This window comes from Pseudomonas sp. ERMR1:02 (assembly GCF_002277815.1).
In the GTDB taxonomy this organism is placed as follows: Bacteria; Pseudomonadota; Gammaproteobacteria; order Pseudomonadales; family Pseudomonadaceae; genus Aquipseudomonas.
The window spans coordinates 1-57,349 of record NZ_NKJI01000011.1; the positions used below are offsets into that span (position 1 = coordinate 1).

Genomic DNA, 57,349 nt, shown 5'->3' on the forward strand with positions numbered 1-57,349 from the left:
GACCAGCGTGACGTCATGTTCCCGAGCATGGCGGCAGAGCACCGACAGCGTGTGCCCGGCCAGCACCGGGTCCATGGCCGACACGGGTTCATCGGCCAGCATCACCTCGGGCGCTTGATACAGCACGCGAGCAACGCCGACGCGCTGGAGCTGGCCACCGGACAGTTGCTGACACTGAGCAAACAGCTGTCACTCAAGTCCAGCCGCGCCAACGCCGCACGCGCGCCGGAATATCCAGCGGATGCAGCAGGTTCAGCAGACTCCGGCCCAAGCCCCACTGACCGAGCTTGCCGGCCAGCACCGCCGTGATCACACGCTGGCGCGGGGGCAGGGGAGGCGACTGATGCACCAGACCGATACGGGCGCGCAGGCGTTGACGCTGACCGGCCGACAATTGCCAGGCGCGCTTGCCCAGCACTTGCAACTCGCCGCTACCGGGGCGCAGGGCGGTGGCCAGCAGATTGAGCAGGCTCGACTTGCCCGCGCCGGACGGGCCGATGATCGCGACCTGTTCGCCGGCACCGATGTGCAGGTCCAGGCCACGCAGCGCCTGCACGCCATTGCTGTGGGTAAGACTGACGCCGGTCAGCTGCAAGGTCATTTGAGCAGGTCGGCGGCGCGTGCGGCTTCCTCGATGCCCTTGTAGTTATCGGGACTGGTTTCGATAAAGCGGCTGGCGGCTTGCAGGTCCAAAATCTCCTTGTCTTTGGGGTTCGCGGGATCGAGTTTGAGAAAGGCTTCCTTGATTTTGTTCGCCAGCGCCGGATCGAGGGTGCCACGCACCGTCCAGTTGTAGTCGAAGTAGGCGGGGGTGGTGGCAAAGACCTTGACCTTGTCGGTGTCGACCTTGCCGGCGGCGACCAGTTTTTCCCAGACGCTGGCGTTCAATACCCCGGCGTCGACCTTGCCGGCCTGCACCCAGGCGACGGTGGCGTCGTGGGCACCGGAGTAGCCTACGCGGCTGAAATAGGTTTCCGGCTTGATGCCGTCCTTGAGCATGAAATAGCGCGGCATCAGACTGCCTGAGGTGGAGGACACCGAGCCGAAGGCGAAGGTCTTGCCCTTGAGGTCGGCGAGGGATTTGACGTTCGGGTCGGCAGTAATGAATTTGCTGGTGAACTTCGCGTCCTGCTCACGCTGTACCAAGGGAATCGCATTGCCGGTTTTCAGGCGTGCCTGCACGAAGGTGAAGCCGCCTAGCCAGGCCAGGTCGATGCGGTCGGTGGCCAGCGCTTCGACCACGGCCGGGTAGTCGCTCACCGGCACGAACTCGACCTTCATGCCCAGTTGCTGCTCAAGGTAGGCGCCCAGCGGCTTGAATTTTCGCAGCAGTTCGGTAGGGGCTTCATCGGGAATCGCGCTGACTTTCAGGGTGTCCGCGGCCTGCGCGAGTACGCTGCAAACAGACAGGGTCAAGCCGACGGCCAATGCGAGGGTACGCTTGAGCATGGAAGTTCTCCGTTTCGTTCGCGCTGGATTGTTGATGCGCCGGCTTCAGACTGATTGCCGCGCGCGCATTGAGAGGTTAGACGAAATGGAACGGGTGGATGGGCTGTTCAAATCGACCGCTGATTGACCCGTCGCGTCAGTTGTTCTGCCGACTCCTTGCGTTCCGAATATCGGTCAACCAGATCCGGGCGATCCCGCAGTAGCAGGGTGAATTTCACCACCTCTTCCATGACCCGGCGTGACAGTGGCGCCGTAGTGCTTGTCAGTCAGCCCGTCATTCCCGTTCGATATTGCGTCAGTAGCGAAACGATGCGCCATACGCCGAATCGGGAAGCCGATCACCACCCTCGGGGTTCAGTCGCGAGCGCAGCGTCCCGGTCTGTGGCTGGGTGCGATACAGCCCGCGTTTTTGCAGCGCAGGTATGACCCATTCGACGAAGTCATCGAGTGAGCCGGGGCTGATCAATTGATTGAGCATGTAACCGCTGGTGCCCGAGATGGCCGCGTGTTGCTCTATCTGCTCGGCGATCTGATCCGGAGTGCCTACCAGAATAAGGTCGCTGCCACGGGTGACATTGGCAAAACGTTGCTTGACCTCGCCAGCCGTCAGCGGCTTGCCACTGCCGTCGGGTCTCATGACGTAAGAGGTCATTCCTTCAGTGTGGGTTGAAAGCGCTTCGTTATCGGCGTAGCGGCCGATGTCGATGCCCGTGTCGCCGGCATAGCTGACCAGTTGCGCTTGCAGGTGATAGTTGCTTTGCAGGGTCTCGTATTTTTGCTGGGCTTGGATGGCGGTGGGGCGGTGACGATTCGCAGGACGGTCAACGAGTTGATGTCCTGGCGCTGGCGTCCTCGAGCTTGCGCCTGGGCCCAGATGTCTTCCAGCCCATGGCGGATTTCCACCGGATTGGATTTGGCGATGAACACCAGTTCGGCGTGCTTGGCGGCGAACTGTCGACCGCGCTCCGACCAGCCAGCCTGAATCAGCAAGGGTGTGCGTTGCGGTGAGGGCGACGTCAGGTGCGGCCCGGCAACCCGGTAGTGCCGGCCGGAATGCTCGATGGGCCGCACACGCGAGCCATCGGCGTAGATCAGTTCGCGCTTGTCGGCGACTACGGCATCATCGGCCCAACTGCCTTCCCACAGTTTGTACACCACGTCGAGAAACTCTTCGGCGCGCTCGTAACGGTCGTCGTGTTTGATCATTTGATCGAGGCCGAAGTTGCGCGCCGCGCTCGAAAGGTAGGACGTGACGATGTTCCAGCCGATGCGCCCGTTGGACAAATGGTCCAGGGTGCTGAAGCGCCGGGCATGAGTGAACGGATGTTCATAGGTGGTGCTGACGGTTACACCGAACGCCAGTTTTTCCGTCAGGGCCACCAGCGCCGGGATGATCGTCAGCGGATCGTTGGCAGGTGCTTCCACGGCCCATTTCAGGGCCATGGCTTCGGAGCCTCCGTAGACGTCGTAGAAGCCCAGTACGTCGCCGAAAAACAGGATGTCCAGATTGGCTTCGTCGGCGGTACGCGCCAGGTTCGACCAGTAGCGCAGGGTGTTGATGCTCAGGCGTTCGTCCGCCGGATGCGTCCACAGGCTGGGCGCGCCGCCGCAGCCGACACTGGCTTGTTCGTAGAGACCGAATAACAGCGGTTTTGGATCAGACATGGGGCTTCCTGCGTATGAGTGGAGGTGGGCCTAACGACCGTGGAGATAGGCCTTGCCGTAGTGCCGCTCCAGTCGCGCCTGAATCAGTTCAAGCCCGATGGACATCAGCCAATAGATCACGGCGGCGGTGGTCAGCATTTCGATGTATCGGTAGGACGAGCGCCCATAGGACTGCGCGAGAAACATCACCTCCCAGACGCCCATCACCGAGACCAGCGATGAATCCTTGAGCATGGAGATGAACTGGCTGGTGGTTGGCGGAATGATCGTCCGCATGGCCTGGGGCAGGATGACCTGGCAGAAGACCAACACCGGGCGCATGCCCAAGGCAGCCGCTGCATCGCGTTGACCCTGGGCGACACCCTGGATGCCCGCTCGAAAGATTTCGCTCAGGTACGCGCCATAGTTCAAGGACAGCGCGATGATGCCGGCACTGATCGCTCCGGGCACCACGCCCAGTTGCGGCAGGCCGAGGTAGATCAACAGAATCTGGATCAACAGCGGCGTACCACGAAAGAACGATGCGTAAAAACTGGCGATGCCAAAGGCGACGGCGCTGCTCGACAACCTGGCTAGCGCGGTGACGAAACCCAGGACTAACGACAGCCAGATCGAGCAGAAACACAGAAACAGCGTCAGTGCCGCGCCCTGGAGAAATCCGTTGGGCGAAAGGCTCAGGCCGACCAGGTTCTGCCATTTCGCGGCGACGATGGCAAACTTCAAATCGAAGCTCATGAACAGCCCCACGAACAGCCCGAGCATCACCGCCCAGGTCAGCCACAGGCGGACGCGAAACGACAGCAGCGGCTGCTTCACGGGGGGCGGTTTTACCGGCAGAGGAGGGACGACGAAGCCGTTCATTGGGTGATGTCTGCGCCGATCCATTTCTGGGAAATCTTTGTCAGTGTGCCGTCGCTTTTAAGGCCGGCCAGAATCTCGCTCAGTCTTGCATCCCACTGCGGATCACCTTTCTCGGTGGCGACCACGTTAGGTTCGGCATAGAGCACCTCGCCGGTGATTTTGAACCTTGGATCCTGGGCAATCCGTTCTTTGGCCACCACCAGATTGGTGATAACAGCATTCAATCGCTTGCCGCTGCCGAGCGCCAGGTCCTGGAAGGTCACGTCGTCTGTGTCGTAGGGCACAACCTGAACATTCTCGAAGGGATAATCGATGTGTTGGTTTTTGGCGCCCTCGATCACCAGGTCCTTGTTCAAGTACGCCTCATAAGTGGAGGCACTGCTTACCCCGACTTTTTTCCCGGACAAATCGGCGGCTGACTTGATCGTTTGTTCATCGGCATTGACCACAACGACCGCCGGGGACGCGTAATACTCGATCGGGAAGTTGAACACCTGGGCGCGTGCCGCACTGGGGGTCATGGAGCAGATGCACACGTCGTAGCGCCCGCGCCACTGGCCCGCCGCGATCACCTCCCAGGAAGGCGTTTCAAGTTTCAACTTGACCCCCAGCTTGTCGGCCACGGCTTTGGCGATATCAACGTCAAAGCCATCCAGCTGGTTTTGCTCATTAAGGAACGAGAAGGGCGGATAACTTTCCATGAGCACGCCTACCAGTTGTTTCGATTGAGTAATGCGGTCCAGGGTTTGCCCGGCAACAGCGGCAGAACTGGCAAACAACAAAGCAAGGCTGAGCGCTAGTGACGAGCGGACATTCATGGCAGCACCAAGGCAGGGAAGTGGGACGTTGTTTATATTAAAACGCGATATTGATTTTATATTTAATGATTTTATCGACTAAGGGTCTGAGCTTTGGTTATAAGTTTTTATAACTGTTGCTGGAGCAACACTCGTTCCACAGTTATATATAAAAACAACACTATCCCGCTGCGGCGGATGGGGCCGTTATTGGCCGCCGTTCAGATCTATCACACAAATAAAACGGTCACCGCAGCAAAAGGTGGAGGTCTGCCGACCTCACCTTCCACCTTCGCCCGCAGGGTCAGCGGCACGCCCATCGGCGTCGGCTTGTAGGGTTGGCAAGGTAGCGTGTAGGAGCCGGCTTGCTGGCGAAGGCGGCGTATCAATCGATAGTGAAGGCGCCTGACACACCGCCATCGCCAGCAAGCCGGCTCCTACAGATCAGATGCTTGCCGATCCTTGGCAATACGGCTTGCCCGCGAAGGCGGCCTGACAGACGACCTGATTTTTTGCGGATGCCCCGACCGGCCCGCGAGCCAGGCAGAGATCGCATGATCGCGAGTGAGGGCCTGCTCAGGCGCATCGCCGGACAAACTGTAAGCCGGCCAGTGGCATTCCAACGCCGGCAATGTACAGGCTCCAGACCAGGCATTCGATGCCGAATGCGATCAGCGCCCCGCACCCTTTGTATTTGATCTGATGCGCTTCTGGGGGCCCGCGGTGATAGGTTGGGCGAAAACGGTAACCGGGAACATGAATCTTGGCATCGTGGCGGTCGGCTGCGCCTCCCTTTGCGCGGCGCTTGTCATCACGCTCAACAGATCACTAACGAGTGAACACGCTGCGCCTCAATACAGCGCAGGTTGATCACGCATCACTCACTTGAATTTGAATCGTGGTGTTCCGAAAGGAACCCTCTACAGGAGAAACTCAAATGCTTTTACACCTGTCGACCTGGGCCGAAATCGGCCAGTTTCTTGAACGCAGTCGCACCATCGTGATTCCGATCGGTTCGAATGAACAACATGGTCCTACGGGGCTTCTGGGCACTGACTGGATGTGTCCCGAAATCATTGCCCGTGAAGCTCAAGGCAGTGCCGACATCCTGATCGCCCCGACCTTCAATATCGGCATGGCGCAACACCATCTCGGCTTCCCAGGCACCATTTCGCTGCGCCCTTCAACGTTCATCGCAGCCATTGGCGACTGGGTGCGGTCATTGGCTGCGCACGGGTTTGAGAAAATCCTGTTCCTCAATGGCCATGGCGGCAATGTTGCGTCGATTGAAGCGGCATTCTCTGAACTCTACGCCGAGGCGAGTTTTGCCAGGCGTCCAGCAGGGTTCGCTCTGAAGTTGTGCAACTGGTGGGATCTGGCTGGAGTAGGTGATCTTGCACGGGAGCAGTTCCCTACCGGGCACGGTGTTCATGCCACGCCTTCGGAGATTGCTGTCACTCAGTGGGCGTATCCGGAGTCGATCAAGTCGGCTGACTATTCGCCCCGGATCGCCGACTGGGGCCCCATCCGCGAAGCGCAAGATTTTCGTGCGCGCCATCCGGACGGTCGCATGGGTTCGGATCCTGCGCAGGCGACAGTGGAGAAAGGCCGGGCACTGGTGATGCTGGCTGCTCAAGGCCTGGTGCAGGAAGTGGAGGCATTCAGTCGGGAGTCGATACCGGGCTGATGGCTTGAACGGGTCGTTCTGACCAGTCCCCATACTCACCCCGACAGACCAAACGCCTGCCCTCTGTAGGAGCGATGCTTGCTCGCGATGGACGTCAACGAAAACGCGCCCAGTCTAAAGGAATGCGTTGTCCGGACGTTTATCGCGAGCAAGCTTGCTCCTACAGGTCAGAGGTATAGGGGGATTTAGTGCGCGGCCACCTGTGCAACAAGAAACTCGACAAAGCTCTTGCACACTGCCTTCGTACGGTGATGAGTACGAAGTGCGAATCCCACAGGTTTCCCATACCCCATATGGCAGTCATCGAGATGGCGAGTGGCAGGTGCCAGACTTTCATGCTGATCTTTCTTGACGGGATGTTGAGAGATGAAGTGTGAGAAACCACAGAACCAGGGCACTGGCGCTGATCAAGGCGCCCAGCAGGCTCACTGCCATCCAGCCCCATAGCGCATACACCTGGGTCGCGGCTGCGGCTCCCAGTGCGCTGCCGACCGAGTAGAAGCACATGTAGGCGCCGACCATGCGACTTTGGGCGTCGGGTCGCGCAGCAAAAATGATGCTCTGGTTGGTGACGTGGATCGCCTGCACCGCGAAGTCGAGCACAATGACGCCGCAGACCAGCGCGACCAGGGATGTCTCGGCAAACGTGATGGGCAACCAGGACAGCGTCAGCAGCCCCAGCGAAAGGCCGGTCACTCGTTGCCCCAGACCTTGGTCGGCCCAGCGACCGGCTCTTCTGGCTGCAAGCGCGCCAGCAACACCGGCCAGGCCAAACATGCCGATTGCAGTGTGTGAAAGCGACAGCGGCGGGGCGCTCAATGGCAGCACCATGGATGTCCACAGCACGGAAAAAGCGGCAAAGATCAGTAGTGCCAGCAGGCCCCTGGCGCGCAACGTGGGTTCGGTGATGAACAGTTTGAACAGCGAACCTATGAGCACCAGGTAGGTGTCTTTATGCCTTGGCGGCGGCGTGAAGGGAAGCACTTTGCACAGCACCGCCGCGATGGTCAGCATCAATCCCGAGGACACGAAGTAAACGGCACGCCAGCCCGCGATGTCCGCAATCAGGCCGGCGGTAAACCGCGCCAGTAGAATGCCCAGGACAATTCCACTGATTACCGTCCCCACGGCCTGCCCGCGTTGTGATGGTGTTGCCAGCATCGCGGCGTATGCCACAAGCACCTGAACGACCACTGCCAGCAGGCCCACTACGATCATGGCTCCCAGCAGGGCCAGCCATTGCTGTGATGCGCCGGCTGCTGCCAGAGCAATGGCAGACAGCAGAACTTGAATCACAATAAGCCGCTTACGGTTGAGCAGATCGCCCAGTGGCACGATGAACAGCAACCCCAACGCGTAACCCACCTGAGTCGCAGTCACTACAACCCCGATCATTGATGAGGCCACACCCAGGCTGTGAGCCATTGAGTCGAGTAAGGGTTGGGCAAAGTAAACGTTGGCGACTGCAAGCGCGCAGGTGACAGATAACAGTAACGTGAGCGTCGGAGAAAGCCCTGAGTGGCGGTCGGACCTGCTGCGTTCTCCGGTTCCCGTATGCGCTAATTCCGAAGGCTGCCTAACGCTGGGGTTGGTCACTAAATCGGTATCTGCCGTCATGCAACCTCCATGCTGCTAAACTGGTTTTAATTAAAAACTAGATTCAATTGTTGCTGTATCAGGTTTCAAATTGCAACCAATTCCGTCAGTCTGCTGGCAGACTTGGCAAATCCACATTCAGGAGGGTCAAAAAGATGGCTGGAGACGCTTCACCGCAAAGCAGCGAATGCCCGGTAGCAAGAACGCTAGAGGCAATCGGGGATCGCTGGTCGCTCATGATCATCCGCGATGCTTTTGACGACATTCGCCGATTCAGCGAATTTCAGAAGAGCTTGGGCGTGGCCAAAAATATTCTGGCATCGCGACTGAAAACGCTGGTTGAGGTCGGGGTATTCGACGTTCGACCGGCGTCAGATGGCAGCGCCTATAAGGAGTACGTGCTGACGGACAAAGGACGGGAGATCTTTCCGGTTGTGGTCAGCATGAGGCAGTGGGGCGAACGTTTCCTGTTCAAGCCGCAGGAAACGCGTTCTGTGCTGCTGGACAACGAGTCCGGCCACGCTCTGATGCCGATTGATGTTCGCTCATCGAGCGGTCAAAAACTTGGACCCTCCGATTGCCACAGGGTGAGACTTGTTGACGATGTTCACCCTCAATAAAACGCGTCATGGTCATCAGCATCACTCGAAAGTGCCTGGTAGGAGGATGCCGCGGTCGACCTTCTTCACGTCGGTGACACCGCAGAAGGCCATGGTCAGGTCCAGTTCCTTGCGGATGATCTCCAGGCACTTGCTCACGCCGGCCTCTCCCTGGGCGCCCAGCCCGTAGAGGAAAGCACGGCCCAGATAGACCCCCTTGGCCCCCAGGGCCAGCGCTTTGATCACGTCCTGGCCACTGCGAATGCCACCATCCATATGCACTTCAACCTGGTCGCCGACTGCCTGGACGATGCCGGGCAAGGCCGCGATCGACGAGGGCGCGCCATCGAGCTGGCGACCGCCGTGGTTGGAAACAATCAGCGCATCGGCACCCCGTTGTACCGCCATGCGGGCATCTTCGGCATCCAGAATGCCCTTGATGATCAATTTGCCGCCCCATTGCTCCTTGATCCACTCGATATCGTCCCAGCACAGGGTCGGATCGAACTGCTGCGCCGCCCAATGAGCCAGGCCGATCCGGTCGTTAACCCCGCTGGCGTGGCCGAGGATATTACCCAGGTTACGCCGTGAGGTGCCGAGCATGCCGCGGCACCAGCGTGGCTTGGTCATCATGTCGAGGATATTGGGCAGGGTCATCCGGGGCGGTGTCGACAGGCCGTTGCGGATGTCCTTGTGCCGCTGCCCCGGCACCTGCAAGTCGAGGGTCAGCACCAGGGCCGAGCACTTGGCGGCACGGGCGCGCTCGATCAGTTGGGAGATGAAGCCACGGTCGCGCATTACATAAAGCTGGAACCAGAACGGCGCAGAGGTATGGGAGGCAATGTCTTCGATCGAGCAGATGCTCATGGTCGACAGGGTAAAGGGCACGCCGAATTTTTCTGCGGCCCTGGCTGCCAGGATTTCGCCATCGGCGTGTTGCATACCGGTCAGGCCAGTGGGAGCCAGAGCCACCGGCATAGTGACATGCTGGCCGACCATGGTGGACTTGAGCGTGCGGTTTTCCAGGTTGACCGCGACCCGCTGGCGAAACTTGATTCGTTCGAAGTCGCTGGTATTGGCACGATAGGTTGATTCGGTCCATGACCCGGAGTCGACATAGTCGTAGAACATGCGCGGCACCCGGCGCTTGGCGAGCAGGCGCAGGTCTTCGATGGAGGTGATGATGGGCATCGTTGGTTTCCCCGGGTCAGGCAGGCTGGACGTGCAAGCACACGGCGGTGGCGCCGAGGCTCAATTCGAAAAACTCATCTGCAGCCGTCATCGTTGTCCGCCGGATCGCTGCAGGTCGAAGATGCGCCCAGGGTTCAATACACCCGTTGGGTCCAGGGCGTGTTTGAGTGCGCGCATCAGCGCGATTTCTGTCGGGTTGCGGCTGATGCCCAGCCAGGACTTCTTTTCCAGGCCGATACCGTGCTCGGCCGAGACGGAGCCGCGCAGTGCCTGCAACGGGCTGTAGACCAGGCTGTCGAGCACTTGGCGATCGTCGCTACTCAGGTCCGGTACGTGCACGGCGACATGTACGTTGCCGTCGCCCAAATGCCCGAATGCCCAACAGTGGGCCGCAGGCCAACGGGCCAAAATGGCGCCGCGCAGGCGCTCGACGTAATCCCCGGTGTCGGCCAGAGGCAATGAGATGTCATAGGCGACCAAGGGACCTGCATGGCGCAGTTGCGCCACATCGTCGCGCAGGGCCCAGAGTGCCTGGCGCTCACGTTCGTTGTTGGCGAGGGTGGCGTCGGCGATCAATCCTTGCTCCATCAACTCACTGAGAATGGATGCAAAGCCTTCATCGTGCTCCGGCACGCGGCTGCTGGCTTCCACCAACGCATATAGACCGTGATCATGGGACAAGGGCGGACGGCCCGCCGCCGGCGGTGTAGAAACCGCTCGGTAAAACTCCGGCCACATTACCTCGAACGAAGACAGCCGGCCGTCAAGTGCCTGGTCCAGGCGTCGCAGCAGTGGACCTGTGCAAGCAAAGTCAGGCAAGCCAAGCAGCGCGGTGCCATAGCCGCATGGGGCTTCCAGTAGACGCAAGACGACACGTGTCACGACGCCGAGGGTGCCCTCGGAGCCAATGAACAGTTGCTTGATGTCGTAGCCGGTATTGTTCTTGACCAGTGGGTTCATCGAGTCGATCACAGTACCGTCGGCCAACACCACTTCAAGCCCGAGCACGTTGTCGCGCATCATGCCGTGGCGCAACACGCTGTTGCCGCCAGCATTGGTAGCGACCATGCCGCCCAGAGTGGCACTGCCCCGGGCACCCAGGTCCACCGGTACCGACAGGCACGCCGCAGCGGCAGCGGCCTGAGCCACTTCGAGGACCACCCCGGCTTCGGCTACCAGCGTACGCTGGCTGGTATCGACAGTCTCGATCCTGCGCATGCGTTCCAGCGTCAGGATTACCTCGTCCGGGCCGCTGTCGGCGCCATGGACCAGGCCGGTCAACCCCCCATGGGGCACCACTGCAACGCCTGCGGCATGGCAAGCCGCGAGCACAGCGCTGACTTCGCCGGTGTCGGCCGGTCGCACCAGTACCTCGGCACGCTGGGGCTTGCCGCTCAGGCGCATGCTCAGATCGGCGCCATGGACCAGACCTTTGGGGCCGACTATCCGCAGCAGGGAGGCGATCAGGGATTGCATCGCAGAACAGTCCATCACTACGCCGCTTTCTATTGACTCTTGCGCAACAGGCATCGGTTGGCTCGCTACTCGGAGGGTGGGAAACCTCGTCGAGTATGAAGAGCCGCACGCGGACTTTGTTCCGGATTCAGCTAATGATGTTTTTTACTTAACTGGCTGAAATATAAGTATTAAAACAAGTTCGCAACGGGTGGGACGTCAACAATTCTGTAATTGCGGTGGAGGTATTGGCCGGCCCCGGCAAAAACGGTAACCCCGAGACCGGTCAGTGCTGTTACCAGCCGAGACCGAGGCTGTGTGAAAACGCACTGAATACGTCGAAAGCCGAGTCTGTTAGACCGCACACTTATGTTATTTCAGCTCCGTTCTTATTTCGGTTCCGGGCACGAAAAATTTTTCGGGATCATCGACCTTCTTCAGGTCAATCAAGGCTCGACAAACGCAATGTGAGAATTGCTTGTGCAACGCTTCGGGGTCTTTCCATGCGATTTGCGATGCCTGCACCTGTTGTCCCCCAGGCGATTTATAGCAGACACAATTGTCCAGTTGGGTGATGCCGTTATCATTTGTGCTCTTACAAGCAGTGGTAAGCAAAGAGATCGCGATGAGCATTACGAAGCGTTTCATTGGCTCCCCTCCGAGGTTGTTGTGAAGGGCTAACTGTAAATAGACCGCAGTGGGGTGATTAGCGCCTTTGCGGGGTTGGTGGATAGCATTTTCTGATCAGGCAGGATGTTGTAACGGCGTGGTGACCGCTGAAGGCGGTTACACGCCATGGACGCAAAGTCCAATCTGCTCAATCAAGCCCGACAATAGAAGGAAGCTTAGCTCTCATTTTCCATCGCTCCATCCATTGGCTGCTTTTGGCCGATTGTTACCTGATGCCAAAGGCAAAAAAGCCCGCTCAGTGGCGTAATGCTGTTCACTTAGGAAATTTTTTGGATTTGGATTTGGATTTGGATTTGGATGGGATTGGGAAGGTGTACATATCCGTTTCTTAGATAATGGCCACTATTGGTTCCGCTCTTACAGCGGGTCACTTGGAAGAGCCCCAAGTAACCAAGGGCTCTTGCCCCTGTCGTTCGGTGCCTCGCTGTGGCTCGGCATACCCTCGCTCCGGTCCTGCTCCGTGGGCCCGCCGCGATCGGCCATCCATGGCCGGGCGCGGCTACCTCGGCATCCATGCCGAGGTGCCCACTGCGCAGAACCTCCTCTCGGCCTCTCGAGGGGGCAAGAAGATCAAAAGCAGAAGCAAATGCGAGGCGGCCTGACAGCCGACCTGATTTCAGACCTCTCTGCGTTCCAATGTGGGAGTGAGCCTGCTCGCGAACACGGCCTGACAGCCAACCTGATTTCCCGGATGTACTCGTTCGACTGTAGGAGCGATGCTTGCTCGCGAAAAACTTCCAGACAACGCGATCATTCAGACAGCACGCGTTATTGTTCACGTCCATCGCGAGCAAGCTTTGCTCCTACAGAGGATCCGGGGGCATCTGCCAAAGTCAGGTCGGCTATCAGGCCGCCTCGCTTTGGCTTTTCGCGGTGTACGCCCCCTCGAGAGGCCCACGGAGCAGGACCGGAGCGATGGCATGTCGAGCACTAGCGAGGCACCGAACGACAGGGGCAAGAGCCCTTGGTTACTTGGGGCTCTTCCAAGTGACTCGCTGTAAGAGCGAAACCGCCAGCAGCCGTTACCGAAGCAACGGATATGTACACCAGCCCCAACTCATCCAATTGTGCGCCTAAAGCACCAAACCCAAGTGAACAGCATTACGCTCAGTGGCGGGCTTCGTATTCGGCTTTTCCTACGGCGTGTGGCCAAAGCTCTTGCGGAATTCGTCCTCCAGCTTTCGACAAATTTCTGCGATAACGCTTTTCCCGACCGCCGGGCCGGAGTAGCTGTTTACTTCCTGGCGGCATAACTCGACGGCATCTTGGGCCTGCATTCTTTCCTTGTCTTGCGGCGTGTCACTGACATAAAAGCCGAAAGCCAAGTACAAGTGATGGCAATAATGGTTCCGACGAGGACCTTGCTGAAAGGGCCCATTCTCTTTTTAGACGGTAGTGGGCCCCCAGGCGAAATCCACATTTTCCGCCTGAGGTCGGATAGGCAGTGTTTGCATAAAATGGCTTCAGCCATGATGACTTCCGCGCAATAGGGGCAACTCTTTTTTCCAGTCTCCACAGATGAAACTCCTTTTTCAAAACCAGATTCTATCATTGGGTCTGAGGGGCGTTCAGGGAGGCGTCAAACATCGTCCGATTTTCCAAGGATGACGGTGCCGGATCGAAGAACAGGTAAGCGGTCTCATCCAGTGTGGCGATGGACTCGCGCAGCGCGATTTCGGGCACCCGTGGATCGTTTCCAGCGACCCCGCCGCGCGGCGACGTTCCCGCCAGGATCAGCCGGCGCACCAGCTGCGGATGACGCAAGGCAACTTCCTGCGCGACCATGCCGCCGATGGAGAAACCAAGCACGTCTACCTGCTTCAACCCATTCTGGCTTCACCCTCGCGGCTCAGCCACCAACAGCAACGACTGCGGCACCGGACGTTGCGGGTGCTGTGGTTCTTGCAGGTCGGTCAGCCGCAAACCGGCCATGTCCAGCGCCCTGATCCAGCTGGACAACGTACGCAAGTACCACGGCATGGGTTGCCAATGGCCTTTGAACCCGGTGAAGGTTTCTTCCCGCCAACCATCCTGATAGTCGCCCGCCGCCGCGCTCCACGGATGCAATGTCTGGATCACCAGCGCGCCGCCAGGGGCGAGCAGGGCGTTCATGGCGGCGAGCAGCGGGATGATGTCCTGGTGCAGCAGGGCGAAGTTGGCGCAGATCAGGTCGTAGTCCCGGCCAATGTCCACCGTCGCCTCGACCAATTGCTCATAGCTCGCCAAATGCACCATTGAGGAACCCGCCGCCCGCGCCGCCTCGACCAGTGTCGCATCGCCATCCACGCCGACCGCGTCGATGCCTCGTTCAGCCAGTGCACGCAACAGCCAGCCTTCGCCGCAGCCAAGGTCGAGCACACACTCGGGCTGGCGACTTTGCACCGCCAGCAGGATGGCCTGGTCGGTGACCTGGAGGCGGCTTTCGATGCTGCCGCTGCGGATGGCTTCGATCCAGGATCGGGCGTTGTGGTGCCAGCTTTGCAGGAGGCAGGATTCAGGGTCGGACATATCGGTGACCGAAGTTGTTGGTTGGGTAACAGAATAGTGTAGGAGCGAGGCTTGCCCGCGAAGAACGATAACGCGGTTCGTTAGATACATCGCGTCGTCCCGTTCGCCGGCGAGCCTGGCTCCTACAGGTACACATTCCCGCAGCCCGCGGACCGGGGCGCGTATTTACCTCGTCATTACGGCCCCTTCAGACGCCTTTGGTAGAAGGCAGCAAGATCGTCAAGATCCCCAACAACGGCAGATAAGAGCAAAGCGCATACACATACTCAATGCCATGAATATCCGCCAGATGCCCAAGCAGCGCAGCGCCAATCCCGCCAAAGCCAAACATCAGCCCAAAGAACACGCCCGCGATCATGCCGACATTGCCCGGCACCAGCTCCTGAGCGAAGACCACAATGGCCGAGAACGCAGAAGCCAGGATGAAGCCGATAACCATACTCAACACGCCAGTCCAGAACAGGTCGACGTAGGGCAACGCCAAGGTAAAGGGCGCAGCGCCAAGGATGGAAAACCAGATCACCTTCTTGCGCCCGATCCTGTCCCCGATGGGGCCGCCGAAGAACGTACCCGCTGCTACAGAAGCAAGAAACAGGAACAGGTACAGCTGAGAGCTGGCGACTGACAGGTCGAACTTCTCGATCAGGTAGAAGGTGAAGTAGCTGGTGAAGCTAGACATGTAGAAGTACTTGGAGAACACCAGCAGCGCCAGCACCACGAGGGCAAAGGTCACGCGTTGCTTGGAAAGACCGTGGGTGGCCTTGCTGCCCTGCTTGAGCTTGAACAGGTTCAGGTGGCTGCGATACCAGCGACTCAAGCCATAACATACCAGGATGGCGAACGCCGCAAACAGGCCAAACCAGGCCACATTGCCTTGGCCGTAGGGAATGATGATCGCCGCCGCCAGCAATGGGCCGAAGGCGCTGCCGGCGTTGCCGCCGACCTGGAACGTCGACTGTGCGAGGCCGAAGCGCCCGCCGGAAGCAAGACGCGCAACCCGCGAGGTTTCCGGGTGAAAGGTCGATGAACCAATGCCCACCAGTGCCGAAGCCACAAGAATCGCCGGGAAGCTGCCGACAAAGGCCAGCATCAGAATCCCGATCAAAGTGCAGACCATTCCGGTCGGCAGCAGCCAGGGCTTGGGATGACGGTCCGTGTGGTAACCGACCCATGGCTGCAGCAGCGAAGCGGTGAGCTGGAAGGTCAAGGTGATCAGACCCACCTGGGTGAAGGTCAGGCCGTAGTTGGCCTTGAGCATCGGGTAGATCGAAGGCAGCACGGCCTGAATCAGGTCATTGATCAGGTGCGCCAGCGCGCAGGCACCGATCACGCGCATCACCAAGGGGCTGGTCTGGCTGGCGACAGAAGCGGTCGCTGAAGGGGTTGTCATTGAGGACATCGCAGATCATCCAGGCTGGAAAAAAGGAGCATTGCGTAAACTTGGCGCTATGCTAGATTTCGCAAAATTGCCTGTCTCGCGCAATTCGGGCGAGTACTGTCGTAAAAAGGGAATCATGAACAGATCGCTGGAAGATTTTTTGCTCGCGATGGACGAAGTGGAGTGGGCGGTGTGCACCAGCGCTACCGACTACCCGGAAAACTGGTTCATCGAACCTCACAGCCACGCCAAACATCAGCTGATCTATGCGATTGAGGGCGTGATGGTCGTCCACTCGGGGCTGAGCCAATGGACGGTTCCGCCGAGTCGCGGAATATGGATGCCCAGCGGGCACGAGCACTCGATTCGCTGCGTTGGCGCGTTGAAGATGCGCAGCGTCTTCGTGCGGCCAGACCAGTTTCCAGAGCTGCCAGACCAAACCAGAGCCGTGAGCATTTCTGCGCTGCTGAGCGAGCTGATCAAGACCTCCGTGGCAATCGCGACACCTGTTGATGTGGATTCACGCGAAGCCAGAATCATGCGGTTGATCGTCGACGAACTCATCCTCCTGCCGACCTTGCCTCTGCACCTGCCACAACCGGCCGATCAGCGTATCGAGGCGATCTGTTCAGCCCTGCAACACGACCCGAGTGATGGATCAACGCTGTCGGACTGGAGCAGCCGTTTGAACCTGGATGCGAAGACCATTCAGCGCCTGTTCCACAAGGAAACCGGCATGACCTTCGGCCAGTGGCGCCAACAAGCCCGGTTGCTGTTGGCCCTGGAGCGCATTGCCGTCGGCGAGAAAATCATCGACGTTGCCGGAGCGCTGGGTTACGACAGCCCCAGCGCGTTCACCACCATGTTCAAAAAGCAGTTTGGAACCACGCCCAGTCATTTTTTCAGGTGACGACACAGAGCCTGTCGTCGCATTTCCCCCTGTAGGAGTTGGCTAGCCAGCGAAGATCTCAAGAGCGACACGGTCAGCCAGTCAACACGCGTCATCGTTAACGACCTTCGCTGGCAAGCCAGCTCCTACAAAGGGCACATCTGATGAGCTCTGGCGATCACAGCTCAATCACCAGCGCACTATCAAAATCAGGATTCTCGTTCACTCCGTTTTTGGCATAACCCCGCGGGTTGCAAATGACGCGGGTACTGCCCACCCGGTAGTCAAAACTGCCATGGGTATGGCCATGCAACCACAGCGCCGGTTGCCAGCGTTTGATCCGCTCTTCGAGGTCCGAGACAAAACTCGAGTTGATCGGCGAGTCGGCGAAATTCGGACTGATGCTTGAGCGAGTCGGTGCGAAATGGGAAACCACCACCGTAGGCGTCGTCCCGTCCCGGTTGAAGCAGTCGTCGAGCCAGGCGACGGTCTGCAGGAAAATCAGCTGGGAAACCGCCGGGGTGAACAGGTCCGGAAAGTCCGGCGAAATTCTGATGTGGCTGAAGTCGCGGATGAGCTGCGTCGCCAGATCAACACCTTGGGCCCGATCCTGCGCATCATCGAACAGACGATAGTCCGACCACAGGGTGCAGCCCAAAAAACGCACGCCGTCATGAACATATTCCGAGCGTTCCAGGACGTGGATCCCCGTGCCTGGCGACAAGCTGTTCAGCTGTTCATAGGTTGAAACCAGGTCACTGCCATAGAACTCGTGATTGCCCGCCACGTACACGATTGGAGCGGTGCAGGCTTTGGCCCACTCAATGGCTCGGGCCGGCCGGGCAATGTCTCCGGCAAGCACGACGATGTCGGCATCCACCTCGGGAAACGGTATTGCGTTGACGGACAAGTGGATGTCGGACAGCAAGGCGATGCGCATGGATCAGTTCCTGTCTGTGTTGAGGATGTCGGCCTGTTCACCGAACAGATCGCACCAGAATCGTTTCGTCGATTTGATCGATGGAAGTCACTCCGGTCAGGGTCATTGCCACGCGCATTTCCCTGGCAAAAATATCCAGCATGTTTTCCACCCCGCGTTGTCCGTCGGCGGCCAGCGCGTACGCCATCGAGCGGCCCAGCAAAACCCCTTTCGCCCCCAGCGCCAGCATACGTACGACATCCAGCCCCGAACGGATACCCGAGTCGACCAGCACACTCAGATCGTTGCCTATCGCCTGCATGATCGGTGGCAAGGCAGTGACCGTGGAGAGAACGCCGTCGAGCTGCCTGCCGCCATGGTTCGAAACCACAATCCCATCGGCACCAAAGCTGACCGCATCCCGGGCATCCTGGGGATCAAGAATCCCTTTGATGATCATCGGCCCTTTCCAGAACTCACGAATCCATTCCAGATCGCTCCAGCTGATCGAGGGGTCGAAGTTGTTGGCCAGCCAGCCCATGTAGTCCTCAAGCGTGACGGCTTTGCCCAGGTAGTTCGAGATATTGCCCAAGTCATGCGGGCGCCCCATCAGGCCGACGTTGAACGCCCAATCGGGTCGGGTCATGGCCTGCAGCATGCGCCGCGACGAGGCGAACGGCCCCGACATGCCCGAGTGGGCATCCCTGTACCGTGCGCCGGGCGTGGGCATGTCGACCGTGAACACCAGGTTGCGCACCCCGGCGGCTTGCGCGCGCTCCAGCGCGTTGCGCATGAAGCCACGGTCTTTCAGCACATATAGTTGGAACCAGATTGGTTGTTGTGTGTTTGCCGTGACTTCCTCGATCGAACACACCGACACGGTCGACAGGCACAGCGGGATCCCTTTGTTTTGCGCCGCTTTGACCGCCTGCACTTCACCCCGGCGGGCGAACATCCCGGTCAGACCAACAGGAGCCAGCACGATAGGCATCGACAATCGTTGATCGAAAAGAGTGGTTTCCAGGCTCAGGGTTTCGACATTCTTCAGGATGCGCTGCCGCAGGCTGACGTTACTCAAATCGGCGCTGTTGGCCCTCAACGTATGCTCTGCATAAGCTCCGCCATCGATGTAGTCGAACAGAAATCGGGGGAGCTTGCGACGTGCCGCTTCGCGGTAGTCCGAGGCAGAAGAGATGATCATAGAGTGCAAGGCCTTGATCTGATGAGTGAGGGCGCAGCCGTCGAGTCGTGGATCAGATTAGCGTATGCGACCTGTGTTGCGCTCGTTTCAAAAACGGGATGAGTACTGGTCGAAAACCCGCTGCCAGCAATCAGGAATTCTTCACGGTCCAGTCGTAATGCTTTCCATGGCCCTGCGTGCACACCGGCCCAATCTGACAACACCCCGCCACTGAACTACGCTGCGTTCTGTAAACCCTGTCCTCACACCTGTGACCTAAGGAATAGACACATGCGGAGCAGGTTGCCTGCCACAATGATGGTCGTTTTCAGCGTGTTCTGGTCAATGCTGCTGTGGGCCGAGGACGCGGTAAAACCGATTGAAGATCCCGTCGAACTGAAAGTGGCCAACCGCAGCATCATGGTGTTTCGTGCCTCACTTCTCGGTGAAGCGCCGGCCGCACGGGTCAAGCGGGCGAAAGCCGTGATCAGTGAAGCCCTGGATGAGTCCGACAATCTGACCGTTGCCGTTGATCCGATCCAGGACAGTTACCTGGTGCTACTGGGCACCCGTCGCGCCTTTATCGTTTCGCCCAAGGATGTCGACAGCCTTGACTATGCCTCCGTCCAGCAGGCAGCGCAGAGCGCGGCCGCAAAGCTACGCCAGGTGGTGGCGGAAACCGGGGAAGCGCGAAATCTGCAGGTGATTCTTCGCTCGCTTGTCGCGGCGGCAGTCGCCACGGGCATTTATTTTGCGCTGCTCTGGGGCGTCGCTTATCTGCGACGCAGACTGCTCAAGCGACTGCCCAAGTTGATGGAACGACACACGCGGGCGCTGAAAATCGGGCGGGTTCCGGTCATCGAGGCCAACTACCTGTACCCGCTGGTCATTCGCCTGTTTCGGCTGCTGCGATGGCTTGTCTTGCTGCTGCTCACCTATGAGTGGCTGGGATTTGTCCTGTCGCGTTTCCCCTACACCCGGCCTTGGGGTGAAAGCCTCAACGAATACCTGCTGGAGGTCGTCAGCTATTTGTTTCAGGCGATCATCGGCGCCATACCGGGGTTAGGTGTGGCGCTGGCGATTTTCTTCATCGCCCGTGGCGCGACGGCGTTCAGTCGACGTGTACTCAGACGCATGGCGCTGCCGGGAACCTTCAGCTGGCTGAACCAGGAAACCCTGCAACCCACCCAGCGCCTGACCTCCCTGGCGATCTGGCTGTTTGCATTGGCAATGGCATATCCGTATCTGCCCGGTGCAGGCACCGATGCCTTCAAAGGCTTGTCGGTGCTGATCGGTCTGATGATTTCGCTGGGTGCCACCAGCGTGGTCGGCCAGGCGGCTGCCGGGTTGATCCTGACGTACACCCGAACCCTGCGCCCTGGTGAGTTCGTGCGCATTGGCGAATACGAAGGTACGGTGACCGAACTGGGCATGTTTACCACAAGCATCCGCACAGGCCTGGGAGAAGTGCTGACCTTGCCCAACTCGATGATCACCGGCACGGTCACCAAGAACTATTCGCGCACCGTGCAGGGCCCCGGCTACGTGGTGGATACAGTGGTGACCATCGGCTACGACACACCGTGGCGCCAGGTGGAGGCCATGTTGCTGGAAGCCGCGAGGCGCACCCCCGGCATCCTCGAGGACCCGCCGGCGCAGGTATTCCAGACCGCGCTGTCCGATTTCTATCCCGAATATCGCCTGGTGGCGCAGGCCATCCCCAGCCAACCCAGACCCCGTGCCGTGCTGCTCAGTATGCTGCACGCCAATATTCAAGATGTGTTCAACGAATACGGCGTGCAGATCATGTCGCCGCATTATTTGGGGGATCCGGAGGAAGAGAAACGGGTGCCGAAAGACAAGTGGTTTACGGCACCGGCAGAGGAACCCAAGAACGTGCAATGACTGATCGTTCCCACGCGCAGCAAAGGAATGCCGCCAGGGACGCTCCGCGTTCCGCTGTCGACGCAAGGCTTGAGTCCTGCGCAATGGTGACGCGGAGCGTCACGGGATGCATTCCCACGCAGAGCATGGGAACGATCAAATATCCCTTATAAACCCGTCTGCTTGTTCAAAGCCGCCTCAGCCGCAGCAATCTCAGCCTGACGCCGGACAATCACATCCCCAATCGGCGGCCCCTGAAACCGTCGAGCCTCAAACCCGAACCAGACAATCGCGGTCAACACCAGAAACCCGATGGTGATGTACAACGCCCAGTCATTCGGTGGCTGAATGCCGATGACGAAAATGATCACCATCGATAGAACCGAGAGGATGGCAAACACCGAATACCAGAAGCGTCCAATGTTCCACGGCCCCATGATCGGCCATTTCGAGGTCCCGTAGGTAAACAGCCCCAACACGATAGGAATGACGAACGAAAAGAACAGGAAGATCACCGTGCAGGAGACCACGATGGTGTAGACCGGCGTCGCACCGACCGAGATCACCGATGAGCCCCAGTCAAACAGAACCGCAAGGGTGGAGCCGGTCCAGATCGCCGCCACCGGGCTGCGAAATTTCGGCGAGACCGAGGACAGCGCTTTCGAGCAAGGCAGGCCGCCGTCGCGGGAGAAGGCGAAGATCATGCGCGAAACCGAGGTCACGGTCGCCAAACCACACAGCACCTGCGAGATGAAAATCGCCACGTACAGCGCATCCCTGAGCAGCGGATTCACCTGGGTGTTCATGGCCCAGAAGAATACGTTCCAGCCTTGCTTGGCCGCCCCGTCCATGCTCGGCAGCATCAGCACGAACGCGCTGAGCATGACCCAGCCAAACAGCAGCGACCAGATCACCGACATGACCATGCCGCGCGGTACGGAAACGGCCGCATTGCGGGTCTCCTCGGAGGTGTGCGCGGAAGCGTCGTAGCCGGTGATGGTGTAGATCGGCAGTAACAGACCAAGCATGAAAATCCAGCCGTTGGAGACCTTTGGCCAAACGCTGCCACCAACCTCGCCGGAATAGTTGCCGAAGGTCACCAGCCGGGAAAACTCGAAACTGGGCGCCGAAATCAGGCAGACGATGGTCAGCGCGAGTGCGGTGGCGAAGATCAGATAACCTGAAAAGTCGGTGAGCTTCGCGGTCAGGCCGATCCCCAGATGGTTACACAAGGCCTGGAGGCCGGTGAGGATCGCCAGGAAAATCACCCGTGTCGTGGTGGTGTCTTCCATGCCCAGCGCCGGTCCGAAGGCGCCGAAAAAGAAGTAATAGGTGCCGACGTTGATGGCGCCGAGCACCGTGACCAGCCCCAGCAGATTGAACCAGGCCGTGAGCCAGCCGGTGAAACGGTTGCCGAGGATTGAACCCCAGTGGTACAGGCCGCCAGCGGTCGGGTAGGCGGAGGAAATCTGCGCCATGGCCAGGGCGAACACCCCGGAAATCAGGCAACCGATCGGCCAGCCGATGCCAATCGACGCACCGCCCGAGCCCGAGGTGCCCTGGGCGAGTGAGTTGATGCCACCGGAGAGGATGCAGATGATCGAAAAGGAAATCGCAAAGTTGGAGAAAACACCCATTCGTCGCGAGAGCTGCTGGGCATAGCCCATGCTGTGCAGCACCTTGACGTCATCGTCGTGCGCCTCGGTGCCGGGCTGGCTTGCTGGGTTCATCATGTGTGCCCCTTGTCAGGTTTTTGTACAGGCTGAACTGAGCCGCCGTAGGCTGCGACCTTGCTTTTCTGTAGGAGCGAGCCTGCTCGCGATGGATTTGAGGACGACGCGGGGTATCAGGTTCCCAGCGTTATCGTTGACGTCCATCGCGAGCATGCTCGCTCCTACAGACGGCCGTGGAAAGCCGCTTCAAAAATTTCTGCCACGCCGGCCCGGGTCAACGGCAACGGGTTGCCACCGGCCGACGGGTCGACAATCGCCATGTCCGCGATCAGATCGGCCTGCTTGTCATCCACCCCCAGCTCAAACAACGTATGGGGCACGGCGATGTCCTTGCGCAACTTGAGGACGAAGGCCAGAAAGCTGTTGAAGCCCGGGGAGGGCAGATGTAAGTAAGCAGCCAGGCGCGTGATGCGCTCCTCGATGGCCGGGCGATTGAATTTCAGGACGTAGGGCATCAGGGTGGCATTGGTCATGCCGTGGTGGGTGTCGTACAGCGCGCCAATCGGATGCGCGAGGGCGTGCATGCCGCCCAGGCCTTTCTGGAACGCGGTGGCACCCATCGCCGCAGCCGCCAGCATTTTTCCCCGTGCATCGAGGTCGGAAGGGGTGTGAACCGCACGCACCAGTGCATCGGTCACCAGGCGCATGCCTTCTACCGCGATGCCATCGGCCATGGGATGAAATCCGGGAGCGCAGTACGCCTCCAGGCAGTGCGACAACGCGTCCATGCCCGTACCGGCGGTGACTTTTGCCGGCATGCCAACGGTCAGGGCCGGGTCGCTGATGACCACCCGTGGCATCATTTTCGGGTGGAAGATGATGCGTTTGGTGTGGGTGAGATCGTCGATGATCACCGCCGCGCGGCCCACTTCAGAGCCCGTGCCCGCGGTGGTCGGTACCGCGATGATTGGGGCGATGCGGCTTTCATCGGCACGGGTCCAGTAGTCGCCGATGTCCTCGAAATCCCACACCGGCCGGGTCTGTCCGCTCATGAACGCAATGAGCTTGCCCATGTCCAGGCCACTGCCACCGCCAAAGGCCACCACGCCGTCGTGGTTTCCCGCACGCCAGGCGTCGAGCCCGCCTGCCAGGTTGGCTTCGACCGGGTTGGGCTTGAGATCGCAAAACAGCGCAGCACCTAAGCCCGCATCGAGCAACGATTGTAGCGCTGCCGTGGTGATCGGGGCCCGCCCCAGGCCACTGTCGGTGACCAGTAACGGTCGCTGGATACCCTGGCTGCGACAGACCTCGGCCAGTTCGCTGATGCGGCCGACACCGAAGCGAATGCTCGTGGGGTAGTTCCAGTTTCCGGTCAGGCTCATGGCTCAGATCTCGTGGCGCAAATGGAAGGATTTGGCTCGGGTCAGGTGTTCGTAGCCCAGACGCGACAGCGTCACGCCGCGTCCACTGTTCTTCACCCCGGTCCAGGCCAGGGCCGGGTCCAGGTAATCGCAGCGATTCATGAACACGGTGCCGGTGTCTATCTCGTTGCCCAGGCGTTCGGCGGCGGCGAGGTCTTGGGTCCAGATCGACGCACTGAGCCCGAACTCACTGTCGTTCATCAAGGCAATGGCTTCCTCATCGCTGGCCACCGGCATGATGCCGACCACCGGGCCAAAGCTTTCATCGCGCATGACCGACATTTGATGGGTGACATCGACCAACACTTGCGGCGCGAGGTAGGCGCTGCCCGGCACGTCGACGGCAAAGTCCTGTGGGCCGATCAGCGCCTTAGCGCCCTGGCTCAGTGCGGCGGCGATCTGGCCGCGCACAAAATCAGCCGCGCCCGGGTTCACCATCGGGCCCAGCGTGGTGGCTTCGTCCAGTGGATTACCCAGCACGTATTGGCGAGTCAGGGCAGCGAAGCGCTCGATAAACACCGGGTAGATTTTCTGATCGACATAGATCCGTTCCACGGCACAGCAGCTTTGCCCGGAGTTGAAGAAGCTGCCATCCACCAGGTTTTCCACTGTGTATTCGAGGTTGGCATCGGCGCGAACGTAGGCCGGGTCTTTGCCGCCGAGCTCCAGGCCCAGGCCGAGGAAACTTTCGACGGCAGCGTGTTCCATGTTCTTGCCGCCGTCCACTGAACCGGTAAAGTTCACCTGATGCACCTTTCCAGAGGTGATGGCGACGGACGTATAGAGATGACTGAGTACAAGGTTCTGGAACAACCCTTCAGGCAGATTCGCCCGGCGAAAGGCCTCGGCAAAACGTTCACCGACCAGCAGCGTTTGCGACGCGTGTTTGAGGATGACGCTGTTGCCCGCCATCAGCGCCGGGATGATCGTATTGACGGCGGTCAGGTAGGGGTAATTCCACGGGGCGACTACCAACACCGTGCCCAGCGGCTCGCGTTTGATATGTCGGCGAAAACCGTTGATTGGCGTGGGTTCAACGTCTGCCAACGCCTGCGGCGCAATGGCGATCATATGCCGGGCACGCTCTTCGAAGCCGCGCAGCTCGCCCGCGCCATAACGCACCGGTCGGCCCATTTGCCAGGCCAGTTCCGGGACTATTTCATCCGTCATGGCCAGCATCGCGTCCACTGCGGCACTGCAAAAAACCGCGCGTTCACTCAATGGCCGGCGTTTCCATTGCGCCTGGGCGGATGCGGCCGCGTCCAGTGCCTTTTCGAGTTGGATAACGTCGGCGCATTGACGCTCGGCGTAGACCCGGCCGTCGACCGGGGATATGAGCTGAATCTTCGCAGTCATGATTTTCTCGACTTCTTTTACAAACAGGGAGATCTCAATAGCGCTCGAAGCCGCGCTGCAGTTCCCAATCGGTGATTCGCCGGTCGTACTCTTTCTGTTCCCACTCGGCGGTGTGTACGTAGTGGTCGACCACGTCGTCACCGAACGCTTCGCGCAACATGCTCGAGCCCTTGAGGGCGGCGCTGGCTTCACGCAGGGTCTTGGACACTTCGGGCAGTCGCTCGTCGACGTAGGCATCCCCTTCGAAGGGTGGGTCTAGGCTGAGCTTTTCGTCGACGCCCGCCAGCCCCGCAGCGATCAGCGCGGCGAAGGCCAGATAAGGGTTGAGATCGGCCCCGCCGATGCGGCATTCGATGCGAATGGACTTGCTGCTTTCGGCGCATAAACGGAAACCGGCGGTGCGATTGTCGCAACTCCACACCGCACGGGTTGGTGCGAAGGTGCCGGCCTGGAAGCGTTTATAGGAGTTGATGTAGGGCGCAAGAAAACAGGTGATGTCGTTGGCATATTTGAGCTGCCCGGCCACCCAGGAGCGCATCAGCTTCGACATGCCGAACTCGGCCTTGGCGTCGAAGAACAGCGGTTTTTTCGCGTTTTTATCCCACAGCGAATTGTGAATATGGCTGCTGGAGCCAGCGGCGTCATAGCGCCATTTGGCCATGAACGTGATCGCCTTGCCCTGCAGTTGCGCGATCTCTTTGCAGGCGTGCTTGATGATGACGTGATGGTCGGCCATGGTCATGGCATCGGCGTAGCGGATGTTGATTTCCTCCTGGCCCGGGCCCCATTCCCCTTTGGAATTTTCCACCGGAATGCCGCAGGCCTGTAGATGCTTGCGGATCGCCCGCAGCACCGGTTCTTCGCGGGTGGTCTGCAGGATGTTGTAGTCCTCGATGTAGTGCCCGGCGGTTTTTGGCTTGTGGTAGTTGCGCTCGTGGATGGCCTCGTAGGTTTCGTCGAACAGATAAAACTCAAGCTCGGAGGCGAACATCCCGGTGTAGCCGCGTTCACGCAGGCGCTCGACCTGTTTTTTCAGGATTGCCCGCGGGCTGTGGGGCAAGTCCTGGCGATGGTGATGGTCGAGCACATCGCACAGCACCAGCGCCGTGCACTCGAGCCAGGGCACCTTGCGCAAGGTGCGCATGTCGGGTTTGAGCACAAAATCGCCGTAGCCTTTGCTCCAACTGGCGGCGGCGTAGCCAGGCACCGGTTCCATGTCGATGTCGTCGGCCAGCAGGTAATTGCAGCAGTGGGTTTCTTCATGACCGCTGTCGATGAAAAATTCGACCTGGAATCGCTTGCCGACCAGTCGCCCCTGCATGTCGACCATGCACACCAGAACGGTGTCGATTTCGCCGGAGGCAGCCGCACGCTTGAGTGCGTCAAAACTGAGAAGGGGCTCGGTCATCACGGCAAGTCCTGCGCAAATTGTTTGGGCCTGTCTGAAATAGCTGTTGCAGACGCTCTCCAGAAACAACCCAAAACCTGCAGACGCGAGCATCGTGAGCAATTAGCTGAACATAGCTTAGCCTACCGTCGCTTTTCGCAAGTTTTTGCTGTGGGAGCGAGCCCGCTCCGGGCGGCGTTCCGACGATGGGCGTCAACGATAATGCGTGCTGTCTGAATGATCGCGTTGTCTGGAAGTTTTTCGCGAGCAGGCTCGCTCCTACAATTGGATCGCAGGCAGGCCCGTTGCGGCTGCGCAATCAAGCGCTCTCCTGTAGGAGCCAGCTTGTAGCGGTCCAGTCAACAATGCAGTGTCTGATACACCGCCATCGCCACAAGCCGGCTCCTACAGGTACGCGTGTTTTCCCCCGTTACTTGCTGGCATCCAGCACCACGCGATAACGCGCCTTGCCACTGCGCAGGTGATCGATGGCGTCGTTGACCTGGCTCATCGGAAACTGCTCGACCTGCGGCTGGATCTGATGGCGTGCGCAGAACTCCAGCATTTTCGCCGTGGTGGCAGGCGAGCCGACCGGTGAGGCGGACAAGGTTTTTTGCTGGGGAAGCAGGTCAAACACATGCACTGGAATCGCGCCGGGCACGACGCCCACAAAATGCAGGCGACCCTTGCCGCGCAGGGTGGCGAGCATGGCTGGCCAGTCGAGGTTGGCGTTGGCGGTGACCAGCAGAAAATCCAGGGTTCCGGCAATGGCCTTAAGTGCGTTGCTGTCGGTCGAGGCGACGACATTGTGCGCGCCCAGGCGCTTGGCTTCTTCCTGCTTGCTCAATGACGACGTGAAGGCCGTGACTTCGCAGCCCCAGGCGTTGAGGAAGCGCAACGCCAGGTGACCGAGGCCGCCGATGCCCACGACGCCGACCCGGTCAGTGGGTTTGACGTTGAACAGCACCAGCGGGTTGAACACCGTGGAACCTGCGCAGAACAACGGTCCGGCCAAGGCCGGGTCGAGGCCTTCTGGAATTGGAAGGGCCCAGGCCCAGTGCGAACGCAGCCGATCGGCGAAGCCTCCATTGCTGCCGATGATGGTGGGCTTGGCTGTGTTGCAGAGCTGGTGCGAGCCTTCGATGCAGGAGGCGCAATGCATGCAGCTGCCTTTGAACCAGCCAATGCCCACCTGTTGTCCCGTTTCCAGCCCGCGCACCATTGCGCCCATCCGTACGATACGGCCGACCACCTCGTGGCCCGGGATAAAGGGGTACTGGCTGACGCCCCATTCGTTGTCGATCAACGACTGGTCGGAATGACAGACGCCGCAATACTCCACGGCGACTTCAACTTCCTCTTCACCCAAGGGACCGGGATCGTAGCTATAACGCTCCAGCGGGGCGCCGGCGGCTGTTGCTGCCCAGCCCGTGAAAGTCTTGAGTTCGCTGCTGTCGCTCATGACGTACCTCCAGATCAGGAAACGAGAGTTTGGCCGCTCTTGCAGCGGAGCCAAAGAGTGTAGCGGGTACCTCAAGAGGTGCCATTGCCGAGTCAGCGTTACGCTACGTCGAGAGGTGCGGCGAGCATTGCGCCGGCCATGATGTTCGGTTACATCGGCTCCTGAAGTGGGTACGCCTCCCCCTGTAGGAGCCGGCTTGCTGGCGAAGACGGCAGTCCAGTCAACATTGCATTGCCTGATACACCGCCATCGCCAGCAAGCCGGCTCCTACAGGTACGGGTGTCGATCTACACCCCTGAGCTATTGAACAAGCCGTGCTTCAGCTTTTGGCCAACAGGTGAGAGCCGGTTTTCAACCCCGCACAGCCCGAGAGCGCCAGACCATCATCTTCTCGACCTGCATGTCCTTCATGGTGTGAGGAATCCCGCCCACGCCATGTCCTGACAGGCTCGCCCCGGCGAACGGCATCCAGTCGACGCGGAACGTGGTGCTTTCATTGACCATCACCGCCGTGGCGTTCAGGTCCTGGTAGCACTGCATGGCGGTGTCCAGGTTCTGGGTGAATACGGCGGCCTGGAAGGCGTAGGGCAGGGCGTTGGCCAACTGGATCGCGTCGCTCAGGGTGTCGTAGGCATACACCGCCACCACCGGGCCGAACACTTCCTTTTGCATCACGTTTGAATCGATGGACGGGTTCAGCAGTACGGTTGGCGCATAGCAGTTGTTGTCCAGTGCGCGGCCACCGCTGATCAGGCGTGCACCGCCGGCGACGGCGTCATTCACCCATTGGCTTACGCGGTTCACTTCGCGTTCAGCGATCAGCGGGCCGACATCGGTACGCGGGTCGGTCGGGTCACCGACCACCATGGCGTCGCCCATCTGGCCCAGCCGCACGGCGACCTGTTCGGCGATGCTGCGGTGGCAGAAAATCCGTTGCACGCTTACGCAGACCTGTCCGGCGTGGAAGAAGCTGCCACGGGCGATGCGCGGAAGTGCGTCGTCGAGGTCGGCATCGGCGGTAAGCATCACCGGTGCTGCACCGCCGTGTTCCAGCGCGCAGCGGGTGCCCGGTGCGAGGGTCGAGCGCAGCATCCAGCCCACCGCCGCCGAGCCGATGAAACTGAAGAAACCCACCCGTGGGTCGGACACCAGTTTGCCGGTGATGGCGTTGTCGGTCGGCAGCACCATCTGTGCCCAACCTTTGGGCAGACCGGCCTCGGCCAGGATATCGATCAGCGTCTGGCAACTGAGCGGGGTGTTGGCCGCGGGTTTGACGATCACTGGTGCGCTGACGGCGATGGCCGGTATCACTTGATGCACGATCAGGTTGAACGGATGGTTGAACGCCGAGACGGCCGCGACCACGCCGATCGGCTCGAACTGCGTGAACGCCACACGGTTGGCCGAGGCGGCATTCAGTCCCATGGGGATCACGTGGCCGCCCTCGCTGCGCAAAACCTCGATGCTGTTGAGGATGCCGTCGATGCCGCGCTCGACTTCGGCGAGCGAATCCTTCAGCGGCTTGCCGCCTTCGCTGGCGGCTTGAGTCGCGATCTCGACCTTGCGCTCACCGATCAACTCGGCGGCACGGTGGAGGATTTCAATACGCCGAGGCTTGGACAGCCACTGGTCACGGTCACGGAAAAGGCCGTGTGCGACAGTCAACGCCTGCTCGACATCGGCCTCGGTGGAAATGGCCACATGACCGACGACCGCGCCGTTGTAGGGGGCGTGTACAGCCAGGGTTTGTTCAGACATGGGACTTACCTCGAGTCGTATTAATAAGTTGCCTTTTAACGAGCCTCGTTGGATCAAAAGATCGCAGCCCAAGTGCTTGCCAGACATGCGGCCAAGGTAGCCATGAGCGAGCGTTTCGAAAACTGAATAATTCAGAAGCATTCATTCAGTTTTCGAGAAAGGACGGCAGCCGTACGGCTCGGAGTTTTGATATCAAAGGTGATCGGCGTCGACGATGGCCTTGGCAAAGGCCTGCGGATCTTCTTGCGGCAAGTTGTGGCCGATACCACCGCTGATGAGCCGGTACTCATACTTGCCGGTGAAACGTTGGCGGAAGTCCTCGGCTTTGGGATGCGGTGCGCCGTTGGCGTCGCCTTCCATGGTAATGGTCGGCACGCTGATGGACGGGGCCTTGGCGAGTGTCTGCTCTAACGGATCATATTTGGTTTCGCCCTGAACCAGGCCCAGGCGCCAGCGGTAATTGAAGACCGTGATGGCGACATGATCGGGGTTGTCCAGTGCACCAGCGCTGCGATCGAAGGTGGCGTCATCGAACGCCCACTTTGGCGAAGCCAGCTGCCAGATCAACTTGGCAAAGTCGTGGGTGTTCTTTTCATAGCCCGCACGACCACGCTCGGTGGCGAAGTAGAACTGGTACCACCATTGCAATTCAGCTTTTGGCGGCAACGGATTCTTGCCCGCTTCCTGGTTGCCAATGAGATAGCCGCTGACCGAAACCAGCGCCTTCACCCGCTCCGGCCAGAGCGCCGAAACGATATCGGCCGAACGCGCGCCCCAATCGTAGCCGCCGAGTACGGCCTGTTTGATTTTCAGTGCGTCCATGAAGTCGATGACATCACTGGCCAGTGCGGCGGGTTGGCCGTTGCGTACGGTTTTGTCCGACAGGAAATGCGTATCGCCATAACCCCGAGCATAAGGCATCAGCACCCGGTAGCCCTTTGCCGTGAGTAGTGGCGCGACTTGGTCATAGCTGTGAATGTCGTAAGGCCAGCCGTGCAGAAGAATCACCACCGGGCCGTTGGCGGGGCCGGTTTCGGCGTAGGCCACGCTGAGTAAACCGGCGTTGACATGCTTGAGCGGGCCGAACGGGGTTTGGGCGGCGGTTGTGGTCTTGGCTGCCACAGGTGCGGTGTCGCTGGCCTGCGCGTTGGTGGCGGCCAGTGCACCTAGCTGCATCAGGGTGAAAGCGAGGACGGAGGAGCTCACCAGGTGGCGGCGTTTTTTGTCGGGGTTACTTTTCAAAAAATGCACATTCATGGGTGGAGATCTCCTTGCAAACGATGAGTTAGGTGGGCTTGCACGGGAAGTTGCTTCGACAGGTATAGCTTGTCGGGAGCGATGACTGCCTCAAACCGCGGTTCACAGTTAAGCGCGGTGAGGTGTCTGGTCTGTTTCAGAAAAATAGGTGGGTGAAACCTTATGTATCGGGCGGGTCTGTAGATACAGTTCGATACATGCGGGAACGATCAAGATGATGATCGTTCCCACGCTCTGCGTGGGAATGCCGCCAGGGACGCTCTGCGTTCCGCTGACGACGCAGGACTCAAGACTTGCGCAATGGTGACGCAGAGCGTCACGGGATGCATTCCCACGCAGAGCGTGGGAACGATCAATCATTCAGACATGGAGCGTTATCGTTGACGTCCATCGCGAGCAGAGCTCGCTCCTACAAGGTGGGGGCGTTCAGCGGAACGCTGGCACCACATGCTTGATAAACAGCTCCAGGGACTTTTTCTTTTCCGCGTGGGGCAGGCTGTTGTCGCACCAGAAGCTGAACTCATCAACGCCCAGTTCCTGGTAGTACTTGATGCGTGGAATGATTTCTTCCGGGGTACCGATCATGGCGGTCTTGTGCAGACTTTCCAGTTCGAACTCCGGACGGCCGACGAATTTTTCTTCCGGGCTCGGCGCCAGGAAGCCGTTGACCGGGGTTTGTTTGTTACCGAACCAGGCATCGAAGGTGCGGTAGAACTTCGCGATCGCCTTGGCACCGACTTTCCAGCCCTCGGGATCATCGACTGCGTGCACGTGGGTATGACGCAGCACCATCAATTGCGGGCGCGGTACGTCCGGGTTGTTGTCCAGCGCGGTCTGGAATTTGTTCTTCAGGTCGAGGACTTCTTCGTCGCCTTTCATCAGCGGCGTAACCATGACGTTGCAACCATTGGCCACGGCGAAGTTGTGCGAGTCGGGGTCGCGGGCAGCGATCCACATCGGCGGGTTTGGCTGCTGGATCGGCTTGGGCACGCTGGTGGAGGTCGGGAATTTCCAGATGTCGCCGTCATGGGCGTAGTCGCCTTGCCACAGTGCGCGCACCACCGGAACCATTTCGCGCAATGCCTGGCCGCCGCTCGATGCCGGCATGCCGCCGGCCATGCGGTCGAATTCAACCTGATAGGCGCCGCGAGCCAGGCCGACTTCCATGCGACCGTTGCTGATCACATCCAGCAGCGCGCATTCACCGGCTACCCGCAGCGGATGCCAGAACGGCGCAATGATGGTGCCTGCGCCCAGATGGATCGTGGTGGTCTTGGCGGCCAGGTAGGCCAGCAGCGGCATCGGGCTTGGCGATATGGTGTATTCCATGGCGTGGTGTTCACCGATCCATACGGTGCTGAAACCACCGGCCTCGGCCATCAGCGTCAGTTCGGTCAAATCTTCGAACAGCTGACGGTGGCTGACGCTTTCGTCCCAACGTTCCATGTGTACGAACAGGGAAAATTTCATGACGCTACCTCGGATCTTTTGTTGTTGGCCTGTCGACTGCGGGCCTGCTGATTGTTGGTATACCATAATACGAAGTGTCTGCAAAATTTTCCGCTTACTTGTAGGAGCGAGCTCGCTCGCGAAAAAACCGTAGGCGCAGTTGGGTATCTGGTTCTACGCGTTATCGTTCACGTCCATCGCGAGCGAGCTCGCTCCTACAGGGAATGCGTTGACTCTGGGATCAAGCAACAACCGGCAAAGCACCCATCTTGCCGTGGCAATAAACCAGCGGGCCGGTGGTATGCCGGGGCACGATCAGGTTCTTCACCGCGCCGACCATGATTGCGTGGTCGCCGCCTTCATATTCGCGCCACAACTCGCATTCGATGACCGCCGTTGCGTTGGCGAGGATCGGGTTGCCCAGCTCGCTCAACGTCCATTCGATCCCCAGCGCCTTGTCCTTGCCTTTGCGGGCGAAGGCATAGGCTTCGCTCTGCTGGCCGCCAGACAACACGTGAATGGCAAAGCGTTTGTTCTTGATCAGTACCGGGTAGGAATCTGAGCTGTAGTTGGGGCAGAACAGGACCAATGCCGGGTCCATGGACAATGAACTGAAGGCGCTGGCAGTCAGGCCGACGATTTGCCCGTCGTCATCGAGCGTGGTGATCACCGTCACGCCGGACGGGAACGAACCCATGACTTGTTTATAGATGGCGGCATCGATCATTGGACGGTCCTCGGGTGGTGTGACGCGGTTTTTATCTATTTGTAGGTCTGATGGTATACCGTAATACATAGTTTGCAAGAGCTTTTTCTGCGCTCCGATAAACGCGCGGCGTTGGACTTTAAGTCAGTGTTTACGGGGCCTGCAGGAGCAAAGCTTGCTCGCGATAGCGGTGGGTCAGTCGGTATTGATGTTGGATGGTACTCAGTCTTCGCCAGCAAGCCGGCTCCTACAGGGGCTACGCGTACCCACATCCGATCGGCATCAAACCATTGCCCGCATGAAATTTATCATGTATTTTTTCATGAAATTAAAACTATAAAATTTCACGGAGCCGGTAATGTTTCAGCAATCCACCCAACACGTCGCCAGCTATTACGCCCATTCCTGCGCCGATCAGGTAAAAAATCGTCCGCCATTCAAGGGCGAGCAAAGCACCGAAGTGCTGATCATCGGCGCCGGCTTCAGCGGATTACACACCGCCTTGCGCCTGGCCTTGGCCGGCAAACGCGTGACATTGCTAGAAGCCAGCCGCGTAGCCTGGGCGGCTTCGGGACGTAATGGCGGGCAGGCGATTCTGGGCTGGTCCTGTGACATGCCGCCGCTGGAAGCTGCGCTCGGCTATGAGCGCGCACGACGACTGTGGGACGGAATGCGCTGGGCGGCGCGGGAGTTGCGTGAACTGCCGGCACGCCATGGTTTCGATTGCGACTACCGCGCCGGGCACCTCTGGACCTCGGTGATGCCACGAAGGGTCAGCCTGTTGACCGAATGGCAGCACGAGGCCAGCCATAAATGGGGGCACGATGGTTTGCAATTCATTGAGCGCAATCAGCTGCCCGAATGGGTTGCCAGTGAGCGTTATCAGGCCGGCCTGTTCGATCCCGAAGGTGGGCACTTGAATCCCCTGAAACTGGCGCTGGGCCTGGCCGCCGCGATCGAGCGGGCCGGCGGCGTCATTCATGAACAAAGCAAAGCCCTGAGTTATCACGAGGACGGCGACGGGTACGTGGTGACCACAGAACACGGTCGTATTCGTGCGCACGTGTTGGTACTGTCCTGCAATGCCTATCTGGATCGACTCGATCCGCAGCTGGCGAGTTGCGTGTTGCCCGTCGGCACCTATCAGGTAGCCACCGCGCCACTGTCCGAGGCGCAGGCGACTGCGCTTCTTCCGAGCAACGTGTGCGTCACCGACAACCAGTTCGTGCTCGATTATTTTCGGCGCACACCCGACAACCGGCTGCTGTTCGGCGGTGGCTGCACCTACCTGGGTGGCATGCCGAAGGACATCGCCGGCGCAACCCGGCCTTGTCTGGAACGTGTGTTCCCCCAACTCAAAGGTGTCGAGCTGGAGTTCGCCTGGGGCGGTCACATCGACCTGACCCTCAAACGTACGCCGGACATCGGTCGACGCGGCGACCTGTACTGGTTGCAGGGTTACTCCGGGCACGGCGTACTGCCAACCCTGGCCGGGGCGCGGGCAGTCAGCGATGCAATACTCGGTCAGCCGGACGAGTTGGCGTTGTATCAAGGGTTGAGCAACGGCAGCTTTCCCGGTGGCAAATACATGGCAGCGCCGCTGGAAGCCATCGGCAAAGCCTGGTACCGGCTGCGCGACAGCATTTGAAACGGCATTTTCTGGAAGCCTTTAGATGGACATGCAAGAAGAGATTTCGGCGCTGGCGATCCTGATCCAGGACCTGCGCAAACACAAAAAATACACCCTGAAAGACCTGGCGGACAAAATCGGCCGCTCCGTGGGTTTTTTATCGCAGGTCGAGCGCGGGTTGTCCCGCCCGACGGTGGCGGACTTGACCGCCATCAGCGAAACCCTCGGCGTGCCAACCACCTATTTCTACAGCCTGCCCAAACCCATGGCCTTGCCTTGGGTGACACGGCCGGATGAACGTCGCACGCTGTATTACGCCGACGGAATCACCGACATCCTGGTCTCGCCGAAAATGCGCGCGTCCTTTTCCATGCTCGAAAGTCAACTGGAGCCCGGCGCCAGCAGCGGTGACCGGCATATGAAAGACAGCTCGGAGCAGGGCGGTTATGTCCTGGAGGGCGAATTGACGCTGTGGCTGGATAACGACGAGCCGGTGACCTTGCACGCTGGTGACAGTTTCCAGCTGGCCAGTCATGCCCATTGCCGCTACGGCAACCTCTCGGACCAACCGACCCGCGTGCTTTGGGTTTACACCTGATAAAACAACAAGGAACAAAACGATGGATGCTGTGTGCTCTGATCTGCTGGCCGAAGTACGTGGATTCCGCCAGCGCAACCCCGACGTGCGCTATGTCGACCTGATCTCCCTGGACATCCCGGGGCATTTCTACGGCAAGCGCTACCCGATCGAGATGCTGGAAAAAGTGGCGGCTGGCAGCGCGCTAAAGTTGCCGCAGAACTGCGTGTTGCTCGGCACTCAGGGCGGGCTGTTCAAGATCGGCGACTACTGCTTCAACGACGGCGATCCGGATGCGCAACGGCGCCTGGTCCCCGGCACACTCAAGTTGGTGAGTTGGGAAAAAGAACCGTTGGGGCAGATGCTGATCACCTCCGACGGCACGGAAAAACCGATCGTCTTCGAACCACGGGAGGTGCTGGCACAGGTACTGGATCGGCTTGGCCGCAAAGGCATCTTCCCCGTCGTGGCGTTCGAGTTGGAGTTCTATCTGTTCGATAGTCACTTGCGTGATGGCTTGCCGCAGTTCGCCCGCGATCCACTGACCGGCGACACCGATGATCAGCCAAACATGCACATCGAACGGCTCTCGCGATTTGCCCCGGTGCTCGATGAAATGGTCAAGACCGCACGGATGCAAGGCATCGATGCCACGGTGATCACCGCCGAACTGGGCCCTGGTCAGTTCGAAATCAATTTCGGCCACCTCGATGACGGTTTGCGCGCGGCCGACTGGGCGGCGTTGTTTTGCCGCAGTACCCGTGGTGTGGCGCTCAAGCACAACTATCGCGCCAGCTTCATGGCCAAACCGTACTTGCAGCACCCCGGCAGCGGCATGCATGTGCATGTGAGCCTTTACGACAAAGCGGGCAACAACCTCTTGGCGGCGAACGGGCAACAAGCGCTTCGTCACGCAGTGGCCGGTTGCCTGGACGTGTTGCCCCATTGCATGCCGATCTTTGCCCCAAATCACAATGCGATGCGCCGTTTGAGCGGCACAGTGAACGTCGCATCGCGCGCCAGTTGGGGCTTTGAAGATCGCGACGCCTGCCTGCGGGTGCCGGAATCGGACACTAAAAACCTGCGCATCGAACATCGCCTTGCCGGCGCCGATGCCAACCCTTACCTGGTGCTCGCCGCGATACTGGTGGGATTGGAACAAGGTTTGGAGAGCGGTCGCGAACCGATTGCACCGCTCAATGACGACCGCAGTAGCGGCATTGATTTCCCGCTGGAAATGCTGGAAGCCGTGCAGTCCATGCAGGGCAACCCGCAACTGCGTGAAGGTTTGGGGGCGGAGTTTGTCGATGTGTACTGCGAGAACAAGCGTCAGGACCATTTGGCATTCATGCACGACATCAGTGCACGGGAGTACCGCTGGTTTCTGTAGGAGCGAAGCTTGCTCGCGATGGACGTCAACGATAACGCGAGCTGCCGGAATGATCGCGTTGTCCGACCATTCTTCGCGAGCAAGCTTCGCTCCTACAAACAAAATGCCCGCAACCTGCAGCTCAAGTAGTTTCGACGGTAACCTTAAAAAATATCTGGTTATTTAGAGGCTTAGAGAATTTAGTAACCGGACGGTACATTAAATATCTTGTTACACGGGGAAATATTCCGTAATATTCGCCCCGCGTTCACCACCACGGTTTATGCATTTTTAAATCCCGGGCGTCCATCAGCTGCCTGGGATTTTTTTTGCCTGAAATTCAGTGTCATTTAGAACGATTATTTCCTTCGGTTATTTAAATAGACGCAATTGGCATATCTGCAGCCGAAGAACCCGCGTCATGGTTTTGTTTTTTTCCGTGAATGAAGAGGTTTGTCCGTCACAACGGAAATCTCCGTCCTGCCTGCCTCGTTAAAGCTGCCCCGACATCGACTTTGGCTGTTTGACCGCCAGCTTGTTGCGCCTGGCCAGTTCCCTAGAATCGGCCCCATCAGCTTCGTCCAACTATCCAATCCTTCAGGGAGCGACACCATGATGAACGCCATGCAGATGCAAATGCCGATGAACGCCAACATGCCAATGATGCCGATGATGGGCATGCCGATGATGATGGCGACCATGACCTGCGACATGATGGACGACGGCATGATGTGCAAGATGATGCCGGCCGCTGGCATGGACATGGCGATGTTCAAGAACAGCGCTGAAATGATGCAGATGATGATGAACTGCGGCATGCCGATGATGATGCACTGCGGCAACATGAGCATGATGTGCATGTCTTCGGCGAGCATGACCATGCCGATGGCAAACATGATGATGCCGATGATGGGCATGCCAATGCCAATGATGAAGTGCGTGATGGAATGCACCATGATGGCGGACGGCATGATGTGCAAAATCATGCCGATGGCCGGCATGAACATGGACATGATGAAAAACTGCTGCGCCCTGATGATGAAAATGATGAACGACTGCAGCATGCCGATGATGATGAGCTGCAATGGCATGCCGCTGATGTGCTGCACCTGCTGATACCTGACCTGCACCTGTAGGAGCGAGCTCGCTCGCGATGAACTCAATGCTGGCGCGTTTAATCTGAAAACACGCATCATCGTTAACGTCCATCGCGAGCGAGCTCGCTCCTACAGTTATTCAGTCATTCAGGTTTCAGTCCAGGCGTTCGGGGTAGGTCACCACCAGATAAGCCACTGCTTCACTGTCGGCAGGATTGCGATAGCGGTGGGGCTGGTCCGCATAAAACAGGATCGAGTCGCCCGTGGAAAGTAGATAGCGTTCATCGTTGACGCTGATCTCCAGAACACCTTGAGCCACCACAAGATTTTCCTGAACACCAGGGCCATGGCCTTCGGATTGGTCTTCACCCAACGGGCTAAGGCGCAGTTCGTAAAACTCCGATTGGCGCGCTACATCGAAAGGGAACAGTGCGCGGCTGACGAACGCACCGTTGGCACTGACCAGACGTTTGCTCTGGCTTGCCGACAACACGGCCACACCCTCAAAGGCCCGATGCTCTAGAAACGCGGCCACCGATACCTTCAAACCTTTGGCGATTTTGCACAGCACCTTGATGGACGGCACGCTGCGTCCGGATTCAATCTGCGCCAGCATTGCCCGACTCACGCCACACTGGCGTGCCAGGGCATCAAGGGACAGATGACGCTTGCTGCGCAAACGCTGAAGATTCTGTGCGACCCGTTCGCAGTTGGCGTCTTCTTCCTGATGTTCCAGGCTATTTAGATCCAGTACAGGTTCATCGGCGCTCGCCAGAAAGCGCGAGGGTTCATTGATGTTCACGCGTGACGAGTCTCGGTGGAAGCTTGCACCCACTGGAATGCCTGTAAACCTGCGTTGCGTGCATACATCTCCCACATGGCCCGTGCCCGTTGCTGAGCCTGTTTGCGTTTGCGGTAGCTGGCGAAGTCGATAAGGTTGTCAGTCGGATTCATGGGGCACTTCACTGTGGTGATGAATGACGGGATGACTGGAGATTACGCGTAAATTTTTATAACGATAAATACTGATTTTGTATTTATTAATTCGTTTTAGTTCTTAACTGAAGTACCGCTTTCAGCAGGGAAAGCCCCTGTGGCAAACAGATCGCATATTCCAATAAGATATAAATAGATAATTATATATTCCTTTTGTTGTGGTTAAAGGCAGTGCACTTTGAAGGCCTGCCATCCACGCGGATGTGCTCAATCAGACAGGAAGCCTCATCATGACCATCAAAGCGATCAACGTCCGCAACCAGTTCAAGGGCGTCATCAAGGAAATTCTGGAAGGCGAAGTGGTTTCCGAAATCGACGTGCAAACCGCTTCTGGAATTGTCACATCGGTCATCACTACTCGTTCGGTGCGCGATCTTGAATTGAAGGTGGGCAGCGAAGTCATTGCCTTTGTGAAGTCCACCGAAGTCTCGATTGCCAAGCTCTGAATTCGCATTATCTGTAGCAGCTGCCGAGCCTGCGAGGCTGCGTTCGGCTGCGAAGCAGTCGTAAAACCTGTGCATGCGATCTAACTGGTAGATCGGGTTGCCAGATTTCACGACTGCTGCGCAGCCGGACGCAGGCTTCGCCAGCTGCTACAAATCGTGTTCCTGGTCATCAAGCAGACGCCACCCGGCAGCACACGGGTGCCGGTCGGGCGTTTCGCCGCTACAATGCGCACCTCGACCGTGACAGCCTGACTAAAAAAATATATGTCCCTGCCCAAGCATCACCTGGAATTGCTCAGCCCCGCCCGCGACGTAGCCATCGCCCGCGAGGCCATCCTGCATGGCGCCGACGCCGTGTACCTCGGCGGCCCGAGCTTCGGCGCGCGCCACAACGCCTGCAACGAAGTGAGCGATATCGCCGGTTTGGTGGAGTTTGCCCATCGCTATCATGCTCGGGTATTCACCACCATCAACACCATCCTGCACGACAACGAGCTGGAGCCGGCCCGCAAGCTGATCCACGAGTTGTACGATGCCGGTGTCGATGCACTGATCGTCCAGGACCTGGGCGTGATGGAACTGGACATCCCGCCGATCGAACTGCACGCCAGCACCCAGACCGACATCCGCACCCTGGCGCGGGCGAAGTTCCTCGACCAGGCCGGTTTCTCGCAACTGGTACTGGCCCGCGAGCTGAACCTCCAGGAAATCCGCGCAATCGCCGATGAGACCGACGCGGCAATCGAGTTTTTCATCCACGGTGCGCTGTGTGTGGCGTTCTCCGGTCAGTGCAACATTTCCCACGCGCAGACCGGGCGCAGTGCCAACCGTGGCGACTGCTCCCAGGCGTGCCGTTTGCCTTACACCCTCAAGGACGAAAAAGGCGGGGTGATCGCCTACGAAAAGCATCTGCTGTCGATGAAGGACAACAACCAGGCCGCCAACATCCGCGCCTTGGTAGAAGCCGGCGTACGCTCGTTCAAAATCGAAGGGCGCTACAAGGACATGGGCTATGTGAAGAACATCACCGCCTATTACCGCCAGCGCCTGGACGACGTCCTCGAAGATCGTCCGGACCTGGCTCGCGCTTCCAGTGGCCGCACCGCGCACTTCTTTGTGCCCGACCCGGACAAGACCTTCCACCGTGGCAGCACCGACTACTTCGTCAGCGATCGCAAGATCGACATCGGCGCGTTCGACTCGCCGACCTTCACCGGCCTGCCGGTGGGCGTCGTGGAAAAAGTCGGCAAGCGCGACCTGATCGTGGTCACCCAAGAGCCGCTGTCCAACGGTGACGGCCTCAATGTGCTGGTCAAGCGCGAGGTCGTGGGCTGGCGCACCAACATTGCCGAACCTAAAGGCGAGTTCGAAGAGGATGGCGAAAAGCGCTACCGCTACCGCGTCGAGCCCAACGAGATGCCGAAAGGTCTGCACCAGTTGCGCCCGAATCATCCCTTGAGCCGCAACCTGGACCATAACTGGCAACAAGCCCTGCAGAAGACCTCCGCCGAGCGTCGAATCGGCGTGGCCTGGGTCGCGCGCCTGGACGAGCAGCGTCTGCAACTGACCGCCACCAGCGAGGAGGGCGTCACCGCCAGCGTGATCCTGGACGGCCCGTTCGGTCTGGCCAACAAGCCGGAACAGGCGCTGGAGCAACTGCGTGATCTGCTCGGCCAACTGGGCACCACCGAATACCACGCCACCGACATCGAACTGGATGCACTGCAGGCGTTCTTCATCCCCAACTCGCAGCTCAAGGCCTTGCGCCGCGAAGTGATCGAAGCGCTGACCGCGGCCCGTCTTCAGGCCCACCCTCGGGGTGGCCGCAAGGCCGAGACCAACCCGCCGCCGGTGTACCCGGAAGCGCACCTGTCGTTTCTGGCCAACGTCTACAACCAGAAGGCCCGGGATTTCTATCACCGTCACGGGGTCAAGTTGATCGACGCGGCGTACGAGGCCCATGAGGAGCACGGCGAAGTACCGGTGATGATCACCAAACATTGCCTGCGCTTCTCTTTCAACCTGTGCCCGAAACAAGCCAAGGGCGTTACCGGCGTGCGCACCAAAGTTGCGCCGATGCAGCTGATTCACGGTAATGAAGTGCTGACGCTGAAGTTCGACTGCAAACCCTGCGAGATGCACGTGATCGGCAAAATGAAGGGGCACATCCTCGGCCTCCCGCTACCGGGCAGCGAGCAGCCAGTCGTAGGCCACATCAGTCCCGAAGACCTGCTCAAGACCATTCCCCGCGCCCCGCACTAAGTAGCGCAAACCCCTGTAGGAGCAAGCTTGCTCGCGATGAAGGCATCACATCCAACAACATTGTTGGCTGACCCACCGTCATCGCGAGCAGGCTCACTCCCACATGGAATTGTGGCACGCACCGATACTGCGAACACCTCATAAACCTGTAGGAGTGAGCCTGCTCGCGATGACGGCATCACATCCAACAACATTGTTGGCTGACCCACCGCCTTCGCGAGCAGGCTCACTCCCACATGGATTTGTGTCGTGCACAAATGCTGCGAACTCCTTAAATACCTGTGGAAGCAAACTCGCGCCTGCACTGGCGGCTTACGCCGGCTGTGCTAGCGTCTTGAGGTCTACCCTCATATGCGAGTTTGCACCATGGACGAGACCATCGTTAACGTAACCACCCAGAAGTTCAACGCGCTCATAGCCGTGGTGCAGGCCTATGGCGTGGCTTTCGCGGTCAAGATTCTGGGCGCCATCGCGTTCTGGATCATCGGCCGATGGCTGATCGGCTTTGCCGTCGGCATGGTGCAGAAGGGACTGGGCAAGCAAAAGGTCGACCCGACCGTGTTGCGCTATGTCGGCTCGGCGATCACCGTGACGCTGAACATCATCCTGGTGATCGCCATCCTCGGTTACCTCGGCATGCAGACCACCACCTTCGCCGCACTGCTCGCTGCGGTCGGCCTGGCGATCGGCTTGGCCTGGTCGGGGCTTCTGGCCAACCTGGCCGCCGGCGCCTTCATTATTGTGCTGCGCCCGTTCAAGGTGGGCGACTTCATCTGCGCCGGCGGGGTGGTCGGGACCGTCACCGAAATCGGCCTGTTCGCCACCGCCATCAACACCCCGGACAACGTGCTGACCCTGGTCGGCAACAACAAGATCTTCAGCGACAACATCCAGAACTTCACCCACAACCCATTCCGGCGCGTCGAACTAAAAGCGCAGTTGTCTGGCGCCGCCGACTGGAAAGCGGCCGTGGCTTTGCTGAAAGAGAAAATCGCCGCCATTCCCAATGTGCTCGAAACACCGGCGGTGGATGTGGAAATTCTGGAGTTCAACCTGGTCGGCCCGGTGTTGGCGGTGCGCCCGTACTGCCATAACGAAAATTACTGGCAGGTGTATTTCGACACCAACCGCATCATCAAGGATGCCCTCGGCGAAGCCGGCTTTCCGGCGCCGATGCCAGCGCAGACCGTGATCTTCCAGCAAGGTGCTGCGCTGCCCGGCCCGCTGGCGAAAGAGTGACCTAAAGAACACTGACGCCGGGTGTCAGCGGTTGCGGTTTCGGCCTCTAAAGCGATTGAGTGCCAGCAGACAACCGCCAAACAACAATGCTGCAGCGGCTACGAGCAGCGGCGAAGGGCGCTGCTCGAATTTCTGCACAGGGCGGGCTGCGGTCAGTTGTATGGGTAGATCTGCCTGAGCGCGGAAAGGATCCTCGCTTAACGTCAGGCGCGCCCCATCGGCCAGGATCAATGTCAGGTCTTCGATGGTGCCGGCGACTCGCTCCGGAAAAACCGGTTCTCCTGTGGGGTCGAGTTGGTCGTACAGAAACTGCTGACCTTCGAGCCAGCCGACGGCAGTCTGTAGCTCGGGTTCCAGGTAATACTTTCCGTCGAGAAAGAAGCCTGGGAAATGATGTGCGCGCTCGATGCTTTCGACGACGTAGCGCTCGCCCGGCTTCATGCCGGTCAATGAGGCAATCATATTAAAGTCCTCCGTCTTACTGGTGCGGCAAAAATTGAGAAGCCCGCTACATAGATAGCGGGCCTCAAAACCGGAGCATCGAATGAAACAGGCTTGCTCTGCGTCAAGCCGCGATATTGCCGCCGCCGAGTTCTTTTTTATAAGACGCTTTCATCATCTCCATCTGCTTGCCCAGCTCCTCCAGCTCAGCTTTGCCCAGGAGCTTTTGGGCTTGAGGAAACATCTCGGTTTCCTCTTCTTCAATGTGATGTTCAAGCAGTTCCTTGACCACTTTTGCGCGGCCGGAGAACTCGACGCTGGCAGGGTCTGTGACCTTGAGGTCGGGCAATACCAGCGAGTCGACCGTACGGTGTTCTTCCTTGGCCTCGTAGTACATTTTTTCCTGTTCTTTACCCCCTGCCTTTTTGAAGGCGGGGTAGAGAATTTCTTCTTCAAGCTTGGTATGGATCATGATTTCCATTTCAAGCTTTGCAAGCAGTTCGGAGCGTTTTTTAACCGCCCGCTCGGTTGAGTCTTCCAGTTGAGTCAGGATGGCTTTTACTCGTTCATGGTCGGCTTTCAGCATGTCGATGGCGTTCATTATCTTACCTCTACTATCACGGTTGGCTTTGGGCCGGTTCTGTTCCGGGGCCCTCTGGTTTCCTAAAGTGAAGCAGCATTTGCTGTGCCAATCGGCTCACGGGCGGAAATAGCTTTGGAATCAACGGGTTGTTTTACCGCGATTTGAAACGCGCCATGCAGGCTGCACGAGTGACGCTATAGACGCATTGCAAATAGCGGATGTACCACACAGGAAGACATGGCCAAAAAAGTGCAGCTCAAGTATGGATCGGTCTGACAGCCGACCTGATTTTGCAAATGTACCAAATCCCCTGTAGGAGCCGGCTTGCTGGCGAAGACGGCAGTCCAGTCAACAATGCAGTGCCTGATACTCCGCCTTCGCCAGCAAGCCGGCTCCTACAGGTACGCGTGTTACCAATATTTTGCGTAGGCACCCTCACAAAGCCGCAGCACCATCGGTCCCCGCTTTACCCAAACCAATGGAATTTTCCACGACCGGCTCAATCTCCTGTTCAACGAGCAAGCGTTTCAAGTGTTCGCCATTCAATTAAGGACATAGCCGAAACGCCCAGCCCAGGAGAATCACGTCAATGACTGTATTCAAACCCTTGCCCGGCGCGTCTTCGGCACCTGCGCAATCCAGCCTCGACGGCTATCGCGACTTGTACGACGCGCTGTATAGCGATGCCCCACAGGCCAACGAACGGGCCGAAACCTTCCTGCGCCAGCAACTAACTCGTGCCGCTGAACTCCCTTGTGACCTGCCAGACACGCCAGAACATTTAATCTCCTGGGCCGAACAACATTGCGCCGATGTGGCTCGCGATTACGCCCGCTACCTTGCCGAGCGCCAGCAGGGAGCCGGGCGCCGCTATTTCCAGAACAAGGCCCACGCCTTGTATTTTCTGCAACGCGTAGCACCGACCAAAGAGGTCGATGGTGCATGGCTGGAGGGGGTTGTGAATCACTGGCAGGACTATCGCTTCGACGGCCTGCTGACGACTTATCTGGAAGAACTGGGCAAGGGCGATCCCCGACAGAATCATGTGCTGATTTACCGTAATCTGCTGGCTGAACACGGCTGTGACGATCAGCAAGGCCTGGATGACCAGCACTTTGTGCAAGGCGCGATTCAACTGGCGCTGGGACGTTGCAGCGAGCCCTTTATGCCGGAGGTGATCGGCTACAACCTGGGTTACGAACAACTACCGTTGCACTTGTTGATCAGCGCCTATGAACTGCGTGAACTGGGTATCGACCCGTACTACTTCACCCTGCATGTGACCATCGACAACGTCAGTAGCGGCCATGGGCGCAAGGCTGTTAAGGCGCTGCTCGATCTGTTGCCGCTGGATGAAGGCAGGGCGCAGTTCTATCGGCGCGTAGCCCTGGGTTATCGCCTCAATGACCTGGGGCTCGGCTCCACTGCGGTGATTCAAGGGTTCGACCTGCACCGTGAAGTGATCGCCATGCTCGAGCGCAAGCGCGGTTTCGGTCAGCACATGCACTCCGACTACTGCCGGCTTGAAGGGAAAACCGTCAACCAGTGGCTGTCGTCGCCCGGACATGTCGAAGATTTTCTCGCCGCCATGCTGCGCAAGGGCTGGATCAAACTTTATCGCCCGCCGCAGGAAAGTCGATTCTGGCAACTGATCGAGGGCAGCACGGCGGCGATGTTTGGTGTGTTCGATGGCTATGAGAAACAGCTGATCCACGACTGGATCGCCGATGACAGGCAGGAGGCGAAACGTCGGTCTGCGATGCCTCGGGATCCTGACAGCAACGCTGGCGCCGATCCTGATGATTCGAATGATCCGGAGCTCAAGGCCTTGCAGGACAGCCTGCGCAACCAATCGCCACGCCAACAGTTGGAGTCGTTGATTCCATGGCTTTCAGCACAACGGCACCATCGCCCGGCAGGATTATTCGCAACCCGGCGTTTCGTCGAGCTGCGTAGCCGGCTGCGCTGAATCAAGGAGCGTCCAATGTCAGCACAACAAATCGCGGATCGGGCGTTGCTGGAACTGGGCAAGCGTCTGATCGCAGAGGATTACCGTTTCGTCACCCCAACACCATTGACCCACGAAACAATCCTTCAGCGCTTCGCTGCACCGCTTGCGAAAGATCTTCGCGATGCCTTCGGTTGGTCGATGCCTTTCGACCACACGCTTTTCCAGGCCAAAGAACTCGCGGTCATGAAGCAGGCGGGCATTGTCGAGGAGGATGGCTCGCGGTGGCGCAGCACGGTGCGCTGGTCACGTCTTGAAGGCTTGCTGTTTGCGCATTCGGCGTACCCGACCACGCAAGCCGATTCGGTATTTTTCGGGCCTGACAGCTACCGCTTTGCGCAGCTGATCGAAGCGCATCTGCAGCAGCACTTCGAGCCCGTCCGGCGAGTGGTAGACATTGGCTGTGGTGCGGGCGTCGGGGCGGTGATCGTCGCCCGCGCCCGGCCTGACGCCCAAGTGCTGGCCGTGGATATCAATCCACGGGCGCTGCGACTCTCGGCGGTCAATGCCGAGCTTGCCGGGATCAACAATGTCACGGTTTACCACAGCGATATTCTGCACAGTGTCGAAGGGCAGTTCGACCTGATCATCGCCAATCCCCCCTATATGAATGACAGCCAGCAGCGCGCCTATCGGCACGGCGGCGGGGCGTTGGGCGAAGCGCTGTCACTGCGCATTGTTCGCGAGTCGTTGCCGCGCCTGGACCAGGCCGCGAGCCTGGTGCTGTACACCGGTGTGGCAATGGTGGCGGGCCAGGATCCTTTCTTCGAAGCCGTCCTGCCCATGTTGTCGGGTGATACCTTTGGCTGGACGTATAGAGAGCTGGACCCTGACGTGTTCGGCGAGGAACTACTCAAGCCCGGCTATGAACTGGCCGAACGCATTGCGGTGGTGGCGCTCACCGTTACCCGCCGGCACTGAAAATTTTATGTGGGAGCGGCGGTATCCACCGTTTCAATTGCCATCCGCTACTTTGCGCTGGATCTCGTCGACTTTGCGCTGTAGCTCGCCTGCTTCCGGCTCATCGGGTGGGGGCTGAGGGGAGGGCATGGATTCATCAGCACCGTCGCTATCGGGCTCGTGGGACAGTTCCACGGATGGAGCGAGGGGTTTAACACGGTCATCGTTACTCATGGCGTTTACCTCCAGTGTCTACATTGGATGTAGCGCCATGGCACGAGTTCGAGATTTTTTGCCAATACTCCGGATTGCGATTTGGTTATCCGCCGTCATGTTAAAAACGCGCCGTAACCGAAATAAATGAATGCCACGGCAGCGGCGATGGCAAAAGCGCCCAAGGCCTTCGTTGTCGATCGGTTCGAGCGAAAGGAACCGGTCGACCGCGGCATGTGTGTGCCCGAATACGCGGTACGAACAAAGAATCCGTCCATGGTTGCCCTATAGGTGTGGCGCAAGCCAATGAGCAGAAACAGGACGATCAGGCCGAGGGCCAGCGTTCGGGTAATCGCCGGATTGACCAGGGGCTTGGAGGTATCTGGTTCACAGGCGATGCTGTCGGCCTCGACGAGGGTGATTCGTCCATTATCCACTGAAGCCGTCTTGGTGCCTGTGAGGGCCGACGCCTGTAGATTCAGGTCCAGCGCCTGGTACTTCCACAGCGTCGGCGAGCCTTCCCGGCAGTAGGTGAACGCCCCGGGGTTGGAGGCGGCGATGATGCAAGCGTCGTTAATGCCGTGTTTTTTCAGGATTTCAGTGGCCGATCTTGTGAAGTCGAGTTCAAGGACAGGGATAATCCCGTTGGCACAAGCCCCAGCGGAAACCAGCAGGCTCCCCAGGAGACAAAGGGTTGAAATGTTCAAGGTTGATTTCCTTGTTTTTATTGGTCTGCTGATCGAACAGGCGAGTGCTCTTTCTCGCCATTAGTGGAGTCTAGATCGCCAATGGCAACTTGATGGTCGAAAGTGCGCAATGCGAACCTCGGGTTATCCACTCACCTTTCGGACGACCGATGACAACTGTAATTGGATGGACTCGCCCAAGCCGAGGCGTCAATGCGCCACGGTGGCAGTCTAAACAGCCAACGACAGCGAGGGCGAGTCCATGAAAAAGCATACTTCGATTGATCAATCCGTGTCTTCTTCCGATTTGTCGGCCTGCACAACCGTGGCGGTCGATCTGGCCAAGCAGGTCTTTCAGGTCGCCGGTGAAGACGTCCTCGGCCAGGTGCACTACGAGCAGCGGATCAAGTCGCGCGAGGCGTTTTATGAGTTTCTCCGCCAGTTGCCGCCTCATGTCGTGGTGCTGATGGAGACCGGCCCGGGGGCTCAAGCCTGGGCCCGGCAGCTGCAAGACCAAGGCAATCTGGCGCGGATTCTTCCAGCCGGTTTGGTGGCCACACATCGCAGCGGGCCTAAGAATGATCGCAACGATGCGCTGGCGATTCTGCGGGCTGGTCGCGATGAAAAGATCTGCGCAGTGCCGGTCAAAAGCGTTGCGGCGCTGGCAATGCAGGCGTTGCATCGCGCCCGCCAAGGCTATGTGCGTCGACGCACGGCGGTGAGTAATCAGATGCGCGGCCTGCTGCTCGAGCACGGCGTGGCCTTGGCGCAGGGCGATGTGGCGATCAGTCAGAAAATTCCGCGGGTACTGGAAGATGCCACCCAGCCGGTGCCGGGCCTGCTGCGTGAACTGATCGACGAACTGTTGGCCGAGTGGCGCCATTTGGGCGAACGCATCAGCGTGCTGACGGGGCGCCTGGAAGTGGCCGCCAACGCCGACATGACGGCGAAGCGACTGATGACTGTGCGCGGCATCGGCCCAGTCACTGCCACGGCACTGGTGGCCAAGGAAACCAAGCCTGAGCGATTTCCCAATGCCCGCAAGTTTGCCGCGTACTTTGGCATGGTGCCTGACCAGTACAGCAGCGGGCAAACGGTCCGGCTGGGGGACATGACCAAGCGAGGCGATGTGTATTTACGCAGCCTGATGATCCAGGGAGCCCATGCGGTGCTGCAACAACTACGACCTGATTCCCAGCAACCCGATGACCGCCGCTTGTTGCGCTGGATGAGCCGGCTGGGTCGTAAGGAGGCTGCGGTCAGGCTAGCCAACCGCAACCTGCGAATCGTCTGGGTGCTTCTCCAGAATGACCAGACTTATCGTCGCCAGGCTGGTGATGGCCAGCAAGCGACGATGAGCCACTGAGCGACAGAGTTCTGCCACCGAGGTACTAACTGTCCGGCCCTTTGCTGAAAAAAATTGACCCCAGGTAAGACCGGCGTGGATTGATGCCTTAGCTCCTACTGGCCTTCGAGGCCTGACTGTAATCGGCATACCACGAGCTCTTCCAATTTTGGCCAGAAGCCGAAGACGGCTTCCTCGAATAGGCCTAATACATAGATGCAACGGGGCGGCGGTTTTTCAAAAGCGGGTAGACAGTGGGGGCGAGTCCATACATAGGAGCTGGCTTGCCAGCGAAGGTCTCACGAACGACACGGTTAACCCGTCGACGCGCGTCATCGTTAACGACCTTCGCTGGCAAGCCAGCTCCTACACGGGGAAAGGCATCATCCGCGTTTGGGCAGTGTCCAGTTTGGCCGGATGAAGTGGCAGGTGTAGCCGTTAGGGTAGTGTTCGAGATAGTCCTGATGTTCAGGCTCCGCTTCCCAGAACGGTCCGGCGGGCTCGATTTCGGTGACGACCTTGCCGGGCCAGAGGCCGGAGGCTTCTACGTCGGCAACGGTATCTTCAGCGATTTGCTTTTGTTCATCGCTCAGATAATAGAGTGCCGAGCGATAGCTCATACCCACATCATTGCCTTGGCGATTTTTGGTGCTCGGGTCGTGGATCTGGAAGAAAAATTCGAGAATTTGACGATAGCTGATCTGCTCGGGGTCGAAGACGATTTCGATCGCTTCGGCGTGGGTGCCGTGGTTGCGGTAGGTGGCATTGGGTACATCGCCGCCCGAGTAGCCGACCCGCGTGGCAAGCACCCCGGGGTAGCGTCGCAACAGATCCTGCATGCCCCAGAAGCAGCCGCCGGCCAGGATGGCGGTTTCGGTGTTCGTCGTCATGTTACGCACCTCCCATCAGTGAACGGCCTCGTTGACCGAGGCCGTCAGACCATCATTGCATCTTGCTGTGATCCATCTTGCTGTGGTCCATGCTGCTGTGATCCATCGTGCCCAGCGAACGCGCTTGGGCCTCAACCTGAATCGTCTCTTTCTCGCCCTTGGCGTTTTCCACGGTCAGGGTCAGGGGCACTTTGCTGCCTTCTGCAACCTGGGCCGTCAGGTCCATCAACATGATGTGGTAGCCATGGGGGTCGAAGCTCACCGCTTTGCCGGCCGGCAGCGCCACGGACTCGACCTGACCCATACGCATCACATCGTCTTTCATGCTCATCTGGTGGATTTGCACCGTCTTCGCGACCGGCGACTGCACGCTGAGCAGCTTGCTGTCAGTGTCGGCTTGCAGGGTCATGAAGGCACCGGTCGAAGGCTGGCCGGCCACCGTAGCGCGGACCCAGGCGTCATTGACCTGGGTTTGCGCGGACACTTGCCACGCCAGGCCGATCAGGGAAAGGCCCAGGGCAATTTGTTTAACGCGTGTTGTGTACAACGAAGTCATCAGCAGACCTCCATGACGGTGAGCAGGTCTTCTGCGCACTCTTGAGCGGTAAGGGACGCGGACAGGCCAAGGCGCAAATTGCCCCGGGAGTCGAACACGTAGCTGGTCGCGGTATGGGAGAGGGTGTAGGTGTCGCCGCTCGGAACCTTTTCGAAGAATACGCCGAACTCCTTGGCAGTAGCGGCGGTTTCTTCCAGGGTGCCGGACAGCGCCTCAAAGCTCGGATCGAAGGCTTTGACGTATTTGTCGAGCATTTGCGGTGCATCGCGTTCGGGGTCCAGGGTGATGAAGATTACTTGCAGGCGCTCGCCATCGCGGCCCATCAGTTTCTTCGCCTGGGCCGCACGCGCCAGCGTCGTCGGGCAGACGGCCGGGCATTGGGTGAAGCCGAAGAAGATCATCGGCATCAGTCCCCGGTAGCTGCCCAACATCCGGGTTTCGCCCTCGGCGTCCTTGAGCTTGAAGTTACGCCCCATGATCTTGTCGCTCAGATCCTTGCCGTACTTGAACGACAGCTTGCTGCTGCCATCGCAGCCGGCGAGCAGGCCAAGGCTCAGCAGGCTCATGCCGCCCAGGACCGTGCGACGGGTATACAACTTACTCATGGAAAAAAGCTTCCTGTGTAGCCACAAAAAAACACAGTGCCTGACAGTTCAGACGGGAAAAAGCGCGGGGATGTTAACAAACTGTTGCCCTGTAGCGCTTAATCGATCGCCCGCCGGTCCTGCGCCAAAAGGTCGCGGGGGCTTGAATCCACGAAAATACAAAGCAGGCGCGCGGTGCTGCTGAACGCCATGCTTTTTGTAGGAGCGAGCCTGCTCGCGAAGGTCGTGAACGATTACGCGGGGAACCATGTGCCCAGCGGCGCCCTTGGGTTTTTCGCGAGCAGGCTCGCTCCTACAGAAAAGCGCTACATGCACTTATATAAAGCGCGAAGACTGACCCCTTGCACCAGTGCGTAGCGATTTTCTATAGCTTTACGCTGTCAGCACTTACGCTTCTGTAAATCAGATATTCGTCTTAACCCCGCTTGAACTGTGGTCCCCAAGCCATTTCTTCAACCCTGGCTATCGACTGGCACAAACCCTGCAATGATCCTTTAAGCCCATCCAGAACGATGGGCAGCCCTCTCGGTCAACGACGATCGATCAACCGCACAGGTCGTGGGCAATATCGGTGGATCAGGCATGGCCGTCTGGTTTCAACACCGCAAAAGAACAGGCAAAGACGCCTGGAACCGCAAGGTTTCAGGCGTTTTTTTTTGCTTTTTGAACCGTGATGGGCATGGGCAGGTGTCGTTTATGAATTCCAATGTAGCCACTTTGAACAAACTGCAAACGCTGGTCGTGATCGGCAATGGCATGGTCGGACATCATTGTGTCGAGCAGTTGATCGAGCGCGGAGCCCTGGACCGTTATCGTTTGCACGTTTTCAGCGAGGAGCCGATGCGCGCTTATGACCGTGTGCATCTGTCCGAGTATTTTTCCGGTCGCGATGCCGAATCGCTGGCGCTGAGTGACGCCTCGCTGTATCAGACGCCCGGCGTCACGCTGCACCTGGGTGTGCCAGTGCTGGAAATTGACCGCGTGCGGCGTCAGCTGATTACCGCGCAAGGTTGCGTGCCCTACGACAAATTGGTCATGGCCACCGGCTCCTACCCGTTTGTGCCGCCGATTGAAGGCGCGGCAGGCGATTCGCGTCTGGTCTATCGCACCCTGGAAGACCTCGACGCCATTCGTGCGGCAGCGGCCAATGCGCGACGCGGTGTGGTGGTCGGCGGTGGCTTGCTCGGCCTTGAAGCCGCCAACGCCTTGAAGAGCCTGGGCCTTGAAGCCCATGTGGTGGAATTCGCGCCGCGCCTGATGCCGGTGCAACTCGATGACTTGGGTGGCCTGGCGCTAAAGGCGCAGATCGAACGGCTGGGCGTTGGCGTGCACCTGTCCCGCGCCACGCAATCGATCACCAGCGGCGAGCAGTATCGCTACCGCATGAATTTCGCCAACGACGAATTCCTTGAAACCGATCTGGTGGTGTTCTCTGCCGGTATCCGTGCCCAGGATGCGTTGGCCCGTCATTGTGAACTGCAGATCGGCCCGCGCGGTGGCGTGGTGATCGACGATACCTGCCTGAGCTGCGACCCGAACATCTACGCCATCGGTGAATGCGCTTCATGGAACGGCAGTCTGTTCGGCCTGGTTGCCCCCGGCTACCAAATGGCGCGCAGCGTCGCGGCACGCTTGTGTGACGACGTCGCCGAGCCGTTTCAGGGCGCTGACATGTCGACCAAACTCAAACTGTTGGGAGTTGATGTCGGTTCCATCGGCGATGCCCACGCCAACACGCCGGGCGCGCGCAGCTATCAGTTCATCGACGAAACGACGGCCAGCTATCGGCGCCTGGTGGTGGACGCCACCGGCAAGCACGTGCTCGGTGCCGTGCTGATCGGCGACAACAGCTATTACGACACGCTGCTGCAATACATGCAGAACGCGATTGCCTTGCCGTCCGAACCGGCCGCTTTGATCCTGCCGTCGTCCGAAGGCGCGCCAACCCTCGGCCCTGGCGCCTTGCCGGAATCGGCCACGGTCTGCTCGTGCCACAACGTGACCAAGGGCTCCATCTGCTCGGCCATTGACGGTGGCTGCACCGACCTCGGCCTGCTCAAGTCACAGACCAAGGCCTGCACCGGTTGCGGCGGTTGCGCCGGGTTGCTCAAGCAAGTCTTCGAACATGAACTGATTGCCCGTGGGGTCAGCGTCGATAAAAGCCTGTGCGAACATTTCGCCTACACCCGTCAGGAGCTGTATGCGCTAGTGCGGGTAGAAGGGGTGATCAGCTTCGAAGAACTGCTGGCCAAGCATGGCCGTGGCCACACCGGTTGTGACGTGTGCAAGCCGGCCGTAGGTTCGATCCTGGCCTCGTGCTGGAACCAGCCGATCATGGACCCGTCGCTGGTGCCGTTGCAGGACACCAACGACACATTCATGGCCAACATGCAGAAAAACGGCACCTACTCGGTGGTGCCGCGCATCCCTGGTGGCGAGATCACTGCCGATAAGCTGATCGCCATCGGTGTGGTGGCGAAGAAATACGATCTCTACACCAAAATCACCGGCGGCCAGCGGATCGACCTGTTCGGAGCGCAATTGCATCAATTGCCGGACATCTGGGGCGAGTTGATCGAAGCGGGTTTCGAAACCGGCCACGCCTACGGCAAATCGACCCGCACGGTGAAGTCCTGCGTCGGCAGCACCTGGTGCCGATACGGCGTGCAGGACAGCGTGCAAATGGCGCTGACCCTCGAAGACCGCTACAAGGGCCTGCGTTCGCCGCACAAGCTCAAGTTCGCGGTGTCCGGTTGCACCCGTGAATGCGCCGAGGCGCAAAGCAAGGACGTCGGCGTGATCGCCACCGAAAAGGGCTGGAACCTCTACATTGCCGGCAACGGCGGCATGCGCCCGCGTCACGCCGAGCTGTTCGCCACCGATCTGGATGACGCAACGCTGATCCGCTACATCGATCGCTTCCTTATGTTCTACATCCGCACTGCCGACAAATTGCAGCGCACCTCGGTGTGGCGCGAAAGCCTGGAGGGCGGTCTGGATTTCCTCAAGGATGTGATCATCCACGACAGCCTGGGCCTTGGCGTTGAGCTCGAGTCGCAGATGCAACTGGTGGTCAATCGTTATGAATGCGAGTGGGCCAACGCCCTCAAGGACCCGGAAAAACTCAAGCGCTTCCGCACCTTCGTCAACGACAAACGCCCGGATCCGGACATCCACTTTGTCCAGGAACGCGGTCAACGGCGCCCGATCATGGCCGCCGAACTCAACCTTATCCCTGTCACCGAGGAGCGTGTCTGATGAATCAGTCCAATACCCAACGCGTTGAAACCGGTTTGCCTGCACAGAACTCTGCGGTCTGGCAATCGGTGTGCAGCCAGCAGGATCTGGTCAACGACTCTGGCGTGGTGGTGTGGCTGGACGGCGCGCAAGTGGCGCTGTTCTACCTGCCGGGCGTGGAAGGAAGAAACCTCTACGCCATCGACAACCACGACCCGCAGTCGGGGGCCAATGTGATTGGCCGTGGCCTGGTGGGTAGCATCAAGGGTGATCTGGTGGTGGCTTCGCCTATCTACAAGCAGCACTTTCGATTGGAGGACGGTAGTTGCCTGGAGTATCCGCAGCAGCGTCTGCGGGTGTGGCCGGTACGGTTGAATGAGGGCAGGGTGGAAGTCGGGGTGGCCTCATAGCTACGGCCCACTGCAAATCCTGTAGGAGCCGAGCTTGCTCGCGATGGACGTCAATGATAATGCGCCCTGCCTGAATGTACGCGTTATCTGGACGCTTTTCGCGAGCAGGCTCGCTCCTACAAGGAAGGCCGGACGCACCAGCGCCTCCACCCAGGAAATCGCCACCATGGTGTCGCGCATCCAGCAAAGTACGCGCGAAGGCGGTGACCAGCATGGAGGCGGGGGTGGCGTAGGTCGACAAGGCATGGCCGTGGAGCCGGCTTGCTGGCGAAGGGGCCATAGGATTTTGCATCGATCTAGAGGACGCCTTCGCTGCGATGCGGCGATCCGACAAGCCAGCTCCTACAGGTATTTGTCCGTCACAGCACCCTCAGAGGCGCTCGAAACCGTCTTCGCATACTTCGCCAGCACCCCGCGTTTGTACTTCGATTCCGGGCGCACCCAACGGGACTTGCGCTCGGCCAATTCAGCATCAGACACATCCACCGTGATCTGCCGCGTTTCAGCATCGATGGTGATCCGGTCGCCATTTTCAATCAGCGCAATCGGCCCGCCATCAAAGGCTTCCGGCGTGATATGCCCCACCACAAAACCATGGGAGCCACCAGAGAAACGGCCGTCGGTGATCAGCGCAACGTCCTTGCCCAAGCCTTTGCCCATCACCGCCGAAGTCGGCGAGAGCATTTCGCGCATGCCCGGCCCGCCCTTGGGCCCTTCGTAGCGAATCACGATCACCTCGCCGGGCTGCACTTCGCCGTTGAGGATGCCGGCCAGTGCGCCTTCCTCGCCGTGGTAGACCCGGGCCGTGCCTTCAAAGCGTAAGCCTTCCTTGCCAGTGATCTTGGCCACCGCGCCGGTTGGCGAGAGGTTGCCGCGCAGCACCACCAGGTGCGAGTCCTTTTTGATTGGCCGATCGAAGGGCAGGATCACGTCCTGGCCGGCGGGGTAGTCGGGCACGCTCTCGAGGTTTTGCGCGAGGGTCTTGCCGGTGACGGTCAGCACATCACCGTGCAGCATGCCGGCTGCCAACATGCGCTTCATCAAGGGCTGGATGCCGCCGATTGCTACCAGTTCGCTCATCATGTATTTGCCGCTGGGACGCAGGTCGGCCACCACCGGGGATATTTTGCCCAGCTCGACGAAGTCATCCAGGGTCAGTTCGACATCCACCGCGTGCGCCATGGCCAGCAGATGCAACACGGCATTGGTCGAGCCGGCGAGGGCGATCACCACGCGAATCGCATTTTCAAAGGCCTTGCGGGTCATGATGTCGCGGGGCTTGAGATCGAGCTTGAGCAGCTCCATGACCTGCTGCCCGGCGCGGAAACTATCCGACGCCTTATCGCTGCCGACCGCTTCCTGAGAGCTGGAACCGGGCAAACTCATGCCCAGTGCTTCGATGGCCGAGGCCATGGTGTTGGCGGTGTACATGCCGCCGCAGGAACCGGGGCCGGGAATCGCCACTTCCTCGATCTGCTTGACCTGAATCTCGCTGATATCACCGCGCGCGTGCTGGCCCACGGCCTCGAACACGGAAATGATGTCGGTGTGGCCGGCACCCGGGCGGATAGTGCCGCCATACACGAAGATCGACGGGCGATTGAGCCGCGCCATGCCGATCAGGCAGCCCGGCATGTTCTTGTCGCAACCACCCAAGGTCACCAGCCCGTCGAAGCCTTCGCACCCGACCACCGTCTCGATGGAGTCGGCAATCACCTCCCGCGACACCAGCGAATACTTCATGCCTTCGGTGCCGTTGGCGATGCCGTCGGAAATGGTGATGGTGTTGAAAATCACCCCTTTGGCACCGGCGGCATTCGCGCCTTTTTCGGCTTCGATGGCTAGCTTGTCGATGTGCATGTTGCAGGGCGTGACCATCGCCCAGGTAGAGGCAATGCCGATTTGCGGTTTGCTGAAGTCTTCATCGGTAAAGCCCACGGCACGCAGCATGGCCCGGGCAGGCGCTGCTTCGACGCCGTCGACCACTTCTGAGGAATATTTGCGCAGATCGTCTTTGTCGCTCATGGCTTCTCCTCACACGCTCTACTGGAAAACCAGCCTCAGTATAGAAGACCAGGCGCGACTGCCCGGACCATGCAGTCGTGAACAGACGCGCGGGTTTGCCATGTCGTGATATTCTTTGCACTAACTTGCTTTGACCTATTCAGTTTTCCTGCCTTTAAGGCCGGTGAACAGAATCACTGTCGCTCAAGTAGCTGAAGCCAAAAAGATAAGAAGTCAGTTCAGTAGGGACATATAACTGGGGTCGATGCAGTCAGTCGGCCTTGTGTGCCCACCCCGCGATTTTTGTATGCGAGACCCCGCGACATTTGCCTGAATGCCGTGAATCAAAGGACTCGTGAGTAAGGATTGAAGGGCGGATGACGTTTTATCATAGGTGCTACAGATGTTTAAGAAAGTAAACACGGCCCTGCTGGGGCTGGCCTTGTCGTTGGGGATGACGACAGCCCAGGCCGAAGAAGCCAAGAAAGTCGACGTGCTGCTGATCGGCGGCGGCATCATGAGCGCGACCCTGGGTGTGTGGCTCAATGAGCTGGAACCCGGCACCTCGATGGAAATGATCGAGCGTCTCGACGGCGTCGCCCTGGAAAGCTCCAACGGCTGGAACAACGCCGGTACCG

General features: G+C 59.1%; 49 protein-coding genes and 4 pseudogenes (1 of these 53 cut by a window edge). 17 read left to right on the plus strand and 36 right to left on the minus strand.

The genetic code is table 11. From position 1 onward, the window contains the following. From CES87_RS19245 to CES87_RS19275, 8 genes and pseudogenes are all read right to left on the minus strand, one after another. Nucleotides 1-601 (minus strand): annotated as a pseudogene (locus CES87_RS19245) (phosphonate ABC transporter ATP-binding protein); the annotation flags it as partial. Next, entirely contained in the window at nucleotides 598-1,449 is an 852-nt protein-coding gene (locus CES87_RS19250; protein ID WP_128607360.1) for a putative selenate ABC transporter substrate-binding protein, read from the minus strand. The pseudogene CES87_RS19245 and the gene CES87_RS19250, both read right to left, overlap by 4 nt. A gap of 107 nt (nucleotides 1,450-1,556) precedes the next feature. Next, nucleotides 1,557-1,682 (minus strand): annotated as a pseudogene (locus CES87_RS19255) (arsenical resistance protein ArsH); the annotation flags it as partial. A 62-nt stretch (nucleotides 1,683-1,744) separates the two neighbouring features. Further along, nucleotides 1,745-2,086, minus strand: coding sequence for a hypothetical protein (locus CES87_RS33355; RefSeq protein WP_256590994.1), 342 nt, complete (start codon nucleotides 2,084-2,086; stop codon nucleotides 1,745-1,747). An 11-nt stretch (nucleotides 2,087-2,097) separates the two neighbouring features. Beyond that, nucleotides 2,098-3,114 (minus strand): NtaA/DmoA family FMN-dependent monooxygenase, encoded by a 1,017-nt coding sequence (locus tag CES87_RS19260; protein WP_256590995.1) that lies wholly within the window; start codon nucleotides 3,112-3,114, stop codon nucleotides 2,098-2,100. 30 nt (nucleotides 3,115-3,144) lie between these two features. Continuing rightward, the gene (locus CES87_RS19265; RefSeq protein ID WP_128607361.1) at nucleotides 3,145-3,975 is read right to left on the minus strand and encodes an amino acid ABC transporter permease; all 831 of its coding nucleotides are present in this window, start codon (nucleotides 3,973-3,975) and stop codon (nucleotides 3,145-3,147) included. After that, nucleotides 3,972-4,793: a transporter substrate-binding domain-containing protein gene (locus CES87_RS19270; RefSeq protein ID WP_128607362.1), complete on the minus strand. Its 822-nt coding sequence runs from the start codon at nucleotides 4,791-4,793 to the stop codon at nucleotides 3,972-3,974. Before CES87_RS19270 ends, CES87_RS19265 begins: the two co-directional genes overlap by 4 nt. Nucleotides 4,794-5,041: 248 nt before the next feature. Beyond that, nucleotides 5,042-5,104 (minus strand): annotated as a pseudogene (locus CES87_RS19275) (PaaI family thioesterase); the annotation flags it as partial. A gap of 605 nt (nucleotides 5,105-5,709) precedes the next feature. Here CES87_RS19275 and CES87_RS19285 point away from each other — a divergent pair. After that, a complete protein-coding gene (locus tag CES87_RS19285; protein WP_128607363.1) occupies nucleotides 5,710-6,459 on the plus strand; it encodes a creatininase family protein in 750 nt (249 codons plus the stop codon). A 333-nt stretch (nucleotides 6,460-6,792) separates the two neighbouring features. Here CES87_RS19285 and CES87_RS19290 read toward each other — a convergent pair whose 3' ends face one another. Continuing rightward, the gene (locus tag CES87_RS19290; protein WP_128607364.1) at nucleotides 6,793-8,076 is read right to left on the minus strand and encodes an MFS transporter; all 1,284 of its coding nucleotides are present in this window, start codon (nucleotides 8,074-8,076) and stop codon (nucleotides 6,793-6,795) included. Between the two features lie 134 nt (nucleotides 8,077-8,210). Here CES87_RS19290 and CES87_RS19295 point away from each other — a divergent pair, with 134 nt between their 5' ends. Continuing rightward, on the plus strand, nucleotides 8,211-8,675 hold the full coding sequence (locus CES87_RS19295) for a helix-turn-helix domain-containing protein (RefSeq protein WP_128607365.1): 465 nt from the start codon (nucleotides 8,211-8,213) through the stop codon (nucleotides 8,673-8,675). Between the two features lie 21 nt (nucleotides 8,676-8,696). Here CES87_RS19295 and CES87_RS19300 read toward each other — a convergent pair whose 3' ends face one another. The 6 genes from CES87_RS19300 to CES87_RS19335 form a co-directional block, all read right to left on the minus strand. After that, nucleotides 8,697-9,845, minus strand: coding sequence for an alpha-hydroxy acid oxidase (locus CES87_RS19300; protein WP_128607366.1), 1,149 nt, complete (start codon nucleotides 9,843-9,845; stop codon nucleotides 8,697-8,699). An 87-nt stretch (nucleotides 9,846-9,932) separates the two neighbouring features. Continuing rightward, the gene (locus CES87_RS19305) at nucleotides 9,933-11,321 is read right to left on the minus strand and encodes an FAD-binding oxidoreductase (RefSeq protein WP_128607367.1); all 1,389 of its coding nucleotides are present in this window, start codon (nucleotides 11,319-11,321) and stop codon (nucleotides 9,933-9,935) included. 351 nt (nucleotides 11,322-11,672) lie between these two features. Continuing rightward, on the minus strand, nucleotides 11,673-11,948 hold the full coding sequence (locus CES87_RS19310) for a hypothetical protein (protein ID WP_128607368.1): 276 nt from the start codon (nucleotides 11,946-11,948) through the stop codon (nucleotides 11,673-11,675). A gap of 1,590 nt (nucleotides 11,949-13,538) precedes the next feature. Beyond that, on the minus strand, nucleotides 13,539-13,814 hold the full coding sequence (locus CES87_RS34430; RefSeq protein WP_371858231.1) for an alpha/beta fold hydrolase: 276 nt from the start codon (nucleotides 13,812-13,814) through the stop codon (nucleotides 13,539-13,541). 12 nt (nucleotides 13,815-13,826) lie between these two features. Next, nucleotides 13,827-14,498: a bifunctional 2-polyprenyl-6-hydroxyphenol methylase/3-demethylubiquinol 3-O-methyltransferase UbiG gene (locus tag CES87_RS19330; RefSeq protein WP_128607370.1), complete on the minus strand. Its 672-nt coding sequence runs from the start codon at nucleotides 14,496-14,498 to the stop codon at nucleotides 13,827-13,829. 187 nt (nucleotides 14,499-14,685) lie between these two features. Continuing rightward, the gene (locus CES87_RS19335) at nucleotides 14,686-15,897 is read right to left on the minus strand and encodes an MFS transporter (protein WP_128607371.1); all 1,212 of its coding nucleotides are present in this window, start codon (nucleotides 15,895-15,897) and stop codon (nucleotides 14,686-14,688) included. Between the two features lie 115 nt (nucleotides 15,898-16,012). Here CES87_RS19335 and CES87_RS19340 point away from each other — a divergent pair, with 115 nt between their 5' ends. After that, a complete protein-coding gene (locus CES87_RS19340) occupies nucleotides 16,013-16,786 on the plus strand; it encodes a helix-turn-helix domain-containing protein (protein WP_128607372.1) in 774 nt (257 codons plus the stop codon). A gap of 157 nt (nucleotides 16,787-16,943) precedes the next feature. Here CES87_RS19340 and CES87_RS19345 read toward each other — a convergent pair whose 3' ends face one another. After that, nucleotides 16,944-17,705, minus strand: a complete 762-nt coding sequence (locus CES87_RS19345; protein ID WP_128607373.1) for a metallophosphoesterase — start codon at nucleotides 17,703-17,705, stop codon at nucleotides 16,944-16,946. A gap of 37 nt (nucleotides 17,706-17,742) precedes the next feature. After that, on the minus strand, nucleotides 17,743-18,885 hold the full coding sequence (gene lldD / locus CES87_RS19350) for an FMN-dependent L-lactate dehydrogenase LldD (protein WP_128607374.1): 1,143 nt from the start codon (nucleotides 18,883-18,885) through the stop codon (nucleotides 17,743-17,745). Nucleotides 18,886-19,155: 270 nt separating this feature from the next. Here lldD and CES87_RS19355 point away from each other — a divergent pair, with 270 nt between their 5' ends. After that, a complete protein-coding gene (locus tag CES87_RS19355) occupies nucleotides 19,156-20,769 on the plus strand; it encodes a mechanosensitive ion channel family protein (RefSeq protein ID WP_128607375.1) in 1,614 nt (537 codons plus the stop codon). Nucleotides 20,770-20,915: 146 nt separating this feature from the next. Here the strand turns inward: CES87_RS19355 and CES87_RS19360 are convergent, their stop codons facing one another. From CES87_RS19360 to CES87_RS19410, 9 genes are all read right to left on the minus strand, one after another. Continuing rightward, a complete protein-coding gene (locus CES87_RS19360) occupies nucleotides 20,916-22,478 on the minus strand; it encodes an amino acid permease (protein ID WP_128607501.1) in 1,563 nt (520 codons plus the stop codon). Between the two features lie 164 nt (nucleotides 22,479-22,642). Beyond that, nucleotides 22,643-23,803 carry an iron-containing alcohol dehydrogenase gene (locus CES87_RS19365; protein WP_128607376.1) on the minus strand — a complete coding sequence of 387 codons (1,161 nt, stop codon included), beginning with the start codon at nucleotides 23,801-23,803 and terminating at the stop codon, nucleotides 22,643-22,645. 3 nt (nucleotides 23,804-23,806) lie between these two features. Next, nucleotides 23,807-25,198: an aldehyde dehydrogenase family protein gene (locus tag CES87_RS19370; RefSeq protein WP_128607377.1), complete on the minus strand. Its 1,392-nt coding sequence runs from the start codon at nucleotides 25,196-25,198 to the stop codon at nucleotides 23,807-23,809. A 34-nt stretch (nucleotides 25,199-25,232) separates the two neighbouring features. After that, nucleotides 25,233-26,606: a glutamine synthetase family protein gene (locus tag CES87_RS19375; RefSeq protein ID WP_128607378.1), complete on the minus strand. Its 1,374-nt coding sequence runs from the start codon at nucleotides 26,604-26,606 to the stop codon at nucleotides 25,233-25,235. A 409-nt stretch (nucleotides 26,607-27,015) separates the two neighbouring features. Then, nucleotides 27,016-28,047, minus strand: coding sequence for an NAD(P)-dependent alcohol dehydrogenase (locus CES87_RS19385; protein ID WP_128607380.1), 1,032 nt, complete (start codon nucleotides 28,045-28,047; stop codon nucleotides 27,016-27,018). Between the two features lie 351 nt (nucleotides 28,048-28,398). Continuing rightward, entirely contained in the window at nucleotides 28,399-29,805 is a 1,407-nt protein-coding gene (locus tag CES87_RS19390) for an aldehyde dehydrogenase family protein (RefSeq protein ID WP_128607381.1), read from the minus strand. 192 nt (nucleotides 29,806-29,997) lie between these two features. Further along, entirely contained in the window at nucleotides 29,998-31,062 is a 1,065-nt protein-coding gene (locus CES87_RS19395) for an alpha/beta fold hydrolase (protein ID WP_128607382.1), read from the minus strand. Nucleotides 31,063-31,488: 426 nt separating this feature from the next. Next, entirely contained in the window at nucleotides 31,489-32,532 is a 1,044-nt protein-coding gene (locus CES87_RS19405) for an LLM class flavin-dependent oxidoreductase (protein WP_128607383.1), read from the minus strand. Between the two features lie 220 nt (nucleotides 32,533-32,752). Further along, nucleotides 32,753-33,238 carry a flavin reductase family protein gene (locus CES87_RS19410; protein ID WP_128607384.1) on the minus strand — a complete coding sequence of 162 codons (486 nt, stop codon included), beginning with the start codon at nucleotides 33,236-33,238 and terminating at the stop codon, nucleotides 32,753-32,755. A gap of 337 nt (nucleotides 33,239-33,575) precedes the next feature. On the opposite strand from CES87_RS19410, the gene CES87_RS19415 reads away from it, so the two are divergent. From CES87_RS19415 to CES87_RS33365, 4 genes are all read left to right on the plus strand, one after another. Continuing rightward, complete coding sequence (locus CES87_RS19415) at nucleotides 33,576-34,865, plus strand: FAD-binding oxidoreductase (protein ID WP_128607385.1); 1,290 nt, start codon at nucleotides 33,576-33,578, stop codon at nucleotides 34,863-34,865. A 25-nt stretch (nucleotides 34,866-34,890) separates the two neighbouring features. Further along, complete coding sequence (locus CES87_RS19420; protein ID WP_128607386.1) at nucleotides 34,891-35,445, plus strand: helix-turn-helix domain-containing protein; 555 nt, start codon at nucleotides 34,891-34,893, stop codon at nucleotides 35,443-35,445. 22 nt (nucleotides 35,446-35,467) lie between these two features. Further along, nucleotides 35,468-36,814: a glutamine synthetase family protein gene (locus tag CES87_RS19425; RefSeq protein ID WP_128607387.1), complete on the plus strand. Its 1,347-nt coding sequence runs from the start codon at nucleotides 35,468-35,470 to the stop codon at nucleotides 36,812-36,814. 591 nt (nucleotides 36,815-37,405) lie between these two features. Beyond that, a complete protein-coding gene (locus tag CES87_RS33365) occupies nucleotides 37,406-37,909 on the plus strand; it encodes a hypothetical protein (protein WP_256590996.1) in 504 nt (167 codons plus the stop codon). Nucleotides 37,910-38,044: 135 nt separating this feature from the next. On the opposite strand, the gene CES87_RS19435 is transcribed toward CES87_RS33365, so the two are convergent. Continuing rightward, nucleotides 38,045-38,626, minus strand: coding sequence for a helix-turn-helix domain-containing protein (locus tag CES87_RS19435; protein WP_371858233.1), 582 nt, complete (start codon nucleotides 38,624-38,626; stop codon nucleotides 38,045-38,047). A gap of 62 nt (nucleotides 38,627-38,688) precedes the next feature. Then, complete coding sequence (locus tag CES87_RS32400; protein WP_178081452.1) at nucleotides 38,689-38,844, minus strand: hypothetical protein; 156 nt, start codon at nucleotides 38,842-38,844, stop codon at nucleotides 38,689-38,691. Nucleotides 38,845-39,116: 272 nt separating this feature from the next. Between CES87_RS32400 and CES87_RS19440 the strand changes: the two genes are divergently transcribed. The 3 genes from CES87_RS19440 to CES87_RS19450 all read left to right on the plus strand — a co-directional run bounded on the left by CES87_RS19440 (nucleotide 39,117) and on the right by CES87_RS19450 (nucleotide 42,833). Then, nucleotides 39,117-39,332, plus strand: coding sequence for a molybdopterin-binding protein (locus CES87_RS19440; RefSeq protein ID WP_007904463.1), 216 nt, complete (start codon nucleotides 39,117-39,119; stop codon nucleotides 39,330-39,332). 264 nt (nucleotides 39,333-39,596) lie between these two features. Continuing rightward, the gene (locus CES87_RS19445) at nucleotides 39,597-41,594 is read left to right on the plus strand and encodes a U32 family peptidase (RefSeq protein WP_128607389.1); all 1,998 of its coding nucleotides are present in this window, start codon (nucleotides 39,597-39,599) and stop codon (nucleotides 41,592-41,594) included. Nucleotides 41,595-41,960: 366 nt separating this feature from the next. Next, a complete protein-coding gene (locus tag CES87_RS19450; RefSeq protein ID WP_128607390.1) occupies nucleotides 41,961-42,833 on the plus strand; it encodes a mechanosensitive ion channel family protein in 873 nt (290 codons plus the stop codon). A 177-nt stretch (nucleotides 42,834-43,010) separates the two neighbouring features. On the opposite strand, the pseudogene CES87_RS19455 reads toward CES87_RS19450, so the two are convergent. Then, nucleotides 43,011-43,295 (minus strand): annotated as a pseudogene (locus CES87_RS19455) (short chain dehydrogenase); the annotation flags it as partial. Nucleotides 43,296-43,398: 103 nt separating this feature from the next. Beyond that, entirely contained in the window at nucleotides 43,399-43,875 is a 477-nt protein-coding gene (locus tag CES87_RS19460) for a hemerythrin domain-containing protein (protein ID WP_128607392.1), read from the minus strand. A gap of 571 nt (nucleotides 43,876-44,446) precedes the next feature. Between CES87_RS19460 and CES87_RS19465 the strand changes: the two genes are divergently transcribed. Both CES87_RS19465 and CES87_RS19470 read left to right on the plus strand, forming a co-directional pair. Next, a complete protein-coding gene (locus CES87_RS19465; protein ID WP_128607393.1) occupies nucleotides 44,447-45,826 on the plus strand; it encodes an iron-containing redox enzyme family protein in 1,380 nt (459 codons plus the stop codon). A gap of 15 nt (nucleotides 45,827-45,841) precedes the next feature. After that, a complete protein-coding gene (locus tag CES87_RS19470; protein ID WP_128607394.1) occupies nucleotides 45,842-46,786 on the plus strand; it encodes a class I SAM-dependent methyltransferase in 945 nt (314 codons plus the stop codon). Between the two features lie 33 nt (nucleotides 46,787-46,819). Here CES87_RS19470 and CES87_RS19475 read toward each other — a convergent pair whose 3' ends face one another. Both CES87_RS19475 and CES87_RS19480 read right to left on the minus strand, forming a co-directional pair. Continuing rightward, nucleotides 46,820-46,999, minus strand: coding sequence for a hypothetical protein (locus tag CES87_RS19475; RefSeq protein ID WP_128607395.1), 180 nt, complete (start codon nucleotides 46,997-46,999; stop codon nucleotides 46,820-46,822). Between the two features lie 95 nt (nucleotides 47,000-47,094). Further along, nucleotides 47,095-47,685: a hypothetical protein gene (locus CES87_RS19480; RefSeq protein ID WP_128607396.1), complete on the minus strand. Its 591-nt coding sequence runs from the start codon at nucleotides 47,683-47,685 to the stop codon at nucleotides 47,095-47,097. 286 nt (nucleotides 47,686-47,971) lie between these two features. On the opposite strand from CES87_RS19480, the gene CES87_RS19485 reads away from it, so the two are divergent. Beyond that, nucleotides 47,972-49,030: an IS110 family transposase gene (locus tag CES87_RS19485; RefSeq protein WP_128605370.1), complete on the plus strand. Its 1,059-nt coding sequence runs from the start codon at nucleotides 47,972-47,974 to the stop codon at nucleotides 49,028-49,030. 362 nt (nucleotides 49,031-49,392) lie between these two features. Here the strand turns inward: CES87_RS19485 and msrA are convergent, their stop codons facing one another. From msrA to CES87_RS19505, 3 genes are read right to left on the minus strand one after another with little or no spacing between them, the layout of a single operon-like run. Next, nucleotides 49,393-49,899 carry a peptide-methionine (S)-S-oxide reductase MsrA gene (gene msrA, locus CES87_RS19495; RefSeq protein ID WP_128607397.1) on the minus strand — a complete coding sequence of 169 codons (507 nt, stop codon included), beginning with the start codon at nucleotides 49,897-49,899 and terminating at the stop codon, nucleotides 49,393-49,395. Between the two features lie 52 nt (nucleotides 49,900-49,951). Continuing rightward, on the minus strand, nucleotides 49,952-50,455 hold the full coding sequence (locus CES87_RS19500; protein ID WP_128607398.1) for a copper chaperone PCu(A)C: 504 nt from the start codon (nucleotides 50,453-50,455) through the stop codon (nucleotides 49,952-49,954). Beyond that, complete coding sequence (locus CES87_RS19505) at nucleotides 50,455-51,060, minus strand: SCO family protein (RefSeq protein WP_128607399.1); 606 nt, start codon at nucleotides 51,058-51,060, stop codon at nucleotides 50,455-50,457. The genes CES87_RS19500 and CES87_RS19505 overlap by 1 nt, the downstream gene beginning before the upstream one ends. A gap of 696 nt (nucleotides 51,061-51,756) precedes the next feature. Here CES87_RS19505 and nirB point away from each other — a divergent pair. Both nirB and nirD read left to right on the plus strand, forming a co-directional pair. Further along, nucleotides 51,757-54,318: a nitrite reductase large subunit NirB gene (gene nirB, locus CES87_RS19515; RefSeq protein WP_128607401.1), complete on the plus strand. Its 2,562-nt coding sequence runs from the start codon at nucleotides 51,757-51,759 to the stop codon at nucleotides 54,316-54,318. After that, nucleotides 54,318-54,707: a nitrite reductase small subunit NirD gene (gene nirD, locus CES87_RS19520; protein WP_128607402.1), complete on the plus strand. Its 390-nt coding sequence runs from the start codon at nucleotides 54,318-54,320 to the stop codon at nucleotides 54,705-54,707. The genes nirB and nirD overlap by 1 nt, the downstream gene beginning before the upstream one ends. Nucleotides 54,708-55,049: 342 nt before the next feature. Here nirD and ilvD read toward each other — a convergent pair whose 3' ends face one another. Continuing rightward, nucleotides 55,050-56,732, minus strand: coding sequence for a dihydroxy-acid dehydratase (ilvD, locus tag CES87_RS19525; RefSeq protein WP_128607403.1), 1,683 nt, complete (start codon nucleotides 56,730-56,732; stop codon nucleotides 55,050-55,052). A 382-nt stretch (nucleotides 56,733-57,114) separates the two neighbouring features. On the opposite strand from ilvD, the gene mqo reads away from it, so the two are divergent. Next, nucleotides 57,115-57,349 carry the 5' end (the start) of a malate dehydrogenase (quinone) gene (gene mqo, locus CES87_RS19530; RefSeq protein ID WP_128607404.1) on the plus strand. The gene runs 1,409 nt beyond the window's last position, so only the first 235 of its 1,644 coding nucleotides appear in the window; it begins with the start codon at nucleotides 57,115-57,117; its stop codon lies beyond the right edge, outside the window.

Excerpts from the sequence above, each read along its gene's own strand:
- CES87_RS19410 (WP_128607384.1), bottom strand. The coding sequence starts at position 33,238 with ATGATCGATGCCGCCATCTATAAACAAGTCATGGGTTCGTTCCCGTCC.
- nirD (WP_128607402.1), top strand. The coding sequence starts at position 54,318 with ATGAATCAGTCCAATACCCAACGCGTTGAAACCGGTTTGCCTGCACAG.
- CES87_RS19445 (WP_128607389.1), top strand. The coding sequence starts at position 39,597 with ATGTCCCTGCCCAAGCATCACCTGGAATTGCTCAGCCCCGCCCGCGAC.
- CES87_RS19355 (WP_128607375.1), top strand. The coding sequence starts at position 19,156 with ATGCGGAGCAGGTTGCCTGCCACAATGATGGTCGTTTTCAGCGTGTTC.
- CES87_RS19450 (WP_128607390.1), top strand. The coding sequence starts at position 41,961 with ATGGACGAGACCATCGTTAACGTAACCACCCAGAAGTTCAACGCGCTC.
- CES87_RS19335 (WP_128607371.1), bottom strand. The coding sequence starts at position 15,897 with ATGTCCTCAATGACAACCCCTTCAGCGACCGCTTCTGTCGCCAGCCAG.
- CES87_RS19440 (WP_007904463.1), top strand. The coding sequence starts at position 39,117 with ATGACCATCAAAGCGATCAACGTCCGCAACCAGTTCAAGGGCGTCATC.
- CES87_RS32400 (WP_178081452.1), bottom strand. The coding sequence starts at position 38,844 with ATGAATCCGACTGACAACCTTATCGACTTCGCCAGCTACCGCAAACGC.
- CES87_RS19370 (WP_128607377.1), bottom strand. The coding sequence starts at position 25,198 with ATGACTGCGAAGATTCAGCTCATATCCCCGGTCGACGGCCGGGTCTAC.
- CES87_RS19285 (WP_128607363.1), top strand. The coding sequence starts at position 5,710 with ATGCTTTTACACCTGTCGACCTGGGCCGAAATCGGCCAGTTTCTTGAA.
- lldD (WP_128607374.1), bottom strand. The coding sequence starts at position 18,885 with ATGATCATCTCTTCTGCCTCGGACTACCGCGAAGCGGCACGTCGCAAG.
- CES87_RS19365 (WP_128607376.1), bottom strand. The coding sequence starts at position 23,803 with ATGAGCCTGACCGGAAACTGGAACTACCCCACGAGCATTCGCTTCGGT.
- CES87_RS19390 (WP_128607381.1), bottom strand. The coding sequence starts at position 29,805 with ATGTCTGAACAAACCCTGGCTGTACACGCCCCCTACAACGGCGCGGTC.
- CES87_RS19425 (WP_128607387.1), top strand. The coding sequence starts at position 35,468 with ATGGATGCTGTGTGCTCTGATCTGCTGGCCGAAGTACGTGGATTCCGC.
- CES87_RS19470 (WP_128607394.1), top strand. The coding sequence starts at position 45,842 with ATGTCAGCACAACAAATCGCGGATCGGGCGTTGCTGGAACTGGGCAAG.
- CES87_RS19505 (WP_128607399.1), bottom strand. The coding sequence starts at position 51,060 with ATGAGTAAGTTGTATACCCGTCGCACGGTCCTGGGCGGCATGAGCCTG.
- CES87_RS19420 (WP_128607386.1), top strand. The coding sequence starts at position 34,891 with ATGGACATGCAAGAAGAGATTTCGGCGCTGGCGATCCTGATCCAGGAC.
- CES87_RS19385 (WP_128607380.1), bottom strand. The coding sequence starts at position 28,047 with ATGAGCGACAGCAGCGAACTCAAGACTTTCACGGGCTGGGCAGCAACA.
- CES87_RS19375 (WP_128607378.1), bottom strand. The coding sequence starts at position 26,606 with ATGACCGAGCCCCTTCTCAGTTTTGACGCACTCAAGCGTGCGGCTGCC.
- CES87_RS19360 (WP_128607501.1), bottom strand. The coding sequence starts at position 22,478 with ATGAACCCAGCAAGCCAGCCCGGCACCGAGGCGCACGACGATGACGTC.
- CES87_RS19300 (WP_128607366.1), bottom strand. The coding sequence starts at position 9,845 with ATGCCCATCATCACCTCCATCGAAGACCTGCGCCTGCTCGCCAAGCGC.
- CES87_RS19270 (WP_128607362.1), bottom strand. The coding sequence starts at position 4,793 with ATGAATGTCCGCTCGTCACTAGCGCTCAGCCTTGCTTTGTTGTTTGCC.
- msrA (WP_128607397.1), bottom strand. The coding sequence starts at position 49,899 with ATGACGACGAACACCGAAACCGCCATCCTGGCCGGCGGCTGCTTCTGG.
- CES87_RS33365 (WP_256590996.1), top strand. The coding sequence starts at position 37,406 with ATGATGAACGCCATGCAGATGCAAATGCCGATGAACGCCAACATGCCA.
- CES87_RS19405 (WP_128607383.1), bottom strand. The coding sequence starts at position 32,532 with ATGAAATTTTCCCTGTTCGTACACATGGAACGTTGGGACGAAAGCGTC.
- CES87_RS19305 (WP_128607367.1), bottom strand. The coding sequence starts at position 11,321 with ATGCAATCCCTGATCGCCTCCCTGCTGCGGATAGTCGGCCCCAAAGGT.
- nirB (WP_128607401.1), top strand. The coding sequence starts at position 51,757 with ATGAATTCCAATGTAGCCACTTTGAACAAACTGCAAACGCTGGTCGTG.
- CES87_RS19465 (WP_128607393.1), top strand. The coding sequence starts at position 44,447 with ATGACTGTATTCAAACCCTTGCCCGGCGCGTCTTCGGCACCTGCGCAA.
- CES87_RS19310 (WP_128607368.1), bottom strand. The coding sequence starts at position 11,948 with ATGAAACGCTTCGTAATGCTCATCGCGATCTCTTTGCTTACCACTGCT.
- CES87_RS19330 (WP_128607370.1), bottom strand. The coding sequence starts at position 14,498 with ATGTCCGACCCTGAATCCTGCCTCCTGCAAAGCTGGCACCACAACGCC.
- CES87_RS19265 (WP_128607361.1), bottom strand. The coding sequence starts at position 3,975 with ATGAACGGCTTCGTCGTCCCTCCTCTGCCGGTAAAACCGCCCCCCGTG.
- CES87_RS19260 (WP_256590995.1), bottom strand. The coding sequence starts at position 3,114 with ATGTCTGATCCAAAACCGCTGTTATTCGGTCTCTACGAACAAGCCAGT.
- CES87_RS19290 (WP_128607364.1), bottom strand. The coding sequence starts at position 8,076 with ATGACGGCAGATACCGATTTAGTGACCAACCCCAGCGTTAGGCAGCCT.
- CES87_RS19475 (WP_128607395.1), bottom strand. The coding sequence starts at position 46,999 with ATGAGTAACGATGACCGTGTTAAACCCCTCGCTCCATCCGTGGAACTG.
- CES87_RS19395 (WP_128607382.1), bottom strand. The coding sequence starts at position 31,062 with ATGAATGTGCATTTTTTGAAAAGTAACCCCGACAAAAAACGCCGCCAC.
- CES87_RS19295 (WP_128607365.1), top strand. The coding sequence starts at position 8,211 with ATGGCTGGAGACGCTTCACCGCAAAGCAGCGAATGCCCGGTAGCAAGA.
- ilvD (WP_128607403.1), bottom strand. The coding sequence starts at position 56,732 with ATGAGCGACAAAGACGATCTGCGCAAATATTCCTCAGAAGTGGTCGAC.
- CES87_RS19345 (WP_128607373.1), bottom strand. The coding sequence starts at position 17,705 with ATGCGCATCGCCTTGCTGTCCGACATCCACTTGTCCGTCAACGCAATA.
- CES87_RS19340 (WP_128607372.1), top strand. The coding sequence starts at position 16,013 with ATGAACAGATCGCTGGAAGATTTTTTGCTCGCGATGGACGAAGTGGAG.
- CES87_RS19415 (WP_128607385.1), top strand. The coding sequence starts at position 33,576 with ATGTTTCAGCAATCCACCCAACACGTCGCCAGCTATTACGCCCATTCC.
- CES87_RS19500 (WP_128607398.1), bottom strand. The coding sequence starts at position 50,455 with ATGACTTCGTTGTACACAACACGCGTTAAACAAATTGCCCTGGGCCTT.
- CES87_RS19460 (WP_128607392.1), bottom strand. The coding sequence starts at position 43,875 with ATGAACGCCATCGACATGCTGAAAGCCGACCATGAACGAGTAAAAGCC.
- CES87_RS19250 (WP_128607360.1), bottom strand. The coding sequence starts at position 1,449 with ATGCTCAAGCGTACCCTCGCATTGGCCGTCGGCTTGACCCTGTCTGTT.
- CES87_RS33355 (WP_256590994.1), bottom strand. The coding sequence starts at position 2,086 with ATGAGACCCGACGGCAGTGGCAAGCCGCTGACGGCTGGCGAGGTCAAG.